Below are 56,852 nucleotides of genomic sequence, written 5' to 3'. Positions count from 1 at the left end.
AGCAAATCTCTGTAACACGTAGATGCTGCCGTGATTTGACCGATGGAAAAATAAAGACCCAAAAAACCCATAGTAGGATTTCTATATGAATGTTGGCGCAGGAAGTGGTACAGGCTCTATACCGCAGACATATTCAGGGAGTATGGATGGAGTTGGAGGCGCGAACGAGGGCTCAGCCGAAGCTATCTTCGAGAAAATGAAGGCTGATGCAATAAAAAATGGCTGGAAGAGTGCTGAAGTAAAAAATATTCAAGCACTGATCCGGTCGGGCTCAGGCCAATAATCGCGAGGTGATCGATTACCTTTCAGGCTTTGCAGCCCGAAAGGTAATCATCCAACCGGCCCGACAGACCATTTTAGTGCTCTAGAGCCGCTGTCCACCCTGAATGAGTAGACACTCCATGCAAATAATAAACGACCGCTTTTCACAGAAAAGCAGCAATACCGAACACGACCGTAAGCCACAGGAACAATCGGCAGGCGGTACGGACGTCAGTTTTTTCACGTCACTGTTCGAAGGTTCCCATCCCACAAGCACAATCTCTGCCAAGCCTGAAGGCTCACTCCTTTTGACAGAAGCATCAAAGCACCTGAGCAACTCAAGAGATGGCTTCGCAAAAATAATCCGCTCAACCAAAAAGGGGATTGATGTTGAGGCCATAGGAAATTACCCACGCGAGTTACATAACGCGCAACTTACAACACAACTGATGGTGAAATGTCTTGCCAAGACAACGCAGTGCATTGACAAGATCAGCAACATGCAGTCTTGAGCATGAATAACTCTCTGCTTGTCGCTTTAGTTTTGAGTATGACTTTTATATTGAGCGGATGTGGTGACCGGGTAGAACTGCATCGCCAACTGTCCGAACAAGAAGCCAATGAGGTTGTAGCCGAATTGGCTGATAAACATATTCGTGCGCAAAAGGTACCGGCCAAAGACGGGGTCGTCGTAACGGTTAATACAAGCGACATCGGGCGCGCCGTACGTACCTTGGAAGCCGCCGGCCTTCCCCGGCTCGCCCGGACCACTATGGGGGATACCTTTCGCAAGGAAGGGGTAATTTCCACCCCTCTGGAAGAGCGTGCCCGCTACATCTATGCCTTATCTCAAGAGCTTGAAACCACGTTATCCAAGATCGACGGTGTGATCGTCGCACGTGTGCATGTGGTATTGCCTGAACGCATAGCGCCAGGAGAGCCGGTCCAACCCGCATCCGCTTCCGTATTCATCAAGCATGATCCACGCCTGGACCCCGACAACATTCGCGCCCGGGTCCGCAGAATGGTGGCGAGCAGTATCCCGGGGATGACCACCGCAGTGGATAACCCGCAAAAACTCACCGTGGTGTTTGTACCGGCCTCCACTTATCAGGAACAACAACGCCTGGTGTATTTCGGCCCCTTCCTGGTGCCCGGCGACGATCTCGGATTCTGGCGATCCAGCATCATGATCTTGCTGCTCGGTCTGGCTTCGGCCGTGGCAGCCATGATCTTCCTGCAAGCGCGGCGCAAGCGTCCTCATCTGGAGCCCGCGCTTACAGGAAACTCAACGGGGCCAACGCATGGCACCTAGACCCGATCATCTGATGCGTGAGCAACTGGCCTGGGCTCAATGGTGGGCTTTTCCCTGGAAACAGGCCCACGAAGACTGGAGAGGCGACAAGTATCGTGCGATTGAAAGGCTTTTTTATAGCGGTCGGTCAGCGCCAGAAGACCTTACGGGTTTTGTCGCCTGCTTGCCGGCTGCACCTCATGCCACTGTGCTTCGGTTGGCCCTGGCCTCCACGGACCAACTCAACCTGGCGCTGGCATTGGCCAACCACACGTTCAATCCCCAGGCAGCATCACCCTTGAGTGAAGATCATCATGAGTGGTGCATGCGCCTCTCCATGGCGCTGCACCCTTCCATGCTGCCCCCACATTCCGATCCGCTGCGACTGCTTCATAGCTGGGTTGAGCCCGCTACCTGGCAGCGCCTTCGATTGCGTTTCCCCCGTACACGTGTGAGCGAGGCTGAAACAGCAGACGCCCCACTCGAAAGTGCGAGCAGCCGATTGAACACCCTCTGGCAGGCCGTCGTCTGGCGCGTCGCAAGCATGGCGAGCGACAACATGCCCCTGTCTCGCAAGGATGAGGAAAGCAGCGATGTTATGCCGACATACTATTGAGTTACGCAAGGACGCGTCCGGTACGCGAGCCAACCTTATCCCGCGCGAAGAGCTAGCCAATTGGGAGCAGGCCAACCATCTCTTGAGCCACGCCAATGCCCAGGCCGACGAATTGATACGTATGACCGAAAAAAAATGCGAGGCCATGCTTGAACAAGCCTCACTGGAAATCTGGCAACGCGCCGATGCTCAACTCAAACAATGGGAACGCGACCGTCAATCGATGTGCGACAACCTTGAACACTACGCGACCGCCATCACCAACCAAGCCATTCGCTGTCTGCTCGACGAGACAACTGCCCCGCAACGGCTCGCAGCGCTGTTGAAACAATTGCTGGATAGCCAAGTTCAGGAAGTCAGTGCGACGTTGCTCTGTCATCCCCATGATCTTGAGGAGATAAGACAGGGCCTTGCCCGTCACAAGAGCAGATTCTGGAAGTTAAACGCCGACGACACGGTTCATCCTCAAACACTCGTATTGAAAACAGATGAGGGGGACTTCCGTATCAGCTGGAATGCCATGCTCGACACTTTTTTCAACCAGGGCAAAGAGTACTCGATCGAGATCTAATCCTACGAGCACAGAGACTTTATTTATATTCTCCACTCAGAACTAACTGTTTAAATTCACCCATCAACATAGCTATCAGAGGGAAATCATGGATTTTTTCAAAGAGCTGACTCATTCGATTGCCAGAAATAAAACTTCTACATACAAAGAGTTCAAGTCCGGTTTTGAAGAAAGCCTGGCGGCCGAAGACAGCGAGCGGTTTCACAATTTAGTAACGCGCAGAGAGGTCACCTTTGCGCTTTATAGTGAGCACGGTAAAACAGTCAATCAGATGCTCAAAACAACCATTGAAAGTTTTCAGTAAATGAAAGCGCTCGTGGGTGACTGGTTGAGCGGCAGGGAGGAAAAAATCGCCATATTTGAAGGTGACGACGAAGTCACCTTGCGACGTCAGGGCGACGCCGTTTTATTGGGTGTTCAACTGACCTCAGCGGTGACAGATAACTCAGCCTTGCAAGGCTGGCTGCGCCTGGGTGCTGCCAGCTTGAACCATTTTCAGGGTGCATTGGCTCAAAAAGCTGACACAGGTGCGCTATGGCTGATTCAAAGTCTGCGCACCGACCGTGGTGAAGCCCACGTACTGAATTGCCTCGAGACCCTGCTGAACCAACGTGACACATGGCGCGCCATCGTTGCGCGTCTTGCTCGTCCAGCCCAAAACCTCAAACCCACCCCGCTACGTTCACGCGCGTACTAATCAGAGAACTGTCTATGCCTAACAAGACCCATAAGGGCGGCCGCTTGTGCCTTGACTCGCCTGATGCTTCATTCAAAAGAGCCCATTGGCGGAATGTGTTCCTGTTTTCCTGGCTGCTGGTTTCAACTCAAAGCGCGGTGGCGGCGATCCCCGCCGAATGGAAGAACACCGCCTACGCTTATGAAGCCGAGCATAAGCCAGTTCGGGACGTGCTCGACGACTTCGCCCAAACCTTCGGTACGCAACTGCAAATCGAGGGCCTGCTGGAGGGCACCGTCAACGGCAAGATACGCGCCAATACCCCACAATCCTTGCTCGACCGGCTGGGAGTAGAACATCGCTTCCAATGGTATCTGTACAACAACACACTCTACATCAGCACCCTGGACCAGCAAGAGTCCGCGCGCCTGGAGGTTTCCTCTGAGACCATTGCCGACCTCAAGCAGGCGCTCACTGATATTGGCCTGCTCGATAGTCGCTTCGGCTGGGGTGAGTTGCCCGAGGATGGCGTCGTGCTCGTCTCCGGACCTCGGCGCTATATCGAACAAATCAAGCAGTTCAGCAGCCAACGCCGCACCGTGGATGAAAAACAGACGGTGCTGAGCTTCCCGCTGAAGTTCGCCAATGCCGCTGATCGTCAAGTGGATTACCGCGGCCAGAAGCTGACCATTGCCGGTGTTTCCAGCATTGTGCAAGGGCTGCTGGAGCCCCGTTCAAATCCGATCTCCTCGGTGCTGAGCCAGCGCCCTTCCTCACAGCCCTCGCCTATTGCGCCGAATGTTCCCCGCTTGAGCAATCCCATGCTGGGGCAGATACTCGGTACAAACAGCAACACCATGCCATTGGATATTGGCGCCACACTCCCCCCGCGTGCACCGATACCCAGCAGCCGGATTCGCGTCGAAGCCGACATTCGCAATAACGCAGTCCTGATCTATGACCTGCCAGAGCGCCAGGCCATGTACCGCGAGTTGATCGCACAACTCGATGTGGCGCGCAAACTGGTGGAGATCGACACGATCATTCTGGATATCGAGCGTACGCAGTTGGATGAGTTCGGCGTGAACTGGGGGTTTCAGAACAGCCGGTTCCGTGCAGGTTCGTCATCCCAACAGTTGTCGCTTGAGAATCGCGAACGTTTCTATGCCGACATACGCGCCCTGGAAGCCAAGGGGCTGGCGACGATGGTTTCCAACCCGTCCGTGCTCACCCTGGAAAACCAGCCGGCGGTGATCGACTTCAACCGCACTCAATACCTGACACCTGGTCGGCAGAACGCAACCATCTTGCCGGTCACCGTGGGGACCAGCGTTCAGGTCATACCCCGCGTCATCACCAGCCGCGGCAGCCATCAGATTCACTTGGTCGTGGATATCGAGGACGGCACGTTCGACGAATCCAACCCCAACCGTAACCTCAGGGACCTGGATGTTCGCCGCGGTAACGTCAGCACCCAGGCAGTCATGGCGGAAAAGCGCTCTATGGTTGTAGGCGGCTTCCACGTCACGGAAAGCACCGACAGGCAAAGCAAGGTGCCACTGCTGGGTGATATCCCGTTGCTGGGCAAGGCGCTGTTCTCTTCCAGCGAAAGGCAGAACAATCGGCGTGAACGCCTGTTTATCATCACGCCGCGCGTCATCGGCGACCAGGCCGATCCGTCTCGCTATTTACCCCAGGCAGATCAGGCCCAATTGCAGGCGGCGCTGGCACCGCTGGCCAGGCGTAACGCCCCTCACCAGCCGGTGATCAAGCGTAGCGACGTGATCAGTACCCTGGCGCACCTGGTGACTGGGCAAGTGCCCAAGGCCTTCAAGTTGGCGCCAATGCCCGTGGGGTTGAACACGCTGTGCAGCACCCGCGACCTGCTCGCACTGAGTACCGAGCGCAGCCAATGGTATGCAGGCCCTGAGTACAACGTTGCAGTCGTAGTACTACGCAACCAGTTCAACCGCAATGTGCGCATCGATGAAAAAGAATGCAGCAACTCGCAAACGCTTGCCGTCACCGTGTGGCCACACGCCTGGTTGAAACCGGGAGAGGAAGCCGAGGTATTTATTGCCATGCGTCCGGTGGTGAAGGATGAACACCTCAGCGTACCGCGCCCCACCTTGATTACGCCATCTCAAAAGGTTCGCCCATGAAACATCAATTGTTGTGCGTCACTCTGATCGGTGCGGCGCTGCTTGTCAGCGCTTGCACCCCCACGTGCAAAGGCGACTCCTGCTCACGTCCCCAATCGACCGCACAAAAGATGGTGATCTGGTGGCCATCTCACATGCGCGTCGAGCCCGGCCCTTCCGGGGAGCGAGCGGATTACCAGACGATATCGCTGGAACGATGAGCATCAAGGAAATACCCGACGAACCACGCCAGGTATTTCTGGAGAACCTGGTGAGCGGCGCTGCCACTCACCAGGTTCTCACTCGGGGCATCGAGGTGCGCGCGCTCAACGCGGGTAATCACCCTGGACTGGCCTTGCACATCATTCGCGAAGCGTTGCAAGCCGGGCAACTACAACGCGTATTGCAGCGCCGCTTTGAGCAGGCACAGGTGTTTGATGGCTGTTTTATCTATCTCGATACCCAGGGCGCCTTGGTGATCTGGCACGCATTGCCCACCTCCCACTGCAATCCGGGCAGGATCCTCAGCAGGATGCTCTCGCTGGCCAATCTCAGCGCTCTGGACCCAGGCTCCAGTCGCTGATCAGCGCTGATCAAGCTCAGGCAATTCCAGCGTTTCGCGCTTGGCTTCGTCATCCAGCTCGCGCAAGGTGCGGTAGATCAACGCTACGGCCTGCAAGGTCTCGCGAGGAATGCTTGCACCCAGCTGCTTGGTATAGATCGTGCGGGCCAGCCACACACATTGAATCACCGGGACCTCGGCGACCTTTGCGCGCGCGATCAGTTTTCGCGCTTCGTCGTCCGTGCCCTTGCTGATCAGCAGGGGCAAAGGCGTCTCGCCTGGGCGGTAGTACAGCGCGACTGCAAAGTGCGTCGGGTTGACCACCAACATGTCGGCTTCTTCCAGCTTGGGCAGCTTGACCTTCGGCTCCTCTTGCGCCAATTCCTGCGCCAACTGGCGGCGCTGGCCTTTCACATGCGGGTCGCCCTCCATGTCCTTGTACTCTTTGACGACCTCAACCTGTGTCATGCGCATACGCTTGGCGAAGAAGTGCTTTTGCAAAGTCAGATCGATCAGCGCCAACACCAGCAACAGCCCCAGGCAGGCATGCAGCAGGTGACGGAACAACGCGATCAGCGCCAGCAGATAGCTCTGCAGGTCGCTGTTGGCAAGGTTAATCAACGCCCCCAACGCGGGCCAGACCACCACGTACACAATCAGGCCCAGTAGGAACGCTTTGGCGATGCTCATCAGCAGATTCATTAACGACTGGGCAGAGAACATCTGCTTGATCTGGCTGATAGGGTTGAGGCGATTGAAATCCATCTTCAGCGTGTCCGGCGCGAACAGCAGGCCGAACTGCATCCAACTGGCAATCAGCTTCGCGGCAATCGCAAGCCCGGCCATCAACAGAGAGAACGAGAAAAACATCACCAGGCCCTCCACCAGCACTTCTTCCAGCACCCGTGCAAACGGCTGGCCCAAGCGTGATATCGGCAACACCAGCAGTTGCTGAAAGCGTTGCAAGCTGGTTTCGGCAGTGAACAAAGCGACCTCACTGATAGCCGTCAGCGCCAGCAGCTTGCTCACATCCTGGCTCTGCGCAACCTGACCTTTCTTACGTTGGTCACGCAGCTTCTTGGCGGACGCCGGATGCTTTTTTTCCCCCGAATCACTCACGGCGCCGAGACCTTGAACAAAAGCCCCAGGTAGTGCTTAAGGCCACCCAGCTGGCTCATACGCCCGACAATAAGATCCTGTAACAGTGCGAAGTACAGCAACAAAATACCGATTCCCGCCAGGCACTTGACCGGCGGAGCCAAGGTACTCACTTGCAATTGCTGGCTGTAGACCCCCAGTAACGCGATACCGAACTCCAACAGCAACAGCACGGCAATAAAGGGCGCGGCATAAAGCATCATGTGCATGAATGTGTCACTGAGCAGCCCAACAAATACGCTCATGCCATTAGCTGCTGGAAGCGGAAACCACACGGTGGGTGGCCAGATCAGGTAACTGTCCCAGATCACCTGGGTGAGTGCGCCCAACCCCAGCATGGCCATCAGCAAGTAAATCGCCAGTTGCTTGAACATGTGCCCGATCGGCGTCGCGTCCGGCCCCAGTGACGGGTTAAGTTGGCCACCGGCCAAGGCTCCACGCTGGTTGTCCAGCAGCGCTCCCACCGACTCGAACATCCAGAACGGCATCGCCAACAACACCCCCAGCAGCAACCCCAACGCTACCTCCTTGAGCATCAGCGCACCGAGCATCAATGCTGAATAGTCCTGCCCTGCCAAAGCAGCATGAATACCTGGAGCGGGCAACAACGCCATGACCATCACGATGGTGTGTCGGGGCAGGCCGCGCACATGTTGAAAACAAAACGCCGCTACCAGGATGCCACAGGGGTAGATACGCGCCATGCCGATCAACAGGCTGGGGAGATACTCAAGATAAAGCAGCACAGGCAACGCCTTAGTTCAGGGCCGAACGGCCGATCATTTCAAACGTCAGGTTGATCAGCTGGATCAACTCCACGCCAATCCATCGGCCCGTGAGGATCAATGTGACACCCACCGCCACTAGTTTGATACCAAAGGGTAATGTCTGGTCCTGGATCTGCATCAGCGCTTGTACCAAAGAGGTCAGCACCCCCACCACCACCGCCACGATCAGCGGCGGTGCAGACAGTACAACCACCAGCAACATGCCCTGCTTGAACAGCACGATAGGTTCCATACGCCACTCAGAGATAGGAAAGGAACAGACTGTCGAGCAACCGCGACCAGCCAGACACCAGCACAAACAGCAGCAGCTTGAGCGGCAGGGAAATGGTCATCGGCGAGACCATCTGCATACCCAACGCCAGCAACAGGTTGGAAACAATAAGGTCGATCACAATGAAGGGAATGTAGATCAGGAAACCGATCTCGAACCCCGCCTGCAATTGCGAAAGCACAAAGGCCGGGATCAGCAGGATAAGATCCTCACGCTGTACCTCCTGAGCCATTTTCGCAGGCCACAGACGTGCGGTATTGTCCAGCAGATGGGTCAGCACATCCGGGTCCACATTACGCAACATGAATGCACGCAAGGGGTTGATGGCCTCATTGCCGGTATGCAGAAACGTTTGCACGTTGCTCATGTCCAGAGGCGACGCCTTGATATTCTCGGCGATTTCGTACCCCACCGGCGCCATGATGAACAAGGTAGCCGCCAGAGCGATTCCGTTGATGGCCATGCTCGGAGGTACTTGCTGTACGCCGATGGCATTGCGGGTAATCATCAGCACAATCACGATTTTCAAGAAGGCTGTGCAGACCACCAACAGCATGGGCATCAACGACAGCGCGCCCAGAAATATCGCCAGGACGATCGGGTCCAGCCCTTGAAGTATCATCGACCGAACACCACTCGGGACAACTGCAACCCAAGGCGCCCGTCAACTTCCACCAACTGCCCCTGGCCGATGGGCCGATCGCCATAAAACAGACCCGCCATGCCTGGGGCAAAGCCGGTAATGCCCAGTACCGAGCCGGGCACGAGGTTACGCAACTCCCCCAGGGTCAGGTTCAGTGTTCCGCAGCGTACGCTCAGCGTCATGCTCAATTCATCGAACGGCTCGGGGCCGAATACGTCCATTACGGGTTCATCGTCTTCATGCCCCGAGTGATGAGGTACATCTAAATCTTCGTCCACAGACACGTCCTCGATAGAAGTAAGAGTGAAACGTAACCACCCGGTGTCATCGTCAATGCCGCCATGCAGGCGCTCTCTGCCGACCGACACATAGCCGCTGCCCCGGGCCTGGAAAAAGGTCTGTTCAAGCACCAGCACATCGCCAGCTCGCAGACTGCCGGCCTGTACAATCGGTAACCGCAACCGCCCAAGGGTCACGGCAATTGCCAGTTGAAACGACAACGGCAGCGGCGCAGCCGCGGCCCGCCAGGCCCCCGCCTCGTACAACGCCAAAAAGCTTTCGGGGCTCAACCACACATAACCCTCAACCCACGATGCCCCCAGGGTCACGGTGAGGCGACAGCCAAAGCCTTTTGGTCGCCCGGTGTGTAGCAATCGCACATAACCCAACAGCGCTCGCACTTCGGGGCTCAGGTAATACTGAAACAACGTCCAGAACCAGGAATCCGGTTCGTTGTCGGCCCCTGCAAGGGTCACCGGACATTCACCCAGCAGGCTAAGCAACGGCCCCGCCTTAGCGAGCGCCAGCACACCGCACTGCGTGTCGAAGCACACCACGTCACCGCCAACAGGCGCACGTCCAGGCTCAAGCCGCAATTCACCGGCCTGACCCGCAACATGGAACGGCAGGTACAGGCCGCGGCCCAGCTGGCGGCGCGCGGCAACCCCGTCGCTCTTGATCGAAGGTAATGTCAGTAGCGGTACGATCATGGGTTGCCGACGCTTGGCAGAAGCAGGCTGACCGGCAGACCCAGCGCTTGCGTAAAACGGTCCTCACACTGTTGCCGTACGCCGCTGAGCCAGCGGGCCGTGGCGTCGTGTTCCGCTTCCAATTCAATGGCCCAGCCGCTCTGCTCTCGGCGCACGCTGGCGTTGATCCGTCCCGGGCGTGGCAAGTACAACACTGCCTGCAACGGCCACTGCGAACCGGCCAACACACGAGGCGTCAGTTGTTCGGCCAGCGCCTCGATCATGGCAATACCGGCCGCAGATTTTCTTCGCGACAAGGAGGCGCTCGTCCCTGCGCCCTCCCCATCACCCGCAAACAACCGCGTAAACAGTCGCCCTTGTTCCCACGCAACCATGCCCGCTGCTCCCGAGTCACGCTCTTCGCGGGGCTCACGCAGGGGGGGTCGTTCGGTGGGTTTATTCGCAACCTGGGTCATGTCGGCTCCTGTGCAAGCAAAAGTGATAGCTCCTGTAACTTTTCCACCTGCCGCAGGCATTCGGTGGCTTGCCTCTGGGCACTGCCAACGTGGTGTTCCTTTTCTTGCCGTTGGTTGCGCAGCGCCTCAAGCTGCCCCTCTTCGCGCTGGGTACTGGCGGATAAGGAGCGCTCCTGTGCGTTCCAGGATTTCAGGCCCGCCAAGGTCAAGAGCTGGCCCTGGTGCTGACTGAGCAACTCAGCACTTTGCCGGGCTTGCTCCTGCCGAGTGTGTTCAAGTGCATCCTGGGCCTGCTGGATATGCGCGAGCAGGGCCTGCTGCGCACGCTTGGCCTCACGCAGGGCACGTTCGGCACGATCAGCCCTGTGCCTGCGCAGGCAACGCAGCATCTGCACTTCACCGTGCAGCACATCAGAAGGGGACATAGGTCGTCAGCTCCTTGAGTTGCTCCAGCGTGACGGCCATCGGTGTCGGCTCACGCAAATCCTGGCGCAGGAAACCGTCCACCGCCTGGCGACTGTTCACGGCCAGGTCCGTCAACGCATCGCTGCCAGGCTGGTACTCGCCCAGCTTGAGCATCAACTCGATCTGCTGGTACGCCGATAACAACCGTCGCAACGCCGTGCCCGCCTGAATATCCTCTGGCGCCGCAACGTTGCTCAATATTCGTGAAAGGCTCGCCAACACATCCACCGCCGGATAGTGCCCACGCTCAGCCAATTTGCGCGACAGCACGATATGGCCGTCGAGCAATGAACGTACTTCATCGGCCACCGGATCGTTCATGGAGTCCTGCTCAATCAGCACTGTGTAGATCGCTGTGATCACGCCGTCACGGGTCAACCCGGCGCGCTCCACCAAGCGCGGCAGCAAGCTGTACACCGAAGGCGGCAGGCCTCCGCGCCCCAGGGGTTCGCCGGCAGCCAGGCCGATTTCACGCTGGGCCCTGGCGAAACGGGTCAGGGAATCGATCAGCAGCAACACCCGCTGGCCCTTGCGCCGAAAACCTTCAGCCAGAGCCGTGGCGGTAAAAGCGGCGCGGGCACGCTCCATGCTGGAGCGATCAGACGTGGCACACACCAGTACCGCTTTAGAGCGCAGTTGCTCATCGAGCTCATGGTCGAGAAACTCACGCAGCTCGCGCCCCCGCTCGCCGATCAAGCCGAACACGATGACATCGCATTCGACGTTACGGGCGATCTCGGCCAACAAGGTGGTTTTGCCACAACCGGCCCCGGCGAACAGACCGACACGCTGGCCTTCACCGAGCGTCATCAATCCATCGATGGACCGCACCCCGGTGGCCAGCGCACGGTTGATACGCGGCCGCTCGGTGGGCAAGGGCGCTTCACATAACACCGGGCTGGTATCCGGCAGTTCGGATTCGACAAATGCGCTGGCACCCTGGCCCGTAATCGGCCTTCCGAAACCGTCCAGAACCTGGCCCAGGAGCGCCTCGCTGACTTGCACTCTATGCGACACGCCCAGGCGCTCGACAGGCGCCCCCACGCGCACGCCTTCCAGGTTCCCAAGGGCACTGAGCACCGCATCCTGCTGATCAAAACCAATGATTTCAGCGAGCATGCAGTCACCCGGACCTTTTTCCACCTGGCACAAATCACCGATACGCGCCTGAGGCAGCCGGCACTGCAGCAGCATGCCGTTGACGCGCTGGATTCGCCCGCGCATGGACACCGGCGCAAAGCTGCCGAGCGCCTGGGCCTGGCGTTGCTGCCAGGCGTCCAGACGCGCTTGCTCGGAGGTACTCACCAGTGCACCTCGTAACGCTGTGCGCCATCAAAAACCACTTTGCTGTTGTCGATCAGCACCAGGCGCAAGCCGTCCACCTGATCCCCCAAAAAGAGCCGGCTACCCTCTTCCAGAACCACATGACCGTTAGGTCCGCCGACAATTTGCACGATCCTGAACGGCAAGGCGTCATCTCGCACACGTACACGACTGATCACCGGCACCATACTGTCGAATTGCTCACCAAAGCGGCTGAGCATCCGCGACACCAGCTCCACATCGTCCTGGGAAACATCGCCGTTGAGCACGACTTGACCGTTGATGACTTGCAGGTCGATCCGTTGGCTCAGCTCACGCTCGCCGAGCATTTTCAACAACTGCTGACGCACATCAAACGGTGAGGCCAATTCGTGTTTGCCAATCACCGATGGCATCAGGGAAGCCTGCGCGTCATGCTCCCCTGTCGAAACCATGCCCACCACTGCGATGACTACCGCCACCACCAGCATCAGGCTGATCAACCGCTTTTGCTGCGAGGGTGATATCGACGATAACGGCAGTGTCTGCACAGGTTGTTCCGGTGATGGCAATGCCGCAGATACCGGGGCCTCAGGCACAGGCTCAGGCCATGGATGATCTGCCAAGGCGACGCACAATCTCACGCTACCCACCAGAAAGGGCACGTTCAACGCCAGGCTCGGGATCTGCGCCAGGGCCTGGCCATCAGCCCCGTACACCAACTGCGCCTGGGCCTGCACCGACCAGTTAACGTCGCAAAACTGCAGCAGGGCATGATGCTCGGCGACCCCTGGATCGCTCAGCACCAGGTCAGCGTCCGGCTGGGCACCGATGCTCCATCGCTCGCCGAACAACGGCAACGCAGCGCCCTGGCGCAGCCCATCAAGCACGCGTAACTCATACATCATCGAGCCCTCCTTCGTACTGTCCATGGCTGCGAAATCATGCCGCTGCGCCACGCATCAATGCTTCCTGACCGAGGTCAATGCGCCCCAACACCTTGACCTTGGATGCGCTCCCCAACTCAGCGAAAGACAGCACCGGTACATGGTTGAACTCTTCGAGCAATAGAGTCCGCAAGGGGCTGCGCAAGTCCTGCGCCACCAACATCACGCTTTTGCTCTTGGCCCTCAAGGTAAAGGCCTGATTGAGCAGGTTGATAAACGCCGCGCTGTGATCCTGGTCCAACGCAAAGAACACCCCGGTCTGGGTTTGGCGCAGGGCTTCGCGCAGGATGTTTTCGCTTTGCGCAGACAACAGCCAGGCGTGCAGGCCGTCGGCCTCGCTGTACTGGTGATAGATCTGCGCCTTGAGAGCAATGCGTGCATAGTCGGCCAGGGCTTCCGGCTCACGCTCATGCTGTCCGTACTCGATCAGCGATTCGACAATCAGGCGCACCGCCCGCAGGGGGACACCTTCACTGGCCAGGCGCTGCAACACCGCAGAAAAACGCGACAGCGGCATGATGCGCTGCAGTTCCTGCACCAGTTCCGGCTGATTATGCTCAAGCCAACTCAGGATCGACTTGCTCTCCTGAATCCCCAGGAACTGTGGCCCACTGAGCATCATCGCCTTTCGCATACGCTCCAGGATCAGGCTCGTGGCGGTGAAGCGCTCCAGTTGCGGATCATCAAGCAGCGGATCGTCAGGGGCCAACCAGAGCCAATCCTGTTCATCGCGCTCAGCCAACCCGGCGATGGCGTGCTCTGGCTCAACCTCAAGCGCCATGCGCTCAACGGCCATATGATTGACCACTGACGCCCTGACCATGGGGACTTCATGCACACAAAAGCGCATCTCATCGGGGGCCAGGGAGTCATCGAGCTCGACTTCGAACGGCGGCAATGTCAGGCCAATATTGGCGACCAGCGAATTTCGCGCCTGGCGAATCCCGTGAATCAGATTCGTCACTTCAGGCGTGCCACGCAGAACAGGGGAAAACTGCAACAGGTAAGGGCGCGACGGGTCAAAGCCGCGCAAGTCCTCTTTACCGTTCTCTTCAGGGCGAACGACTTCGGCGGCCTCGTTGGAAGGCTCTGCCTGGTGTTGACGCTGGCGCACCAGGTAGTAACCCACGCTGCCGGTGATCAGCGCGATCAGGATAAATACCAGGGTAGGCATGCCAGGGACCGCGGCAAACGCAAGCATTCCCACCGAGGCAATCACCCAACTCTTGGGCTCGCTGGTCATTTGCCGGGCAATTTCGACGCCCATGTTACTGACGCCTTTGCGTCCATCCGGCGCAACACGGGTGATGATCATGCCCGCAGTCAAAGAGATCAGCAGCGCCGGAATCTGTGCAATCAGGCCATCGCCGATCGTCAGTACCGAATACAACGCCATCGAATCGCCTGCGCTCAAGCCGTGCTGGAACATTCCTGTGGAGAAGCCGCCCAACAGGTTGACCACGACGATGATCAAGCCGGCGATAGCGTCGCCCTTGACGAACTTCATGGCCCCATCCATGGCCCCGAACAGTTGGCTCTCACGCGACAACTGCTCACGCTTGTCCCTCGCTTGCATGCCGTCAATCAGCCCTGCACGCAGATCGCTATCGATAGACATCTGTTTGCCCGGCATCGCATCCAGGCTGAACCGCGCCGCCACCTCGGCGACCCGCTCCGAGCCCTTGGTGATCACCAGGAAGTTGACCAGGGTCAGGATCAGAAAGATCACCATCCCTACCGCCAGGTTTCCCCCCACCACGAAATTGCCGAAGGCCTCGACGATGTCACCGGCGTCCTGTTCCAGCAGGATCAAGCGCGTGGTCGCAATCGACAGCGCCAAACGAAACATGGTGGTCAGCAACAGGATCGATGGGAACGATGAGAACGCCAGAGGGCCTGGTAGATAAAGCGCCAGTACGATCAACAGGCAAGATATGCAGATATTGAGCGCAATCAGAATATCTACCAGCCAGGTCGGCAGTGGCACGATAAAGATAAAGACAATGGCCATGACCACCACGGCGCCCAGCACTTCTGCGCGCTGTGCCACTTTGAGCAGCAAGCCGTTGATGGTCGACAGCAGGGTCACGTCATAACCCCGGCCAACTCAGGAAAACGCTGGGTACCACCGTCGATCCGGTTCAGCTCGTCCATCACCGCTACAAACCTGAACAAGGTTTCCTCGCGGACTCTACTGTCAGACCATAAGGCCAACGGTAACTGCCGGATAAGAGGGTAAAGCGCGTTGAGAGCTGCCAGTTGCCTGGAGGGCGAACCACTCCCCATCTCATTCCCCAACCGCAGGATTTCATCGGCGGCGATGCCACTATCGGCGTATCCAAGCAGGCGCTGCAGCAGGGAAACGGCGTCATGATCGATGCCCAGTCGCAGGTTGAACGCCAGGCAATCGGCCAATACGGTGCCCAACTGCCCGCAACTTCGCAGGCCCAGCAGCACAGAACGCAACAGTGGGGTGGGCATCGATGACACCCGGGCCGCGATATCGTCTGCCAAGGCTTTACGCATCACATTGAGCCCTTCATAGAAGCGCTCGCCGCCGTATACGCCCAGCAGGGCTTGCATCATGGTCGCCAGCGATTGGCGCGTGACCACGCTGGCATAGTAGAGCGCGCGGAGCGCCTGGCGTTCCTGCGGGTCCGCGCCGGCTGCTTGCAATGCTACGGCAATGTTCAGGCCAGCCTGGATTTCTCCCTTGAAACGCGCCTCGAATTTGGCAATGGCTGCGCGGGCCAAGGCAGCCTCGGATTTACGCAGTTCAGCGTCCGCCTGGCCTGCCACGTGCTTGAGGACCACGAACGCACGCGCCGGGTCGCCGCCTGTGAGGTCGAGCAATTTGTCGACGCTGGCGTTTTGCAGTAACTGCATCCTGATGCGGCGAGAAACCGAGGCCATGCTCGCCTGGGCCGGATGCCCCAACTGGTCATAAAGCTGCACCAGTTGTTCCGCAGCAGGCACGCGCTGGGCCATCTGCCGCTGGGCCAGCGGAAGTTTATTGAGCTCTACTTCCTGATTGAACAGTTGGGCCAGTTCATCAACACCCTTCGCAGGCGCAGGCACGGCAGTATTGCTGATAACAGGTTGATCCAGACGTTGGACCGTTGGCACATCGTTGCGCGATTCGACTTTCATGGACAGGCCAGTTCAGGAAGAGTGTGTCTCTGTGTGGCAAAGCCTCCCCATACGGTTCCATTGAAATTCGAGACGACGGCACGTTTGAAAATACTTGCACGGACCTCTAATCCTCACGTGCAAAAGCCTGCGTAAAAAAGCATCAATTCAAGATATTTATATATATAAATTAAGTAGTTACGTGATTTTTTCTGTTTGGCACAAGCAGTGCAATCGGGTTCCTGTCGATACGTTTCGACTGCGTCTACCTTAAGGAAAAAATCATGAATATTCCTATTGAAGCCTTAGTTCACCTTGGTGGCAATTCGCCTCAATTCATGCTTCATCTGACAGACGATCAACAGAAAAAGCTTCGCCGCTTTATTCATAAACGCGTGCTTAACCCGGAAGATGCGGATGATCTTTTGCAATTGACCTACCTGGAAGCCTGGCGTAATCGCGAACGTTTCAGCGGCACCGCAACGCTCAGCACCTGGATGTGTGGCATCGCGCAGAACCTGATCCGCAATCACTTTCGGCGCCTGTATGCCAAACCCGCACATTGCGAATTCGATGAGTCGCTGTGGCATGGCCAGGAAGACACCCACAGTCTGGATTGGGAGTTTGAGATCAACCGGCGCCTGGAAAATACCCTGAGCGCTATCGATCACTTGCCGACCGAGATGCGCAAGACGCTGTACGCTTCACTGGAAACCGACGGTAGCTATCAGGACACCGCCGACGTACTGGACATCCCTATCGGCACCGTGCGCTCGCGCCTGTCACGGGCACGCGAACAGCTCAAGCGCGTGACCCACACCCCCCTGCATCGCTAAGCTGAATTAGCCGGGCAAGCGTTGGGCGACAGGGATATCTGCCCAACACTGTCAGACTTGGCCTGATAGACGCCAATGCTCTGCATCTGCCCCCCGCTACAGAGCGCATCCGCCAGCGAGCCTCCCTGCCGCCTGTCACCCAAAGCAGCGTTTTCGGTTAAACGGTTGAAAGCGTAGAAAAAAACTCAACAAAAAGACTTGACGCATTGCCGTTCCGAGCGAATAATGCGCGCCACTTGGCTACATAGCTCAGTTGGTTAGAGCATAGCATTCATAATGCTGGGGTCCGGGGTTCAAGTCCCTGTGTAGCCACCAAGTACTAAAAACGGCTTACCGAAAGGTAGGCCGTTTTTTTGTGCGCGTAAAAAACTCCCCAACTGTATTTTGACGCCCCCCACCCCCACTGTTAGTGTCCAGCCTCCCTAAAATGCGGAGTGCCCCGATGAAACTGGACATCTACCAAGTCGACGCTTTCAGCCAACACCCCTTCGGCGGCAACCCGGCGGCGGTGTGCCCGCTCACCGAATGGTTGCCCGACGAGCAACTGCAGAGTATCGCGGCTGAAAACAACCTCTCGGAAACCGCGTTTTTTGTACCCCGTGGCGAGTTCTACGAGCTGCGCTGGCTCACCCCCGAAGTCGAGGTAGACCTGTGCGGCCATGCCACCTTGGCGGCGGCCTGGGTATTGATTCATATGCTGGCCGATGCGCCGCAAGTGCTGCGCTTTGCAACGCGTAGCGGCGAGTTGCGGGTGACGCGCAATGGCGATGAACTGGCGATGGATTTCCCAGCCAAACAGCCGCAACGCTGCGAGCCACCGGCCGGAATGTTGAGCGCACTGGGCATTGAAACTGCTGAGGTGTTTGGCACCGATGACTACATCGTGCTGGTGGAAAATGAAGCGCAGGTGGCGGCACTGACACCGGATTTCGCACGGCTCAAGGGCCTGCCCAAACGTGGGATTGCAGTCACCGCCAAAAGCACACAGTTTGATTTTGTCTCACGCTGGTTCGGCCCGAATGTGGGGGTCAATGAAGACCCGGTCACCGGCTCGGCGCACACCTCGCTGGCACCGTTCTGGGCCGAGCGCCTGGGCAAGTTGCAGATGACCTCCGAGCAAGGCGGCCAGCGCAAGGGCCAGTTGCGCTGTGAACTCAAGGGCGACCGCGTGATTATCTCCGGCAAGGCGGTGCTGTATATGCAAGGCACGATTTATCTGTAAAACGCAATTCCCGAAGGACAACAGATCATTCTCAAAATGAACGGAGTTCAGCGCGTGCTTTTGACTTCCCGCCGTCAGTTGACGGTCATCACAGCAGCCCTGGCCCTGGCGGCCTGCCACACACCTGTCACCGAACAACCACCGGCACCGGAGTTGGGTTCGGGCTATCGCACTGACCTGAATACCCGCCACGCCGAGCACCATATGGCCGCCGCCGCCAACCCGCTGGCTGCCGAAGCCGGACGCGAGATGTTGCGCCAAGGCGGTTCGGCCATCGACGCGGCGATTGCGATGCAAGCGGTGCTGACCCTGGTAGAGCCACAGTCTTCCGGCATTGGTGGCGGTGCGTTCATCATGCTATGGGATGGCAAAAACGTGCAGGCCTACGATGGCCGCGAGACCGCACCGGCGGGGGCGACCGAGCGCTTGTTCCTGAAGGCCGACGGCACGCCGATGGCGTTCACCGATGCGCAAATTGGCGGGCGCTCTGTCGGCACGCCGGGTGTATTACGCGCACTGGAAATGGCGCACAAGAAGAGCGGCCATCTGCAATGGGCCAAGCTGTTCGAGCCGGCGATCCGCCTGTCGGAGCAGGGCTTTGCCATTTCACCGCGCTTGCATAGCTTGATCGCGGCGGATCGCTTTATTGTGCAATCGCCCGAGATGGCGGCGTACTTCCTGAATGCCGATGGCTCGCCCAAAGCCACCGGCACGCTGTTGAAAAACCCGGCGCTGGCCGCGGTATTCAAGCGCATCGCCAAGGAAGGGCCGGATGCGCTGTACCACGGGGCGATTGCCGATGAGATCGCACGCAAGGTGCAGGGCAATCACAATGCCGGCAGCTTGTCCGTAGCCGACCTCAAGGGCTACAGCGCCAAGGAGCGCGCCCCACTGTGCACCGACTACAAACAATGGAAAATCTGCGGGATGCCGCCGCCCTCCTCTGGCGGGATTGCCGTGGCGCAGATCCTTGGCACCTTGCAGGCGCTGCAGACCCGCGACCCGCGCCTGGCGATCGCGCCGATGACCCCGAACAAGAGTACTTCGCCGGCCGGGCTTGAACCGACACCCGAGGCCGTGCACCTGATCGCCGAAGCCGGGCGCCTGGCCTTTGCCGATCGCGCCCTGTATGTGGCCGATGCAGACTTCACCCCCGTGCCGGTTGCCGGCCTTGTTGCACCCAACTACCTGACCCGGCGCGCCGCGCTGATCGGCGAGCGCAGCATGGGGGTCGCCAAGCCTGGCCAACCGGAGGGCGTTCAAGTGGCGTATGCACCGGATCGCTCGCCGCTGCGCATCTCCACCTCGCAAGTGGTGGCGGTGGACGACCAGGGTGGCGCGGTGTCGATGACCACCACCGTGGAAGCGGCGTTCGGCTCCCACGTGATGGTCCAGGGCTTTTTGCTCAACAACCAGATGACAGATTTCTCGTTCATCCCCGAAGAAAACGGCCAGCCTGTGGCCAACCGCGTGCAACCCGGCAAGCGCCCGCGCTCGGCCATGGCCCCGACCCTGGTGTTCGATCGCAACAGTGGTGAGTTGCTTGCCACCGTGGGCTCCCCGGGCGGTTCGCAGATCATCGAGTACGTGAGCAAATCCCTGGTGGCCATGCTCGACTGGAAACTCGACCCGCAAGCGGCCATCAGCCTGCCGAATTTCGGCAGCCGCAATGGCGCCACTGAGTTGGAAACCGGCCTGTTCAGCCCTGCACTCAAACAAGCGCTCAAGGACAAGGGCCATGCCCTGAGCGAGATCGATATGACCAGCGGCGTACAGGCCATCGTCCGCACGCGGGATGCCCAGGGCAAGGTGTCGCTGAGCGGCGGCGCCGACCCTCGGCGTGAAGGCGAGGCGCTGGGTGACTAAGGGGTTTTGATCAACGGAGAATGCACGGTGCACACAGCCCACAACCTCGGCGCCCTACCCGGCGTCGATCACGGTTTTTGTTCGATTGATGACCCGCTGCGACCTGATGATGTGTTCATTTGCAAGCAGGTGCACAGCGCGTCGGTGATTGAATGGCAGTCGGGCCAAGTGACTAATACGGTTGAGGCGGACGGGGTGTTCACCCGGAGCCGGCAGCCAATTGCGGTCATCACGGCCGACTGTTTGCCCATCCTGATCGCAGGCGGTGATTTAGTGGCCGCCATTCATGGCGGCTGGAAGGGCCTGCAACGCGGGATTATCGGCAATGCCGTGCAGCGTTTTATTGATGAAGGCATTAGCGCGGACCAGTTGCGGGTGGCAATTGGGCCGTCGATCAAGCCTTGCTGCTATGAGGTGAGTGAAACGTTCATTGCCCAGTTCCAAGCGGATCAAGGCCACCTATGGGAGGACAGCCAGGCACCCTGGAGCATTGAGCAACCGACACCGCTACAAGCTCCGCACATTACACCGCCCCACGCCAGGCAAGCGGGAAGTGCCTGGTTTGACTTGAGCGGGTATGGGCTGCTGTTGCTGCAAGCGGCGGGGGTCAAGCGCGAGCAGATCGAGGTGAGTGACGTGTGCACTTATTGCACGTCGCCGACGTTTGCCAGCTATCGCAGGAGGACGCATCACTTGGAGGAGCCGAAGACATTGATCTATTCGTGGATTGCTCGTAAACGCTAACGATCAGCGATTGCTCTTCAACCCCTTGCGCCGCGCATGTCGCTCCAGCGCCAATTCGATCAACCGGCTCACCAACTCGCTGTAGCTCATGCCCGCCGCCTGCCAAAGCTTGGGGTACATGCTGATGCGGGTAAAACCAGGCAGTGAGTTGATCTCGTTGATCAGGACTTCGCCCTCATTCGTCAGGAACACATCCACCCGCGCCAGCCCTGCGCAACCCAACACCTCAAAGGCTTCAATGGCCAAGCTGCGAATTCGTTCGCTGGCTTCACGGCTGATAGCCGCAGGCACCACCACTTGGGCGGCCTGATCGTCGATGTATTTGCTGTCGTAGGAATAAAAACCGTCGCTCACCACGATCTCACCACAACCGGTGGCGATTGGGTGGTCATTGCCCAACACGGCGCATTCGATTTCACGGCCCTGGACGGCGGACTCCACCAGCACTTTTTCATCAAAACCCAACGCCAGCTCAACCGCAGCGTGGTACTCGGCTTCGCTGCCGACTTTGCTCACGCCCACTGAGGAGCCCTGGTTAGCGGGCTTGACGAACATCGGCACGCCGAGCTTGTTCGCCGCCGCTTCAAAGGAAGTGCGCGCCGCGTTGCCACGGGTGAGGGTGATGAACGGCGTGACGGCAATACCGGCGTCACGCAGCAGGCGCTTGCTGATGTCTTTGTCCATGCACACGGCCGAGCCGAGCACGTCGGAGCCGACGAAAGGCAAGTCGGCCATACGCAGCAAACCTTGCAGGCAACCGTCTTCGCCAAGGGTGCCGTGGACAATCGGGAAGATCACATCAATATGTTCCAGCAGGCCCTGCCCGGAGGTTTCCACCACCTGCTGGCTGGCCTTGCCGGGCACCACCGCCAATTCGCGGTTGGATTGGTTGAGGGCGATCAGGGCCGGGTTTTCCTGGTTGATCAGGAAGTTCGACGTGTCGTTGAGGTGCCAGTGACCGGCCTTGTCGATACCGATCAGGATGGGTTCGTAGCGCGAACGGTCGAGGGCATCGACGATGTTGCGCGCCGATTGCAGCGAGACCTCATGCTCAGCCGAACGGCCACCAAAAATAATACCTACCCGCACCTTGCTCATGACCTGGCCTCACTGTTGAAAGTAAGGCTTCTTAACACGGGCGGTCAGCGATCCGCTAGCAATCTGCACCACCCGACGCCTGCACAATCGTACAAGACCCCAGACAGACAACCGTGGCAGACTCGGTTAACGTGTTCCCACCTCCTTCTGTGACAAGTCACCATGGGCAAACCCACCCACTCCCTCGACTGGCTGCACCGCGCGCCGCACGCCAGTGGCCTGGACCGTATCGAGGCGTACTTTGCCGGTTTCGCATTCGACCCCCATCGCCATGACACCTACGCCATCGGGCGCACGTTGTTCGGCGTGCAGAGTTTTCATTATCGCGGTGGCATGACCCACAGCATGCCCGGCACCACCATGGTGATTCACCCGGACGAAACCCACGACGGCCGTGCCGGCAGCGATGAAGGCTTCAAGTACCGGATGATTTATGTGGAGCCGGCGCTAATCCAGCAGATCCTCGGCGGCAAACCCTTGCCTTTCATTCCCGGCGGCCTGTCCACCGACCCTCGGCTGCACCGCGCCAGCGAAGTGTTGCTGCAAAGCCTGGATTGCCCGATTGACCCGATGCAAGAGCAAGACGCCATGTTCGACCTGGCCCAGGCCCTGAGCGAGGCATCCGGTGCCGTCGTCAGCCGTAAATCCTTCGACTACGTGGCCGCCGAACGCGCCCGTGAATTTATCCACAGCGCCCTGGGCCGCAGCATCACCCTGGATGAAATAGCCGACCATGCCGACCGCGACCGCTGGGCGTTATCGCGGGATTTTCGCTTGTTGTTCGGCACCAGCCCCTACCGCTACCTGACCATGCGCAGGCTGGACCTGGTGCGTCACTTGTTGGCCCAGGGCCAATCTCTGGTGGATGCCGCAATGACCGCCGGCTTCACCGACCAAAGCCACATGACCCGGCAATTTCGCAGCACCTACGGCATGCCGCCGTCGCGTTGGGTAAAGATGCTCGGACGCTGAGTGCTGGGTTGGAATACGTTCAAACTGTGGGAGCTGGCTTGCCTGCGATGCAGACACCTCGGTGTATCAGGCACACCGCTATCACAGGCAAGCCAGCTCCCACAGTTGGATGAGGTGGTGTTGCTGGCATTTGGTCATGGTTTGTAAAGGGCCAGCAAGCTGTGTCCCTTTAAATTGCAGGACGTTTCCGAGACAATCCCTGCCGCCTTGTGCCTGTTGGAATCGATGGCTAGTCTTCGGTCCGTCACTGCCTTTTCAGTGATCGGGTTTAGTCGCTCGGATTTAATAGGCGCATGGTTCTCCATGAGGTTTTATGGTGGCTGTGCGCAGGGCGCCCTCGGGTGCGCCGGACTTTGCCTATTTGCCGGTCGACTAACCTGCGTACAGCCGCCACCCAACGTTTAGTCGCGACGGGTCGGCTCCTTTGAGTTAATAGGGGTTACACCATGACCAAAGCACTTCCCGATCCACCCATGGACTGCCTCGTCGTCAACGAAGACCTCAGCTTCGAAGACGCTCAACTCTATATCTCACACCTGATCAACAGCGCCTCTGCCACCGTGTGGGACTGTTGCGATCACCTGCAACCCCATGACCGCGCCAGAATCCATGCCGCGTGGCATTTGCTGGAGATGGCCAAGACCGTGCTAAACCGCACCATCGAGTGCATGCCGCGCACCTGAAAACACGACAAAACTCATGTGGGAGCTGGCTTGCCTGCGATGCAGACACCTCGGTACATCAGGTACACCGAGGTGATGCTATCGCAGGCAAGCCAGCTCCCACATTTGGGTTCTGTTGTCGCCAAAATCGAGTTTGGTGTCCGAACGTGCTCTTTAGCTCGACAACTGATTGGCAAACTGCCCGACCGCGCTCACCACTTTTTGCGCACCGTCCTGAATTTCCACAATCACCGTACCCGCCTCGGCTGCCAGGGCCAGGCCTTGCTCGGCTTGCAGGCGACCGTCGGCCATCAGCGCAACCGCATCGCGGGCCATGTCCTGGTTCTGGCGCACTACGCCGACGATTTCCTCGGTGGCTTTGCTGGTGCGTGAAGCCAGTTGCCGCACTTCATCGGCCACCACCGCAAAGCCACGCCCCTGCTCACCGGCACGCGCTGCTTCGATGGCGGCGTTGAGCGCCAGCAGGTTGGTCTGCTCGGCGATGCCACTGATGGTCTTGACGATGCTGCCGATCACCTGGGACTGGGCATTCAGCGCCTCGATACCTTCGCCGGCCTGTTGCATGTGTTGGGCCAGGTCGCGCATCACATCCACCGCCTGGGTGACCACGGTGGTGCCGCGCTGGGCGCTGTCGTCAGTTTGCAAGGAGGTGCTGTAGGCAATGTTGGCGGCCTCGGCCACCGCTTGCTCGCGGTTAACCTGGTCGGTGATCACCGTGGCGAACTTGACCACTTTGTACAGCCGTTCGTTGGCGTCCAGCACAGGGTTATAGGTGGCTTCCAACCACACCAGGCGACCGTGGCTGTCCACGCGCTTGAAGCGCGCCGCCACGAACTCACCGGCGTTCAAGCGCTTCCAGAACTGCTGGTACTCGGCGCTGTTGTATTCCTGCGGTTCGCAGAACATACGGTGATGTTTACCCTGGATCTGCGCCAGGCTGTACCCCATGCTGCTGAGGAAGCGGTCATTGGCGGTGAGCACGTTTCCATCCAGGTCGAACTCGATCAACGCGGTGGAACGCATCAGCGCGGTGATCAGGTTTTCATGCTCACGCGAACTCTCGATGGTGCGGGTGAGGTCGCTGGAGAACATCGAAAAATGCTTGATATGCCCCTGTGAACTGCGCACCGGCTGCACGATCGAGCGCAACCACGCTTCCTTGCCATTGCCACGCATAAGGCGCACGGCGCCGGCGAAGTGTTCGCCGCGGGCCAGGGCGTGCTTGAAGCGCAACTGAAACTCATCCTGGCGCACATGGGCCGGTACCAGGTCTTCGATTGCACGCCCCACAATCTCACTCAATGAATAAGCCAGTTCCTGCAGGAAGTTGGCATTCGCCCACTCCACCCGGCCCTCGGCGTCCAGCGTCAGGACGAGCATTTCGCTTTCCAGGCTCTCTTTCACCTGTAGCAAGCTCGACAATTCTTCGCGCAGAGCGGTCAGCTCCTGCTTCAGGCGGGTATTGAACATGGGGCACCATTAGGCAAATGGGGTGGGCGTCCTAATCTGCATCGGCGCTGGCGCAATTTTCTAAAGAGAGCTTGCAGCCCAAGTCGAACTATATTTTCAGCGCCATCAGCCCCCATTGAATCGGCACACACCCATCACTTGATATTCCAGGGTATTGAGCTTGCCGCTGGAGTCTTCATAGGTCATGCGCGACGGCACGGCGTTGCACGAGCGGATCGGCGGCGTCACGTTGACCACCTTGGCGATATCCAGATCCATGCCGTAGCGATAGGTCTGCACCTGAGGCACCGCCTTGCCTTTTTTGATCGCATAGGCGGCCATGGCTTTCTCGTTGCGCTCCATCATCAGGGCAAAGGTGCGATCCCCTCCGCCTTCGGCCAGTGCACCGAACGACAAGACCGCCGTTAATACGCCCAAACCCACTGTATAGAAGTTCATGACCAAGTCCTCGACTAAAAGTTAAGTGTCGAGACTAACCAACGAACCCTGACACCAGGTTCACCAGAACATTACGTATTTGTTAGATGGCCATTAGTTTCCAGAATCGTAATCTTCATGCAATGCGCCTGTTATACGCCGTTTGCAACTATCAGCCTGGGCCAGATCAATAAGAACGCCTGCCTCTATAAGAAGCCGATAACTGCCATCACCGAGGAGCGCATCATGAATATTCGTCACTACACCCTTCCCTTTTCACTGATGGCCGCGTTGCCCCTGGCCGTGGCGGCAGGGCAGGAAAAGCCCGACGGTTTTATCGAAGGCAGTAGCCTGAACGTACTGGCGCGCAATTTTTACTTCAATCGCGACGATCGCAAGGGCCAATCCAGCCCCACCGGTAACGGCTATTCCGAAGCCTGGGCGCAGGGGCTGATCAGCCGGTTCGAATCCGGCTTTACCCAAGGCACCGTGGGGTTTGGCCTGGACGCGTTCGCCATGCTGGGGCTCAAGCTCGACTCCGGTGCAGGCCGTAGTGGCGGCAAGGGCTCGTTCGGCGTATTGCCGGTGGACAGCACCAATCAGCCCGAAAACCGCTACAGCAAACTCGGCGGAGCGGCGAAACTGCGTGTATTGGACACCGTGATCAAGGCCGGCGACGTATTCCCGCTGACGCCCGTAGTGGCGTACGGCGATTCACGGGTATTGCCCCAAAGCTTTCGCGGTTTCACCGTACAAAACACCAGCCTGAATGGCCTGAGCTTGCAAGGCGGACGCTTGAGCGGCATGAGCCAGCCCAATGAAAGCGGGATGAACAAAAGCTTCGCGACGTTCTATGCGGGCAAGGTCGACTCGCCTTGGATCGCCTACTTCGGCGGGGACTACCAACTCAACAGCCACCTTGGCTTGAGCCTCTACAGCAGCCGCTTGAAGGACGCCTGGGATCAGTACTACCTGGGCAGCAACGCCAACTATGCGCTGACCGACGACGTGTCACTGTTCGGCGATTTCAACTACTACAAGGCCGTGGACGAATGCCGCAAACGGCTCGGCGAATTCGACAACAGCATCTGGAGCGCCAGGCTTGGGGTCAAGGTCGGCGCCCATAGCGTGGGCGTGTCGCACCAACGCAACAATGGCGACGATGACTTCGACTACCTGCGCCAGTCTGATTCGATCTTCCTCAACAACTCGATCCAGTACAGCGACTTCAATTCGCCCAAGGAGCGCTCATGGATGGTGCGCTACGACCTGGACATGCAGGCGTTCGGCATCCCGGGCCTGTCGTTCATGACCCGCTACGGCAAGGGCACCGGCGCCGACTACAGCAACGCCAACGCCGTGTACATGCGTCGCGATGCGGCGGGTAACCCGCTGACCGATCAACGCCGTTGGGAACGGGATATCGAGGCCAAGTACGTGGTGCAAAGTGGGCGTTTCAAGGATTTGTCCCTGCGCTTGCGCCAGGCCACCGTGCGCTCCAGCGCCTTTGAGTCCGATCTGGAAGAAGTTCGCTTGATCGCCGAATATCCACTGGCCATTTTGTGACACTTACATTCGCTCGCGATTAACTAACATCTGTTCACAAATAGCCGGTTATCAAAATTGTAATATTGGCCTCAGCTTCTCGTTAGTTTCAACTTTCTATACTCGCGCCAACTTATTTACCGAGCACGTTCATCTCTGAAGCTTTTGTGTAGCTCCTTTGGAAAGAGATGAATTTTTAACGCCCCGCTTGGGGCGTTTTTTTTGTGCGCCGGGCTATGCGACCGATGGTCGCAGTTGACCCTAAAGCTACTTTAGCCTTCAGACTTTTCCCACTTTGATAACAGCCGCCATAAGGACATGGGCGCCTTCTCTCCATCATTCAAGAGGTAACCCCCATGCGTATCCTTGTGATTGAGGACGAGCAAAAAACCGCTGACTATTTGCGACAGGGTTTGAACGAAAGCGGCTACGTGGCCGACTGCGCCGCCAATGGCATTGATGGCCTGCACCTGGCCGAGCAGCATGCCTACGAGTTGGTGATTCTGGACGTCAACCTGCCGGGCAAGGATGGCTGGCAAGTGCTGGAACAACTGCGCCGCAATGGCAACCAGCGGGTGATGATGCTCACGGCCCGCGGCAGGCTGGCGGACAAGATCAAGGGCCTGGACATGGGCGCCGACGATTACCTGGTCAAGCCGTTCGAGTTCCCCGAGCTGCTGGCGCGGGTGCGCACCCTGTTGCGGCGCAGCGAACACATCCCCCAGCCGGAAGTGTTCCGCGTCTCGGACCTGGAACTGGACCCGCGTCGCCACCGCGCCTATCGCGGCACTCGGCGCATCGACCTGACCACCAAGGAATTCGCCCTGCTGCAGGTGCTGATGCGCCAGAGCGGTGAAGTGCTGACCCGCACGCAGATTATTTCGCTGGTATGGGACATGAATTTCGACTGCGACACCAATGTGGTGGAAGTCTCCATCAGCCGCCTGCGCGCCAAGGTCGACGACCAGAGCGAGGTCAAGCTGATCCACACCATTCGCGGCGTCGGCTACGTGCTGGAGGCGCGTCCATGAAAACCGGCAGCCTGTCGATGCGCCTGGGTTTGACCGTCAGCCTGATGGGCGCGGGCCTGGTCTTGCTGCTGGCCACCCTGGCCTACCTGGCCCTCACCCATGAACTGGAAAAACTGGCGCGCAAGGGCCTGGAAAGCAAGATGGAGCAGCTCCAGCACAGCCTGTCCCTGGGGCTCGACGCCCAGGCCATTCGCGCTCGTCCCCATGCGCTGCTGGACCTGGTCATCGGCCACGACAATTTCTACCTGACTATCGTCGGCACCGCGCCCGACACCCGCGTGTTACTGAACATCGGCGCCAAGCCCCAATCGCCGTTGCTCACCGACTTCAAACCGCGGGAAACCCTCGGCTACCTGAACTGGACCGACAGCGACGGCAACCAGGTGCTCAGCGCCTCCAGCCTGATGCGCCTGGCCAGCGGTGAACGCGTGCGGGTGCTGCTGTCCCTGGACCGCAGAGACGACCAGGCACTGCTCAGCGCCTATCTGCGCGCCACGCTGATTGCGCTGCCGCTGCTGTTGATACTGATCGGCATGGGTGCCTGGTGGTTGGTACAACGCGGCTTGGCGCCGTTGAAGCAATTCAGCCAGGTGGCGGCGAAGGTCACCACCCAGGACCTGACACACCGTTTGTCCGTCGACAATTTGCCCCACGAACTGGGGGAACTGGCCCAAGGCTTCAACGTGATGCTCGACCGCCTGGATGCGGGCGTACAGCAACTCTCGCAATTCTCCGATGACCTGGCCCACGAACTGCGCGCCCCGCTGACCAACCTGATGGGCAAGGCTCAACTGACCCTGTCGCGCCAGCGCCCGCCGGAGGAATACAAGGCGGTGCTGGAATCCAGCACCGAAGAGCTTGAACGCCTGGGGCGTATTGTCAGCGACATGCTGTTCCTTGCCCAGGTCAGCCATCCGGCGGCGCGGGCGTCATTCACCGACGTATCCCTGGGGCAAGAGGCCGAGCGAGTGATGGAGCTGTTTGCCCTGAGTGCCGAAGACAAGCAAGTCACCCTGAGCCTGCGCGGCGAGGCCTGGGTGACGGGGGATCGTCTGATGATCCAGCGGGCGATTTCCAATTTGCTCTCCAATGCCATACGCCATACGCCAGAAGGTTCGAGCATCCTGCTGTTGGTGGAAACCTATGGCCAGAGCGTGTCGCTGTCGGTGGGCAACCCCGGCCGAGGCATCGACGCGCACCACCTGCCGCACCTGTTCGAACGTTTCTACCGCGCCGACAGCAGTCGTACCCGCGCCGAAGGCGGCAACGGGCTGGGGTTGGCCATAGTGAAATCGATCATGCATTTGCATCAGGGGCATGCTCATGTCACCAGCCAACCTGGGCGTTTCACACGGTTTAGCATGGTGTTTCCTTTGCAAACAACAGAGATCTCATGTGGGAGGGGGCTCGCCCCCGATGGCAGTGTGTCAGTCAACACATGTATCAACTGACCTGCCGCTATCGGGAGCAAGTCGAATCGTCGCACCGCCCCTCCCACATTGGTTGTGTGGTGCATTCAAGATTGTTATTCGGCCTCTTCTTCACGGCGATGAGCCCATTGGTACAACGCTGGTAGCACCAGCAACGTCAGCAAGGTCGAGGAAATAATCCCGCCAATCACCACCGTCGCCAACGGGCGTTGTACTTCGGCGCCGGTGCCGGTGGCGAGTGCCATGGGGATAAACCCGAGGGACGCCACCAGCGCAGTCATCAGCACCGGGCGCAAGCGGGTCAGCGCGCCTTCGTGGATCGCCACCGCTAACGAGCGCCCTTCTTCGCGCAGGTTGCGGATAAAGGCGATCATCACCAGGCCGTTCAGCACCGCCACACCGGACAAGGCGATAAAGCCCACCCCTGCCGAAATCGATAGCGGAATATCCCGCAGCCACAGCGCCATGATTCCACCAGTCAACGCGAACGGAATCCCGGTGAACACCAGCAAGCCATCCTTGAGGTTGTTGAACATCATGAACAGCAGGCCGAACACCAGCAGCAACGCCACCGGCACCACGATACGCAGGCGCTCGGAGGCTTCTTTCAACTGCTCGAATTGCCCGCCCCAGGTGGTCCAGTAACCGGCGGGCACTTTCACCTGAGTGGCAATGGCCGCTTCGGCTTCCTCGACAAACGAGCCGATATCACGCCCACGCACGTTGGCGCTGACGATCACCAGGCGCTTGCCATTCTCGCGACTGATCTGGTTGGGGCCCAGCACCAGGTCGAGGCTGGCGACCTGGGACAAGGCGATAAAGCCCAGTTGTCCCGAGGTACTACCGGCCAGCGCCGGCACCGGAATCAATAACCGTGACAAGCCTTCGATGTCTGTGCGCAGTGCGTCGGACAAGCGCACGACCATGTCGAAACGCCGATCACCTTCGTACAACGTACCGGCCTGACGCCCACCGACGGCGACAGCGATGGTGTCCTGCACATCGCCCACATTCAGGCCAAAGCGAGCGGCCTTGTCGCGGTCGATATTGATGGTCAGCACCGGCAGGCCGGAGGTCTGTTCCACCTTCACTTCCGAGGCGCCGTTGAGCTTTTGCAAGGTCTCGGCGATTTCCCCGGCAGTGGTGTTGAGCACGGCCATATCATCGCCAAACACCTTCACCGCCACATCGCTGCGCACCCCGGAAATCAGCTCGTTGAAACGCAGCTGGATCGGTTGCGACAGCTCATACACGCTGCCCGGCACAATCGCGCTGGCGCGTTGGATATCGGCAATGATCGCCTCGCGTGACTTGCTCGGGTCCGGCCATTGGTCCTTGGGTTTGAGCATCACGTAGCTGTCGGAGATGTTCGGCGGCATCGGGTCGGAGGCGATTTCCGCCGTACCGGTGCGCGCAAATACCCGCTCGATTTCCGGCACTTCGGCCAGCAAGGTTTTTTCCAATTGCTGCTGCATCTGCACCGATTGCGTCAGGCTGGTGCCAGGTACGCGCAGCGCCTGCTGGGCGAAGTCGCCCTCGCTGAGGCTGGGGATAAATTCGCTGCCCATACGGCTGGCGACCAGGCCCGATACGACGATGGTCAGCAGCGCCAGGCCAAATACCAAGGGGCGGCGCGTCATCACCCAATTGAGCACTGGGTCATACACCCGGCGTGCGCTGCGCATGACGAAGTTTTCTTCTTCCTTGACCTTGCCGGTGACGAACAACGCAATCGCCGCCGGTACGAAGGTCACCGACAGAATCATCGCGCCGAGCAAGGCAATTACCACCGTGAACGCCATCGGGTGGAACATCTTCCCGGCCACCCCGGTAAGAGCAAAGATCGGCAGGTACACCACCATGATGATCAGTTGCCCGAAGATCAGCGCCCGTCGCGCCTCTTTGGCAGCAGCGAACACTTCGTGCAGGCGCTCACTGCGGGTCAGCAGGCGGCCGTGACGCTGCTGCGCATGGGCCAGACGACGGATGGCGTTCTCGACGATCACCACCGCACCGTCGACGATAATGCCGAAGTCCAGCGCACCGAGACTCATCAGGTTGGCGCTGACTTTGTTGGTGAACATGCCGGTGAAGGTGAACAGCATCGCCAGCGGAATCACCATCGCCGTGATCAGCGCCGCACGAATATTGCCCAGGAACAGGAACAACACCGCCACCACCAGCAACGCACCTTCGAAGAGGTTCTTCTTCACGGTGGCGATGGCTTTTTCCACCAGGTTGGTGCGGTCGTAGACGGTGACCGCCACCACGCCTTCGGGCAGTGAACGGTTGATCTCCTCGAGCTTTTTCGCCACTGCCTGGGACACGCTGCGGCTGTTCTCACCGATCAACATGAACACGGTGCCCAGTACTACTTCGCGGCCGTTTTCGGTGGCGGCGCCGGTGCGCAGCTCGCGGCCAATGTCGACCTGGGCCACGTTGCGCACACGAATCGGGGTGCCGTCCGAGGTGGTGATGACAATGTTGGCGATGTCATCGATAGACGCCACTTGCCCCGGCGCGCGGATCAACAACTGTTCGCCGCTGCGCTCGATATAACCGGCGCCGACATTGGCGTTGTTGCGCTCCAGAGCGGTCACCAGATCGTTGAGCGTCAGGTTGTAGGCGGCCAGGCGCTTGGGGTCCGGCGCAATCTGATACTCCTTGGCGAAGCCTCCGATGGTATTGATCTCGGCCACGCCCGGCACATTGCGCAGCTGCGGTTTGATGATCCAGTCCTGGATCACCCGCAGGTCGGTGGGGGTGTAAGGCGTACCGTCCTCTTTGCGCGCACCGTCCTCAGCTTCCACGGTCCACAGGAAAATTTCCCCAAGCCCGGTGGAAATCGGCCCCATCGCGGTTTCGATGCCATCGGGCAATTGTCCTCGGGCCACTTGCAGGCGCTCGTTGACCAGTTGGCGGGCAAAAAACAGGTCGGTGCCGTCCTTGAAAATCACCGTGACCTGGGACAAACCGGAACGCGACAGCGAACGTGTCTGTTGCAAGCCGGGCAGACCGGCCATGGCGGTTTCGATGGGAAAGGTGATGCGCTGCTCGGTTTCCAGCGGCGAAAAACCGGCGGCCGCCGAGTTGATCTGCACCTGCACGTTGGTGATATCGGGCACCGCGTCGATGGGCAGTTTCTGATAGCTGGCGATGCCGACACCGGCCATCAACAGCACCGCCAGCAACACGATAATGCGCTGCTCGATGGCGAATTGGATAAGGCGCTCAAACATGGGGAATCACTCGCAGATCAATGGGCGTGTTCGGCCGAGCCTTTGCCCAGTTCGGACTTGAGGATGAAGCTGCCAGCCGTCGCCACTTGCGCACCGGCCTCCAGGCCCTGACGCACTTCGACGTAGCCGTTTTCACTGACGCCCAGTTCAAGATGGCGGGTGATAAAGCCGTCTGCGGTGCGCACGAACACCGAGGGTTTGTCCTCGACGGTCTGGATGGCGGCTTGCGGCACGGTCACCTTGGCCTGGTAGGTATCGGTGGCGACTTGCACGGCCACGAATAAACCAGGACGCCAGGCGTCGTCGGGGTTGGACACCGTCACACGCACGGTGGCGGTGCGCGTTTGCTCGCCGAGCAAGTTGCCGACATATGCCACGGTGCCCAGCACTTCGGTGCCCATTTCCGTCGAGCTGACTTTTACGGGTTTGCCTACACGGACCTTGTTCAAGTCCTTGGGAAAGACACCGAAGGTGACCCACACCTGAGACAGGTCCGAGAGCGTGAATGCGTTGCTGGTTTCACTGACCACCTCGCCCACGCCCAGGTGTTTTTCCACCACCACCCCGGCGAACGGCGCCCGCAGTTCATAGCGATTGCCACCGGCCAGAACTGCGCTGCCGCTGAGGGCGGTCATCTTCTGCCGCGCATTGTTCAGGGCGATTTCGGCCTCTTGCAGGGTTTGTCGCGCCAGCAGGTAATCCTGCTCGGCGGAGATTTTGTCCTGCCACAACTGGCGCTCGCGCTCAAAGGTGGTACGCGCCAGTTCGACCCGGCGCTGGCTGGCCGCCAACTCACTGCGCTGGTCGGAAATCTGCTGGCTGGCGATCACCGCCAACAGTTCGCCTTTTTTTACCGACTGGCCCAGATTGACGTTCACCGCTTCCACTACGCCCGCAGCACGGGGCACGATGTGGGAGGTACGGTCTTCATCAAAACGCACCTCGCCGGGCAGCGTCAGCACCGTGCTGATCGAGCGCGGTTGCGCCTGGGCCAGTTGAATACCGGCGGCCTGGATCTGCTGCTCGGTGAGTTCAAGTTTGCCTTCTTCTTCCTCGGCGTGGGCCAAGCCCGATAGCAGCAGGCCCAAGGCGACGGCGAGCGCCATGCCATGTTTTTTGTTCATCAGGGAACTCCAGGAAAAATCAAAACCGGGCGAGGTCGCCGTAAATTCGTTCGATACGCACCCAGGCGTCGGTGGCCTGGGCCGTCGCCGCGAGGTACTGGGTGCGGGCCGCGATCAAGGTACGCTGGGCGTCGAGCACGTCGAGAAAGTTGAACTTGCCCATCTCGAAACCACGGGTGGCGCTGTCTACCGCGCTCTGTGCGGCAGGCAGGATCTGTTGGTTGAACGCACGCACTTCGGTGTTCGCCGTTTGCCACAGGTCCAGGGCCTGGCGGGTTTCGGTGCGCAGGCGCAGCTCGGCGGCGTTGCGCAGGTCGCGGGCCTGGTCGGCGCGTCGAGTGGCCGCGAGGATGTTGCCCTGGTTGCGGTTGAACAGCGGGATCGGCATCGACACGCCCACCAGGTTGACCCGCTCGCGCACGCTGGCGTCGTACTGGCTGCCAATGGACACATCCAGGTCCGGAATGCGCTGGGCTTTTTCCAGGCCCACGCTGGCTTCGTTCTGCACAATGTTCAGTTCGGCCAGGCGCAGTTCGGCGGTTTGCTCAAGACGTGCCAGCAATGGCGCGGCGGCGGGTAACGCCGGCGCGGAGGTGTTTGGCGTGGCGACGGCCTGGAAGTCGGTGGCCGCACTGCCGGTGCTGGTGGCCAGGCGACGGTAGGCATCAGTGAGGCCAATCTGTGCGCGGTTCAATTCCAGGCGGATTTCCGACACCTGCACCTGGGCGCGGGTAGCTTCCACCGGTGATGACTTGCCGGCGGTGACACGCCCGTTGGCGACCACCAGGCCGCGCTCGGCAAGCGTCATGGAGCGTTGCGCCAGGTCGAGGCGCTCCTGGGCGCGCAGGGCGCCGTAGTAGCTGTCGATGACCTCGGCGCGCAACAGGTTACGGCGCTGCTCCAGGGTCAGCGCGGCGGCGTCCTGGGCGCGGGTGGCCACCTCGATGCGCGCACCGCGCTTGCCGCCCAGTTCCAGGGTCTGGCTGAGTTTGATACTGGTGGTGCGGCTGTTGCGGCGGGTGTCTTCGGCATCCCAGGAGGCCACCGGGTTGGGGATCAAGCCGGCCTGCTGGCGGCCGCCCTGGGCGATGTCGATTTCCCATTGTGCGGCCGCCAGGTCCGGGTTGTTGGCGAAGGCGGTTTGCAGCGCTGCATCGAGGGTGAGGGGTTGTGCCTGGGCGGCGTTTGCGGATATCCACAATGCCAATGCTGCCGCCCCCAACAGTGTTCTAACGGAAATTGCCATAACGAGAGTTCCACGCCCATGAAGTCGCTGAGGTGTCCCAGCGGGGGCAATGTAGCTGTCGGTACTTATCAGGGCCGTGGGTGAAAGATTACAAATCCGTTAGCCAGGCTCAGGCATGCACGTCGTCGTGATCGTCATGCTGAAAACCCTCGCCCTCGACCTGGATCGTGGCATGGGAAATATCGAATTGCTCGTGCAGTAACTCCGTCACTCGGCTGAGGATCTGCTGCTCAGTGCCCTGGGATGCATCCGCGACCAAATGCGTACTCAGCACATTCTTGCCACTGGTGAGGGCCCAGATGTGCAGGTCGTGCACGTCCCTGACCCCAGGCACGCTGCGGATGGCCTGCTCCACCTGCTCGATATCGACGCCTTCCGGCACACCTTGCAGCAGGATGTTCATGCTCGCCTTGAGCAGGGTCCAGGTGCGCGGCAATACCCAAAAGCCGATGGCGGCCGCGACCACGGAGTCGACCCACCCCCAGCCGGTGAACATGATCACCAGCGCGGCAATGATCACGCCGACGGAGCCGAGCATGTCGCTCCAGACTTCCAGATAGGCACCCTTGACGTTAAGGCTCTCGCCGCTGGCCGCGCTGAGCAGGCGCATGGAGATCAGGTTGACGACCAGCCCCAGCAGCGCAATCACCAACATGCCGGTGGACTGGATCTCGGCGGGCGTCTGCAGCCGCAGGTAAGCCTCGTACAAGATGTAGAACGCCACGGCGAACAGCAGCAATGCATTGAACGCAGCCGCCAGAATCTCGAACCGCGCATACCCGAAGGTGCGCTTGCGATCTGCCGGGCGCTTGGCGACCTGGATCGCCACCAGGGAAATCGCCAGGGCCAGGGCGTCGGTCATCATGTGCGCCGCGTCCGACAACAGTGCCAGGCTGCCGGTGATAAAGGCGCCGATGACTTCGGCCAGCATGAAGCTGCCGGTCAGCCCCAGGGCGATCCACAACTTGCGTTCGTGGCCGGCGCGTACTTGGGCGTGGCTGTGTCCTGCGCTCATGGGATGTCCTTGTGGGTTGGGAGGAAACGGATCATAGAGCTATAGGCCAGATCCACGGGCATGGTTTGCAAAATTGTCATCTGCACGCCAGAACGTCGTTAGCGTTGAGCGCACCAAAATCGTTCATGGACACGCTGGGGCAGTTCTATCAGGTATGCTTTTCAAGCCGAAACAAAAAGAAACATATTAGCCAACCTGCTCGATAAGGAGTTCCGTTTTGGAGTTATCGACTGCCGCGTGGATGGTTCACGACACCCGTCTTATGCTCTGCGTCCTGCTGGCCATCGCGAGCATCATCGTGCTGATCAGCGCGACCAAATTGCCGCCGTTCCTGTCGATTCTGATCGGCACCTTTATCGCCGGTGTGGGTGCCGGTCTACCACCAGAGGAAGTGGCCAAAGCGTTCAGCAAGGGCGCCGGGGCGATTCTGGGTGAGGCCGGTATTATCATTGCCCTGGGCGCAATGCTCGGCGCGCTGATGGCCGAATCCGGTGCAGCCGACCGTATCGCCACTACCTTGCTTGGGCTGGGCAAAGGCAAGTCATTGCCGTGGGTGATGGCGCTGGTCGCCATGGTGATCGGCCTGCCGCTGTTCTTTGAAGTGGGCCTGGTGATGATGGTGCCGATCATCTTTGTGATGGCTAAGCGTTCGAACCAGCCGCTGCTGAAAATCGCCATCCCGGCATTGGCGGGCATGACCACCCTGCACGCCCTGATGCCGCCGCATCCGGGGCCGCTGATTGCCGTGGGTGCGTTACACGCCGACCTGGGCCTGACCATGTTGCTGGGCTTTTGCCTGGCGGTGCCGGCAGTGATTCTGGCCGGGCCGCTCTACGGCAATTGGTTGTCCAAGCGCCTGCATGTGGACGAACCGGCCGAGATTGGCGCGCTGTTCAGCGCACCGCCCAAGGCTCCGCGCCAGCCGAGCTTTGGGGTGTCGTTGCTGATCATTCTGTTGCCGGTGATCCTGATGCTCGGCAGCACGCTGGCCAAAGTCGCGCTGGCGCCAGAAAGCCCCCTCGGCCTGGCCTTGAAGTTCCTCGGTGAACCGCTGATCGCTCTCGGCCTGGCCGTCATCGCCGCAGTGATTTGCCTCGGCTGGGCCGCAGGCATGCCACGCGCCGACGTCGGCAACACCCTGCGCAAAGCCCTGGCGCCCATCGCCGTGTTGCTGCTGACCATCGGCGCTGGTGGCGGCCTCAAGCAAACCCTGCTGGACGCAGGCGTCAGCCAGACCATCAGCAAGGTCGCCGAAGGCGCGCACATGCCCTACCTGTTGCTGGCCTGGCTGATCGCCGTGGCCCTGCGCCAAGCCACCGGCTCGGCCACCGTCGCTACCACTACGACGGCGGGCATCCTCGCGCCGATGATGGCCGGGCTGGCGGCAACGCAAAGCTCATTGGTCGCCCTCGCGATTGGCGCCGGTTCGGTGTTTTTTTGCCACGTCAACGACGCCGGGTTCTGGATGGTGCGCGAGTACTTTGGCTTGCAGTTGAAACAGACGATCTGGGTGTGGTCGGTGTTGCAGACGATTGTTTCGGTGGTTGGGCTGGTGGGTACCTTGTTGCTCTGGCACTTCTTGACCTGAACTTCAGGCGGCCAAGGTGTGGCGTTTGCCAAACAACGCCACACTTCCCACTCCCACCGCCCCCATCACCACGCAATACCCCACGCAGACCCACGGGCTGGTCGGCATCAGCGCGATCAATAGCAGCGGCGTAGTACTCGCCCACAGCGCATAGGCAATGTTGTAGGTGAAGGAAATCCCCGACACCCGCACCTGCGCCGGGAACAGGCCGACCATCACTGACGGCACCGCGCCCACCACCCCGCAGCTCAAGCCTGCCACGGCGTACGCCGCGCCCAGCCACACACCGCCGCTGATCAGGCTGGCATACAGGATAAAAATCCCTACCGGCAGCAACAGGCTGTAGACCAGCACCGCGCGCCAGGCGCCGATGCGGTCCACGAGCAAGCCGGCGAGGACGCAGCCGATATTCAGGAAAACGATGCCCAACGCGCTCAGGGCGAAGGTGTGGCTGGGGCTCATGCCGAAGGTTTTCTGCATCATGGTCGGGGTGATGACCACCAGCACCACCACGGCTGAGGTGAGTACGCAGGTCAGGATCATGGCCGGCAACAGCACGGCGCGATGCTCGCGCAGCACGGTGCGCAATGGCATTTCGGCGGCGGCCTGGCGACGCGCCTGCATTTGGAGGAACACCGGGGTTTCGCTGAGCCAGCGACGCAGCCATACGCCGATCACGCCGAATACGCCGCCGAGCAGGAAGGGCAAGCGCCAGGCATAGTCGAGGATTTCGGCCGGGGTGAAGACTTGCGCCAGCAAGGTGGCAGTCAATGCGCCCAGCAGGTAACCGAAGGTCAGGCCGGCTTGCAGGAAGCCCAAGGCGTAGCCACGGTGCTGGCGCGGCGCGTGCTCGGCGACGAAGGTCCAGGCGCTGGGCACTTCGCCGCCCACTGCGGCACCTTGCAGCACGCGCAGCGCCAGCAGGATCAAGGGTGCGAAATAGCCGATCTGCGCGTAGGTCGGCATGATGCCGATCAGCAGGCAGGGCAAGGCCATCATCAGGATGCTCAAGCTGAATACGCGCTTGCGCCCCAGGTGGTCGGCAAAGTGCGCCATCAGGATGCCGCCCAGCGGACGGGCGAGGTAGCCAGTAACGAAGATGCCGAAGCTTTGCAACAGGCGCAGCCACTCAGGCATTTCCGGGGGGAAAAATAATTGGCTGAGGGTCAGCGCGAAAAACACAAAAATAATGAAGTCGTAGATTTCCAGGGCTCCACCGAGGGCGGCCAGGCCCAGGGTTTTGTAGTCGGAGCGGGAAAAACGCTGCGCCCGTGGGGAAAAGGTGGCAGTCATGTGCAGGCTCGGCAGACAAACAAAATGGCGTGCAGGTTATGAGCTGAACCCATTGAAGGCAATCACGACGGATATATTTGTTTTACTCATTGATCGTTGAAGATAACTACATTCCCAAATCAATGGGGGTAGAGGAACATGCCGTAAAACTGCCAAACCCCATAATAAATACAAGAGGAAAGCTTCATGGCCGATGCTATCGAAGAAAGCCGTTACGCTCGATTTGCTCTGCGTTGTTCCAATTTTGCCGAGCGCTGGTTTCCCGACTCCTGGGTGTTTGCCGCCCTCGCGGTGATTATCGTCGCCGTGGCGACCCTGGGCATGGGCGCAGCGCCCGCCGAAGCGGCCAAGGCATTTGGCGACGGGTTCTGGAGCCTGATTCCGTTCACCATGCAGATGGCGTTTGTGGTGATCGGCGGTTATGTAGTCGCCAGCTCGCCGCCCGCGGTGAAGTTGATCGACCGCTTGGCGCGCATCCCCAAGAACGGTCGTTCGGCGGTAGCCTGGGTGGCGTTGATTTCCATGGTGGCATCGTTGCTCAACTGGGGCTTGTCCCTGGTGTTCGGCGGTTTGCTGGTGCGGGCGTTGGCCCGTCGTACCGATTTGCGCATGGACTACCGCGCCGCCGGCGCTGCAGCATACCTGGGCCTCGGTGCCGTGTGGGCGTTGGGGCTATCGTCGTCAGCCGCGCAGTTGCAGGCCAACCCGGCCAGCTTGCCGCCGTCGATCCTGTCGATCACCGGGATGATCCCGTTCACCGAAACGATCTTCCTGTGGCAATCCGGTGTGCTGCTTCTGGCGCTGATCGTGGTGTCGCTGATCATCGCCTACGCCACCGCGCCAGGCCCCAACAGTGCCCGGGATGCCAAGGCCTGCGGCGTCGACCCGGCCTTTAACCTGCCCAAGCCACAACCGCCGACGCGTCCTGGCGAATGGCTGGAACACAGCCCGTTGCTGACGATATTGCTGGCATTGCTGGCAGCCGGCTGGCTGTTCCATGAGTTCTCAACCAAGCCGGCGATCAGCGCCATCTCGGGGCTCAACACCTATAACTTCCTGTTCATCATGGTCGGCGCCCTGCTGCACTGGCGCCCGCGCAGCTTCCTCGATGCCGTGGCCCGTGCGGTGCCGACCACCACCGGCGTGCTGATCCAGTTCCCGCTGTACGGCTCGATTGCCGCACTGATGACGGTGGTCAAGGGCGGTGACGGCCAGACCCTGGCGCACCATATCTCGACGTTCTTCACCTCCATCGCCTCCCACGACACCTACGCGCTGCTGATGGGCGTGTATTCGGCGGTGCTGGGCTTCTTCATCCCATCGGGTGGCGGCAAGTGGATTATCGAGGCGCCCTATGTGATGCAAGTGGCCAATGACCTGCAATACCACCTGGGCTGGGCGGTGCAGATCTACAACGCCGCCGAGGCACTGCCGAACTTGATCAACCCGTTCTATATGCTGCCGCTGCTGGGGGTGTTGGGGCTGAAGGCGCGGGACTTGATCGGGTTTTCGTTTGTGCAGTTGTTGGTGCACACGCCGCTGGTGTTGTTCTTGTTGTGGGCGCTGGGGACGACGTTGAAGTATTTGCCGCCTGTGATGCCCTGAATAACGGGTGACCGCAACTGTTGGTAGAACAGCTGCGGTCAAGGATTTACAGGAAGGCGTGCCAATAGATCAGGTAATGCACTCTGTATCGTGTCCCAAACAACATCCAAGTTGATATCGAAGTAACCATGAGCGATTCGGTTGCGCATCGCTCGCATATTGCGCCAAGGAATATGTGAATGGCGTGCCGCGAAGTCCGGATGCTGATCCATGATTTTCGTCGACGCTTCACCAACGATGATCAGGCTCATGACCACAGCTTGTTGTGTTCGCCGGTCCTCCAAAAACTCTTCTTTGCTCAAGCCCTCTACAAAAGTGATAGCGTCAGTGGCAGCTTGCCTTATGTGCTCCAGATAATCCCCTAAGCGATTTTCTGTCATACAGGACGGGCCTCAGCCAACACCTTGGCGCGAAATTTCAAAGGCAAGTCGCCAGGCGTCAACAGGTCGACATTGACGCCTAACAAGTCCTCAAGCTCGACCTGCAACCCGCCAAGATCAAAAAGAGTTGTCCCCGGTGGCACATCAACCAACAAATCAAGATCACTGCCTTCTTGGTCGGTACCCGTTAATACAGACCCAAATACTCTCGGGTTTGATATTTGGAAACGTCCTATCACTTCTCTGACAGCTGCTCGTTGTAGATCAAGTGCAGTTGAAGGTTTCACGACTCACCTCGATGGTGTGCATTAGAAGCCCAGTCTAGCAGCGCTTACTCTGTGTAGACACGCCCCGCACATCACATGTGTGTCTTCGTTCCGTCACATTCCATTGCTACCGTCCTGCGAAATATCTTGCAACATCTCGCCAAGGACTCCCCCCGCAATGAGTGACGAGCACAACGACCGCCCTACCCCCGACTCCGCCCCCAAAACGCCGGTCGACACCAGCCGTCGGCGCTTCCTCGGCGGTGCGGCGGTGTTGGGGGTAGGCGCGACTTTGAGTGCCTGCGGCCATACCAGCGAAGCGCCGAGCACACCGGTAGCCAGGCCGCTCACGCCCCAGGAACTGGACAAGGCCTTGAGCGACCAGGTTAAAACCGTGGTGGTGATCTACGCCGAGAACCGCAGCTTCAACAACCTGTTTGCCGATTTTCCCGGGCTTGAAAAACCACTGTCGGCGTTATCCGCCACTGACACCCGGCAGCGCGACCGCGACGGTAGTGTGCTGGCCAGCCTGCCGCCCACATGGGGCGGTGTGTTGCAAGTCGGCCCGCAAACGGTGGACGGGGTGACCTACCCCAGCGGTGTGCAATTCCAGGAAAACCTTTCCAACGCACCGTTTGCCCTCAAGGGCCCGAACGCCGAAGACCTGCCATTGAGCTTGGTAACCCGCGACCTGTGGCATGTGTTCTATCAAAACCAGATGCAGATCAACGGCGGCAAGAACGACGGTTTTGTCGCCTGGGGCGATGCCGGGGGCCTGGTGATGGGCCATTACGCCCAAAGTCGTTATTCTCTGCGCCTGTGGGACGTTGCCAGGGAGTTTGTGCTCTGCGATAACTTTTTCCAGGGCGCATTTGGCGGCTCGTTTCTTAACCACCACTACCTGATCAGCGCCACGGCGCCGGTTTATCCCAATGCCGCGCAATCGGTGGCCAAGGCGCAGATCGCCACGCTGCAAAGTGATGACCCCACCGACACGCGCCTCAAGCCGCTGGACGCGTCCCCGGCCAGCGCCATGACCGGCCCGCCGCAGTTCGGCCCCAGCGCGCTGACCCCGGACGGTTACGCCGTAAACACCCTGGCCCCGCCGTATTGGCCCACCTGGATTCGCGACCCGCAAAACCCGGATTACTCAAAGCCTGACCTGCCCAATGTGCTGGTGCCGCAAACCCACGAGCACATTGGCGACAAGCTGTCGAAAAAGAACGTTGACTGGGCCTGGTATGCCGGCGCGTGGCAGGCCACTCTGGAGCAGTTCAAGGATTCGGGCGGGATCCCCAAGATCCCGAACTTCCAGTACCACCACCAGCCGTTCAACTACTTCAAGCAGCAAGGTCCGCAAAACCGTGCGGAACGTGATAAACGCCTGCGCGACGGCGGCTTGGGGGATGAATCAAGCACGAACAAGTTCTTCGCAGATGCCCAGGCCGGCAAGCTGCCGGCCGTGAGTTTCTACAAACCCCAGGGCAACCTGAACATGCACGCCGGTTATGCCGATGTGGCCTCGGGCGACCGCCATATCGCCCGCGCCCTGAAAGTGCTGCAAGAGAGCCCGCAGTGGAAAAACATGGTGGTGGTGGTCACCGTCGATGAAAACGGCGGTTGGTGGGACCATGTCGCGCCGCCCAAGGGTGACCGCTGGGGCCCGGGCACGCGGGTGCCGGCCCTGGTGGTGTCGCCGTTTGCGCGCAAAGGCACGGTTGACCACACGGTGTACGACACTGCATCGATCCTGCGTTTGATTACCCGAGTGTTCCAATTGGAGACTCTGGACGGCCTCAAGCAGCGTGACGACGCGATGATCGCCCGCGGCCAGAAGCCCATGGGCGACCTGACCAACGCTTTGCAATTTCACCCGTAGAGGCTTATCCAATAACGACATGCCAGGCGATTTAACACGCGATTTTCCCGGTCAGCCGCTACTGTGTGCAGGTGGGCTTTTATCCCGCGCAGACGGGCGTCGCTGACAAGGAACCAACTATGTTTAAAACGACCAGGCTGTCCTTCACCCTCGCCGCACTGCTGGTGAGTGCGGTCGTACAGGCCGACATCGAGGTGCCTCTGGGCAGTACGCAGCGCGTCACCCAGTTATTCGCATTTCCCAATAACTGCAACGTGATCTGCTTTCGGCCATGGACGCTGGAGCAGACCGCTGAGCACTACTTGAACCAGAGCCTGCAGCGTGACGGCTACAGCCGCGCCAGGGTCAGTGTGAAAACCCACGATGGCCAGGTCTGGGCGAATTTCAGCGGCGTACCGGACACCTACGGCCAGTCCCTGACCACCTTGCTCAGTACCGCCGACCTCGCTTATCAGGGTGCCAGCCGGCTCAACAGCGATGGCAAGTGGGCTTATAACTGGTACCTGTTCCTGCCGCTGGGCATGGCCCTGGAGAACCGCAAGAGCATCGAACTGCTGCACTTTCCTCCGGACTACTCGCTCACCCAGGCCCAGGACTACCTGGAGTCGGCCACCACTGACCGCTGGGCGGCCTTGCTTACCGACAACGGCATCCCGGCCAGCGAGACACCGGCTTACCAGACCATCATCGATATCGCGCCCATCGCCGCACCGTCCAACGCAGGCAAGGATCTCGAGAGCGTCTACAGCTACTTCACCGACTACCAGACCCGCATGGTCAAGGAACTGAGCCTGCACGCCAACGGCTCGCTGCCGATGGTGGCGTTCGGCGCGCCGGTGCGCAGTTGGCTCAAGCAACAATACGGTCAGAACGTCGGCGTGCTGGAGCTGACCCAGATCAGCCCGACACCAGGCACGAGCGTGTCAGTGCTGGGCGCCAACCACCCCAGCTACATCTGGTACGCGGCGGACCCGGCAAGCTATGACGGCGATGAACAAAAGGCCGACGAGGCCGGATTGAAAGTAATGGGGCAGGATTTAAGCGCGGCCTGCTGGCAAGCGGGCATGGGCCAGAAACCCGCCAGCGATGCGAATGTGTTGCTCAAAGCCTGCTTGAATACCTGGCAGGTCACACGCAAGGAGCAGACCTGTGAGCTGTTCTTCACCTCGGTGCGCAACCTGACCCCGGAGCAGGCCAATACCAAGTGCGCCACACCGCCTATCAAGGCGCAATTGAAGCAGCTGAAAAACGCCGCGCCGCCCCCCACTGTTACCTCTCCCGCGCTTTAACGCGAACCCGCGGTTTCTACTGTCAGATCTGACAGTAGAAACCGGCTTCAACTTCGGCGAGTCTTGGCTTGCGCCCACTTGCTGCAAGACTGGCAGTCAGAACACCCCAGATCCATGCAGCCCAATTCAGGAGAGTGATGAAGACTCAAGCCATGGATAAGGCTAAAACGGCAGTGAATGACTGCCTCTACCCCTTTGAGACGCTGCAGGTGGAACAGGGTTACCCCTCGACCGCACAATTCAAGGTCGTGCGATACCCTAATGGCAAGCGGGGTGGCATCAAGGCTCGCATCGACTTTGACAGTCGAGTACGCATCGCTCTGGTTTCAGGCTACGCAGTCAGCGAGCGCCGGGCGCATACGCTGCAACTGTCGCCGCGTATTCACTTGTACGATAGATGGTTCTGCGGCCTGATACGGCACTCCTGCAAGCCGAACGTGCTCCTGGACACCACGTACATGGAACTATGGACCCTGAACACCATTACCGCAGGCAGCCTGCTGACCCTGGATTACGCCATTACTGAAGACGCGCTTTACCGGCAGTTCGCTTGCCATTGCGGCGAGCTGAACTGCCGGGGCTGGATCACCGGCAGCAAAGAGCCGTTGAACGCCCAAGGCCTGGCCTGGTGGCGCGAAAACAAAAGGTCCTAGGCTTCGCCCAACGGACGCAGGCGGTACTGCGGCGGCAGTTGCTCGAAGCCACTGATGGTGGTGTTCAAGCTCTTCCAGCGACCGTCCTTGATGCCGTAGATGCAGCCATGGATCGACAGGCTCTGCCCACGATGCCAGGCATTTTGCACAATGCTGGTGTGACCGACATTGGCCACCTGCTGGATCACATTGAGTTCACACATGCGGTCAACGCGTTCTTCTTCAGTTGGCAGTTGAGCCAACAGTTCGCGGTTCTCGTAGTAGAGATCACGAATAGTGCGCAGCCAGCCGTCGATCAGGCCGAACTGGCGGTCCTGCATCGACGCACGCACGCCGCCGCAACCATAGTGCCCCGTGACGAGGATGTGTTTGACCTTGAGCACGTCCACCGCGTACTGAATCACCGACAGGCAATTGAGGTCGGTGTGCAGCACCACGTTAGCCACGTTGCGGTGCACGAACAGATCACCGGGCAACATGCCGACGATCTCATTGGCCGGCACCCGCGCGTCGGAGCAACCGATCCACAGGTATTCCGGGGTTTGCTGGCGGGCGAGCTTGGCGAAGAATTCGGGATCTTCCTGTTTGATCGCATCCGCCCAGCGTTCGTTGTTATCAAGCAGGTCTTGTAGTTCGTTCATCAGGGAAAGCCTCAGGAATGATGCGCAGTTTTGTGACTGACAACCCCTCGTCCGGGTCACGCCTGGCGCAAATTAGCTTGAATCTTTGGGGCTCAGCGCCTGTCCACACACTATAAGCCCCACAGTATGAGGATTGGCCATGACTGAATCACGACGTCCCTACGGCGCAACCCAGCCGGAACCGATCGACGACAACGAAGACCGCATGGGTTCGATGCGCGAGCTGGATTTTGACGAAGAGGACCAGACAGCGGAAATCGGCGATGAAATCCCGCGTGGCGAGCGCGAGCAGCTGATGCCCGACGAACGGGTACGAGAGGCCGGGATGACCGGGGCCTCGACCGCTGATCATGAATCAACCGATGATGATATGAGCCCGGAAACGCTGATTCACGAGGACGGTGCCAGAGATGCTTGGGAGGAAGGAGAAGACAGCCCGGCGGACTACGATCTGAGTGTTGTTGGTGAAGAGGATATTGGTGGCGGAAATGGCCTGGATGAGGCCGAACTGGCCGATCTGGATCCGCTCAACGGCAAACGCTGACACAACGCAGCTCAAAATGTGGGAGGGGGCTTGCTCCCTCCCACATTGGTTCCGGTATTTAGTCGACGAGGGTGCAAGCCATGACGACCGCGTCTTCGCGACCACCCACAGCAGGGTAATAATCCCGGCGACGGCCAATCTCATTGAAGCCATAGCGCTCATATAACCGAAAAGCCCCGGTATTGCTGTCCCGCACTTCCAGGAAGCATTCCCGCGCGTTGGCCGCGTAGGCACGGGACATCAGGTGTTCCAGCAGCGCCAGACCCAATCCGCGCCCCTGGTTTTCCGGCTTGACGGTAATGTTCAGCAAATGCGCCTCATCGAGAATGATCTGCACCACCCCATGGCCCACTTGCTGCTCGCCTTCGAACATCAGCCATATCTGGTACTTGCCCAGCCCGTCGAGAAAGATCCCTCGCGTCCAGGGATGGCTGAACGCTGCGTATTCGATTTTCAGCACCGCGTCGAGGTCGGCCTCGGTCATCGGGCGGAAGGATAAAGCCTCACTCATCAGTTGTTTTCCAGCGCGCCATCAGCCGGCGCATGGCTTGCCAGACATCAGCCTTACGCTGTGGCTCTTCCATTAATAATTCCAGACCCGGCAGGGCCCATACCGAACCCAGGCTGTCGACCTGCAGTTCGCGGTACCAGGCCTCGGCATTGGCTTCACCGGCAAACCGCACGGCAGGCAAGCCGATCAGCCACAGGCACACGCAGGGTTCGTCTTCCAGACGCGCCGAGACAAAGCCCTGGACAAAATCCCGCGCAGCTTCCGGGCCCTGGTCCATGGTGCCGCGTACCAGCAGCGGCCAGCGTACAGGCTCACCGATGATTTGCGGGCTGTCAGGCAGGCCGGCGGCGCGCAGCATGTCCTTGAGCAGCAGGTAGGCCGGGTCGCGGGACTGGAAGCGCTCGCCGGTGGGCAGCTCCACCAGCAACAGGCAACGCCCGGCCCGCAGCAATTGCAGGGCAAAGCGGGGCGGCGGCACTACCGGAGCCTTGACCACCGGCGCGGCCTCCTCCACCACCTTGGCAGCCTTGGTCACCGGCGCAGGGCGTGGCACTTCGATCTTTGCCCGTTCGACCGCCGGGCGTGTTTCGACTGGGGGCTTGACCACCGCCACGGGCGCGGCAGCCTCTTCCCCCGACGACTCGAACGCCTCATAGGGCTCAAGCGCCTGCAACAACTCGGGCCGCGACGGCGCGGCAAACGGCAGTTCGGTGCGGGGCAGCCAGTTGACCACCTGCATGGCGGTCAAGTAAGCGCGACGTCGGGACTCGATAAGCACAGCTCGGCCACTTGTGGATAAGTAAAGAGCGGGGATTCTACCGCTGTTCGGCAACAATCGCCCACTGCGCACTGACCGGCTGTGGATAAATCCCGCGCCTGATGCAGTACAATCGCGACTTTTAATCGCCAACCAGCCGGCCATTCCCATGATCGAACCCAAGCGCGTCCTGCGCGCCCTCGCCGAACACTGGGCCTTACTTGAGCCTCTGTGCGAACACTTCGACCAAGGCACCCTGAGCCTGAGCGAGCTGCGCGCACAATTGGCCGCCCAACAACTGGACAGCACGCCCCAGGACATTACCAGCCTGCTGGACGTGTGGATTCGCCTGGATATCCTGGTACCTGTCGCCAAGAGCCCGAACCGTTTCGAGCTCAACGCGCAGATCCACGACTTCCTCGCTTATCTTCGCAAGGAGCACCGGCTTGGCCTGTGCCTGGAAATCGAAGCCTACCTGCGCCACCTCGAGCGCCTGGCCGGTTATATCCAGGACGCCTTCGACATCCGCGACGGCCATGACCTGGCCCGGCAACTGCGCTTGCTGGATATGCGCGTGCGCGACGTGCTGAAAAAACTTGCCAACGACGAACAGGCCCTCGCCGCCGTGGCCGATCGCGCCAAGACCAGCGACCGCCAGATCCCGTTGCGCCAGCGCTACGCCGAGGTGTTGGCAACCTGGGACGAATACGTCGAGCCGATGATTCAGTTGGTGAACGCTGACGGCGCCTTCGAGCAAGGCGTGCGCAAAGTGGAAAACGTGCTGCTGCGCATGCTCACCGAGCAACAGCGTCTTGGCCACCTGGTGGACGACGACATGCTGCTGCGCACTCACGCGCGCATCCTCGAAATGCAGACCAGCGCCCAGTTGACCTTGCGCCATGCGCGCGAGCTGCTGTTGCCGCTGCGCGAAGAAGCACGCCGGCATAACGCAGTGACTCGCGGCGCTGCGCTGGCCTTGTCGGCGATTCGCCGTAAAGGCCTGGACGCGGTGCCGCAAGCGGCGATGCCGATGTTCACCCGACCGCAAAGCACCTTCCTGGGCAGCGCCAGCCAGGTCGAGGCGTATGTGTATGCCCTGGCCAATTTCGAGCCGAAACCGGCGCGATTCCCAAAGGCGCACAAATCCCACAAGGGCGAAGCCCCGCGCGCGCCGCGTACGGTCAAGGAAATGCTCGAGCGCTGCGAAGACGCCCTGCCGATGCCGGACCTGATGACCTGGCTGCTGGAACAGGAGCCCGACGGCGCCACCGACGAATTGCTGTACTGGTTCTCACGCCTGTCCCGGGAAAAACGCTTCAAGCGCGAGCGCCTGGAACGTCGCGATTACCACACCCACGAGCATCAGGTCAGCCTGCGCTCCTTCGCCCTGCTCCCGGCCGGCGTTGACGCCACCGAGAATTCTGCGAGCACCCCTTATGCATCTTGATCTATCCGAACTGTCCCAGCTGGCGCCGATTTTTCGCGAGCTGTTCAAGGGTTACCACGTCAGCCGCCGCGACCCGGAGCTGTACGCGCAGCTGTCGAACTTCCAGGACCAGTACCGCACGCTGTTCAAGGCCTTGGGCTTTGAGCTGGTATGCGATACCCGCGGTTTCTACTACTTCGTCCCGGACACCGCCGTGGCTGCCGCGCAGGTCAACAAGACCGCCCAGCGCCTGGCCTTGTTTACCTTCATTCTCGTCGAGCACCTAGCCGACCAGGGCCGCGACCCGGTTGCCGTGCTCGACGGCGGCAGCCTGGGGCGCGACGAATTGCCTTCGTTGCTGGAGAAGTACCGCGACCTGTTTATCCAGGCCGAAGTGCAGACCCAGGAAGAGCTCGAAGAAAAAATCATGCGTCGCATGACCCAACTCGGTTTTGCCAGCGAAGACAACGGTATCTACCGCTTCCTGCCACCAATGCACCGTTTCCTCGACGTGTGCCTGTCGGTGCAACAGGACCGCGACCTCGCCGCCAGCGTGCACAGCGTATTGCCGCTGCCGGTGCCAGTGATCATCGACGAAGACAGCGATGAAAAACTGCTGAAGACCGATGACCCGCTGGACCTTAGCGCCTTCGATGAGGAAAGCGAAGAAGACGCCCTGGCCCGAGCCATTGCCGAAGAACAGGAAACCGACGTATGAGTAAGGAACGTTACGGCATCCGCCGCTTCGCCCTATTGAACACCGCCGGTTACAGCCTGGGCTTGTTCCCGCTGGAAGAGCCGCTGTCGGTGTACGGCGCGAACAACCTGGGTAAATCCGCATCCATCAACGCCTTGCAGTTCCCGATCCTGGCGCGCATGTCGGACATGAGTTTCGGCAAGTACACGCTGGAACAATCGCGGCGCTTCTACTTTGCCACCGATACCAGCTACATCCTGGTAGAAGTCTCCCTGCCCCACGGCCCGCACGTCATCGGCGTGGTCGGACGCGGGCCGGGCGGCGGTTTCGGTCACCAGTTCTTTGCCTATGCGGGCAAGCTGGACCTGGCTCATTACCAGAAAAACGACACCTGCCTGCGTCAGAAAGAGCTGTTTACCAACCTTGAGCGCGAGGGCCTCAAAGCCTACGAACTCAAGCCTGATGAACTGCGGCGCTTGCTGGTGGGCGGCCATACGTCGATCCCGCTGGACCTGACCCTGATCCCGCTGCGCTCCACCAGCGAACAGAGCTTGAAGACGTTCCGTGCGTTGTTTATCAACCTGCTGCACATGCGCGAAATCACCGCGGCCAAGCTCAAGCAACTGTTCCTCGACGCGTTCGAACACAGCTTGCGTTCAGGCAGTGTCGACTACATCGCTGCGTGCGAAGAAGCCTTCCGTGATGTGCGACGCATGGAGCAGGACTACAACTCGCTGGTGGCTGCCGGGCCGTTGGTCGAGGCGTTGGCCAATGGCGTGAAACAACGCGACGCCTTGCGCGGCAAACTGCATCGCCTGTCACCGCTGCTGGATTCGTTGCTGGGCACCTGGTCGGACTACGCCAGTGCGCGCGAGGAAGAGCTGACCATCCAGGCCGAGCACTACCGCAACGAGCAGGACGCGCTGCAGAACGACCAGCGTGGCGGTACTCAGGAACTGATGCGTCTGGAGCGGGAGATCAGCGGTATCCAGCGTTGGCTGGGCGAGCTGTCGGTACTCAAGCATCGCTTTGCCCTGGTGGATGACGTCAAGGTGCTGGAGCAACAGTTGCTCGCCGCCAAGGACGCCCACGATGAACTGGCGGGCGCATTGGCGCAGTCGCGACAGTTCAGCGCCGAGGACCTGGACGAGCGTCTGCGCGACCTGGAAAAGCGCTTGAAGTCGGTCAGGCAGCAACTCGATCACGCCGACAACAACAGCTATGCCAAGCTGCGCGAGGAGTTCTCGCAACAGGATGTCGAACGTCTGATGCGCCTGTTCAACAGCTCGTTGTTCAGCCTGCCTCTGGGTGAGCACGGCATCACGCTGGATGAGGACGGCCAGTGGGTCAAATCCCTGGAGCAGATTCTCGATGGCTTCAAAGGCGAGCGCTTTGAAGTGCCGGGGCTGTCCATCGACATCTCGCACATCGAGCCGCCTGCGTTGCAGGCCCTGGCCGACCGCGCCGCATTGCGCGACCAGAAGGAGCGCCTGGAAAAAGAACTCAAGCAACTCAAAACCCAGCAGGCCGTAGCTTCCGACCGCGCGGCGAGCAAGACCCAGACCGAAGCGCTGTATCAGCAGGTGCTGGATGCTCAGAAGGCATTGGAAGATTTCCGCCGCACCCAGACCCTAAGTGCAGAAGAAGGCGAGAAGCTGGAAAACCTGGCGCAGATGGAAGCCGCCCAGGATGAGCTGAAGCGCTCCAGCGATGCCTTTACCGAGCGCGTCCAGCAATTATCGGCCAAGCTGCAACTGGTCGGCCGCCAGATCGGCGATATGGAAGCCAAGCAACGCACGCTGGATGATGCGTTGCGTCGTCGTCAGCTGTTGCCGGCGGACCTGCCGTTCGGCACGCCGTTCATGGACCCGGTCGACGACTCCATGGACAACTTGCTGCCACTGCTCAATGACTACCAGGATAGCTGGCAGGGCTTGCTGCGCGCCGACGGCCAGATCGAAGCCCTGTACGCTCAGGTGCGCCTCAAGGGTGTGGCCAAGTTCGACAGCGAAGATGACATGGAGCGTCGCCTGCAGCTGCTGATCAACGCTTACGCGCACCGCACCGATGAGGCGTTGACGCTGGGGAAGGCACGCCGAGCAGCGGTGACCGATATTGCCCGTACCCTGCGCAATATCCGTAGCGACTACGACAGCCTTGAACACCAGTTGGCGTTATTCAACCGCGAGATCAACAAACGCCAGGTCTCCAACCTGCAGAGTTTTCGCATCGTGCTGGCGCCGAACAAGGAAGCCCTCAAGCATATCGACCAGATCATCCACAGTGCTGGCCAGTATGAAGAAGGCGAAACGCTGTCGGTGTTCGACCTCAGCCAGAGCGCCGAGCAGGACAACAAGAACGAAGAGGCCAAGGAATACCTGGCGCGCCTCGTTGCGGCCAACCATAACCAGCTGGGCCTCAAGGACTTGTTCGAACTGGCGTTCGAGATCACCAAGGTGCACGGTCAGCCGGTGATTCATACCGACATCGATGGCGCCGCGTCCAACGGCACCACCATGACCATCAAGGCGCTGACCAACATGTACTTGTTGTTGCACTTGATGGACCGTGACCAGGCCGGCCGTGTGCGTTTGCCGTATTACCTCGATGAGGCTGCAGACATTGATGAGAAGAACCAGGCTGCCTTGCTGGAAACCAGCTTGCAACTGGGCTTCGTGCCGATCCTGGCCAGTGTGAAGCCGCAGGTCTCCGCCCAGGTGGCGATCGACCTGGAAGGCGGCAGCGGGCCGAACGGAATCTACATTGATGAGGCGGACTGGAAATACATCCGTCGCCATGATGTGGTGAAGGCGACGATGAATGTGCAAGCCGATGAGCCGGAGCTGGATGAGGTCTGACGCGTTGCGCTGACATGCAAAAAGGCCGCGATCTTTTGGATCGCGGCCTTTTTTTCGGCTTGGGATTTGCGGTGTGTTTGTGGGCCTCATCGCGGGCAAGCCCGGCTCCCACAGTTGGAATGCATACTTGCTGAAAATGCATATCCCTGTGGGAGCCGGGCTTGCTCGCGAAGGCCGCGCATCGGTTTATTTACCGAGTGGAATCTTGGGCGCCCAGGTCAGCCACTCATCTTCAAACTTATCGAACAACGGGAAGGTCTGCTGTGGCCGTGCCGGGTTGCCCATGCGTTCGCCATCCGGCGTGGCAAAGGCGATACCGCCGGCCACCAAGGTCTCCAGGGACTCGGTGCGCACCGTCGCGCCCTTGAACAGGCCGAAGTCGAGACCGAAGCCGCTGGTGTTCCAGAAGCGACTGCCACTGCGTACCAGGGGTGCGTACTTGGGCTCGATCAGGATATGCACCAACACACGGTCGGCGGTCTGGCCCAGTTCATAGCCGGTGACCTTGCCCACGGTGACTTCACGGTAAGTGACCGGCACGCCTTCTTTGAGCGAACCACGGCGAGCGGCGCTGAGTGTCAGGCTCAGGCCTTGCTCCTGATGGACAGCCTCCGGCGGCTGATCCAGTGCAACAAAGTTTTTTTGCGGCCCGGCATTTTTCACCGCAGGCTGCACCTCGATGTATTGCCCGGTGACCAGGGTTTCAAGATTGGAGGTCTTCATCAGGCCCAGCTCCGGCTTGACCACCCAGAACTGGCTGCCTGCGCGGGCGATACGATCAGCCACCTGAGTAATACGGGCGCGCAGCAATACGGACTGCATGTCGGCGCTGAGGTCGACGCTCTCGACCTTGCCAACATCGAGGCCTTTGAAGCGTACGGCTGTACCGGGGCGCAGGCCGTCGGCACGATCGACCTTGATCGTCACCAGGGTGCCATGCTGATTCGCGGCGTCACGGTCGGTGAACAAACGGAAGCGCGGGATACGGTGCTTCAGGGGAACGTTGGGCTCCGGTGTTTCGAAGGCGATACCACCGGCCATCAGGCTGGCCAGGGATTCGCTTTTGACCTGGATGCCACCGGTGAGCCCACCAGTGAGAGTGACACCGCTGGCGTTCCAGAAACGTGTCGAGCCGTTGACCAGGCCTTCATACTCTTTCTCGATATGAACGCCGATCACGAGTTGCTTCTTCTTGCGTGAAAACTGGTAGCTCTGCACCGAACCCACCTTGACCTGTTTGTACAGAATCGGGCTGCCGACATCCAGCGAGCCCAGATTGTCGGTGAGCAGCACCATGTGCAGGCCGGGGGAGCGCAGGTCTAACGGCGGCGCCTTGGCGCGGGCCACATACTCACGTTGTGGCGGGGTGCCTTTGTCACCCGGGCGGATCGCGATGTAGTTACCTTTGACCAGTGCTTCCAGGCCGGTGATGCCTGCCAGGGAGATGGACGGCTTGACCACCCAGAATTGCGTGTCCTGGACCAGGTAGTCTTCGGCCAAAGGATCAAGGGTCAACTCGGCGCTGGCGCTGGACAGGTCCGGGTCGATCTTCAAGGTTTTCAGGCTACCAACCTGGATGCCTTTGTACATGACCGGGGTACGCCCGGCCTGGAGGCCTTCGAAATCGGTGAGTTTGACCTTGACCTTGATGCCGGCTGCGGCGGCATCGAAGTCCTCGTACAGGCGAAAAGGCAGGCTCGGGTCGGTGGGTGGGCTGTCTTGGCGATTCTCAGGCGTGGCGAAGGCGATACCACCGGCCACAATGCTGGAAAGCGATTCGCTGCGCACCTTCACCCCGGAGAGGTTGGCGTCGATACTGATGCCGCTGGCGTTCCAGAAACGCGTGTGCTTGCGCACCAGGCTGGCGTAGGTCGGCTCGATATAAACCTTGATCTCAACGATGCTCTGGTCTTCGGACAACAGATAGCTTTTGACCTGGCCGACCTGAATCTGCTTGTAGAACACCGGACTGCCACGGTTCAGCGAGCCCAGGCGGTCGGCCTTGAGCGTCAGGTGCAGGCCCGGCTTGGCGTCGGATAACGGTGGTTCTTCAGAGAGCGCCTTGAACTTGCGCGTGGGCTCACCATCGCCCGGGCTGGCGGCGATGTAGTTACCCGAAACCAGGGTCTCCAGGCCAGTGATGCCGGCGAGGCTGACGCTGGGCTTGACCAACCAGAAGCGGGTGTTGGTCTTGAGATATTGTTCGACGTCCTTGTTCATCTCGATGGTGGCGATCACCCCGCGATTGCTGCCTTCGTCATCCAGGGCCAGGGTCTTGACCTTGCCGACGGTCATGCCTTTGTAGACCACTTCAGTCTTGTTGACTTGAATACCCTCGCCGCTCTCAAAGCGAACCTGAATCTCAAGACCTTGCTGGGAGTAGGCGCGCCACCCCAGCCAGCCACCGATGATCAGGGCAATCAGGGGCAACACCCAAATAGCCGACCAATTGGAGGCCGGGCGGGTTTTAGCTTTAGGCAAATCACTCATGGTCGTCGTCCGACTCCGTGTTATCCCAAATCAGTCGGGGATCGAAAGTTACTGCGGCAAGCATCGTCAAGATCACCACACTGGCGAACGCTGCAGCGCCGAGATTGGCCTCGACACTGGCAAGTCGCCCAAAGTTAACGACCGCCACCAGGATAGCGATCACGAAGATATCCAGCATGGACCAACGGCCAATGAATTCGATAAAGCGGTACATCACAATGCGTTGTTGCGCGGACAGCGGTTGGTGACGCTGCACCGAGAACAGCAACAGGCCGATGCCTACCAACTTGAATGTCGGCACCAGAATACTGGCGATGAACACCACGGCGGCGATAGGAAACATGCCGTGCTGCACCAGCTGGATCACACCCGCCATGATGGTACTCGGGTCGCCTTGGCCGAGGGAGTTGACGGTCATGATGGGCAACAGGTTGGCGGGGATATACAAGATTGCTGCGGTGATCAGCAATGCCCAGGTACGGGTGAGGCTATTGGGGCGACGCGCATGGATCAACGCGCCGCAACGGGTACAGAGTTGCTCGTCGGTATCCGCTTCTTGCTTGTTCAATTCATGGCATTCGGTACAAATCAGAATGCCTGCATCAATCGCCCGCATGGTCATCCTCTCCTGACAGTGCTTGCCAGATCTGATGGGGTGACATCACCACCTCAAGCAGAACTTGAACCATTAATAAACTGACGAAGCAGACCAGACCCAGGCCGATCGTGATGGAGGCCATGTCGGCGAGCTTTACGATTGCCACCAGTACGCCCATCAAGTAGACCTCCAGCATCCCCCAATCCTTCATATGGTGGTAGATGCGGTACAACAACAGCCCGTAACTGCGACCGATGTTCCAGCGGATGCTGAGCAACACTGCCAATTGGCAGAGCAGCTTTAGCAAGGGGATCCCCATGCTGCACAAGAACACAACGGCAGCAACGCCTTGCATACCGGTATCGAATAAGCCAACAACGCCGCTCCATACGGTGTCCTCCGAGGACTGCCCGAGTAGATTGAGCTGCATGATGGGCAAAAAGTTCGCCGGGATGTAAAGCAGCAGGGCCGCAAGTACTAAAGCAAGGCTCCGCTCGACCACATTGTGGCGGTGAGCATACAACTCGTAGCCACAGCGTGGGCACTGGGCTTTTTCGCCAGGGGCGAGCGCTGGCTTGCGCATCAGCAAATCGCACTCATGGCATGCCACCAGGTCGTCCAGTGGTAAATCCGACACCTCAACGGCATCAACCGGATCGGGCATAGATAGGGCTCTGACTCTAAAATAGTTAGGTGGCTATTCTAGTGCTCTGGCTCGGAAATAACTGTGCAATTTTGTCGGGCGATTGAGGGATGCCAGCCGTGCGCGGATAGAGTGGACACTTTTCGACCGCCCAAAACAAAACCCCTGTTTGCGTTAGCAAACAGGGGTTCTGGAATTTAATCTTGACGATGACCTACTCTCACATGGGGAAACCCCAAACTACCATCGGCGATGCATCGTTTCACTGCTGAGTTCGGGATGGGATCAGGTGGTTCCAATGCTCTATGGTCGTCAAGAAATTCGGGTACTGAGTCGTGACCAGTTGGTCTCGCTTCAGCAAATTGGGTATGTGACAGTTTTCGGTGTTTTGTGAGCGTCGAACTTTCGGTTCATTTTCGTCTTCACACACCGCAATCTGGTCTCTTTCGCTTTTCAGCTCAGAGCATGCAAATTGCTTGGGTGTTATATGGTCAAGCCTCACGGGCAATTAGTATTGGTTAGCTCAAC

At 59.6% G+C, this 56,852-nt stretch carries 54 protein-coding genes, 1 tRNA gene and 1 rRNA gene; 28 read left to right on the top strand and 28 right to left on the bottom strand.

Going from position 1 to position 56,852, the window contains the following annotated elements:
* The first annotated feature begins 401 nt into the window (after positions 1-401).
* The 9 genes from J1G33_RS24670 to J1G33_RS24635 all read left to right on the top strand — a co-directional run bounded on the left by J1G33_RS24670 (position 402) and on the right by J1G33_RS24635 (position 6,142).
* Positions 402-773, top strand: a complete 372-nt coding sequence (locus tag J1G33_RS24670) for a hypothetical protein (RefSeq protein WP_032878008.1) — start codon at positions 402-404, stop codon at positions 771-773.
* 2 nt (positions 774-775) lie between these two features.
* On the top strand, positions 776-1,576 hold the full coding sequence (sctJ, locus tag J1G33_RS24665) for a type III secretion inner membrane ring lipoprotein SctJ (RefSeq protein ID WP_032878009.1): 801 nt from the start codon (positions 776-778) through the stop codon (positions 1,574-1,576).
* 13 nt (positions 1,577-1,589) lie between these two features.
* The gene (locus J1G33_RS24660; protein ID WP_228309320.1) at positions 1,590-2,171 is read left to right on the top strand and encodes a type III secretion protein; all 582 of its coding nucleotides are present in this window, start codon (positions 1,590-1,592) and stop codon (positions 2,169-2,171) included.
* On the top strand, positions 2,149-2,742 hold the full coding sequence (gene sctL, locus J1G33_RS24655) for a type III secretion system stator protein SctL (protein WP_032878011.1): 594 nt from the start codon (positions 2,149-2,151) through the stop codon (positions 2,740-2,742). The genes J1G33_RS24660 and sctL overlap by 23 nt, the downstream gene beginning before the upstream one ends.
* Positions 2,743-2,830: 88 nt before the next feature.
* A complete protein-coding gene (locus tag J1G33_RS24650) occupies positions 2,831-3,046 on the top strand; it encodes a hypothetical protein (protein ID WP_032878012.1) in 216 nt (71 codons plus the stop codon).
* The gene (locus J1G33_RS24645; protein ID WP_078820233.1) at positions 3,047-3,439 is read left to right on the top strand and encodes a type III secretion protein; all 393 of its coding nucleotides are present in this window, start codon (positions 3,047-3,049) and stop codon (positions 3,437-3,439) included.
* Between the two features lie 14 nt (positions 3,440-3,453).
* Entirely contained in the window at positions 3,454-5,580 is a 2,127-nt protein-coding gene (gene sctC / locus J1G33_RS24640) for a type III secretion system outer membrane ring subunit SctC (RefSeq protein WP_032878014.1), read from the top strand.
* Positions 5,577-5,780, top strand: coding sequence for an HrpT family type III secretion system protein (gene hrpT / locus J1G33_RS27995; protein WP_078820232.1), 204 nt, complete (start codon positions 5,577-5,579; stop codon positions 5,778-5,780). The genes sctC and hrpT overlap by 4 nt, the downstream gene beginning before the upstream one ends.
* Positions 5,777-6,142, top strand: a complete 366-nt coding sequence (locus tag J1G33_RS24635; RefSeq protein ID WP_078820231.1) for a transcriptional regulator — start codon at positions 5,777-5,779, stop codon at positions 6,140-6,142. Before hrpT ends, J1G33_RS24635 begins: the two co-directional genes overlap by 4 nt.
* On the opposite strand, the gene sctU is transcribed toward J1G33_RS24635, so the two are convergent.
* Genes sctU through J1G33_RS24580 form a run of 11 tightly spaced genes read right to left on the bottom strand, consistent with a single transcriptional unit; the run spans position 6,143 to position 16,289 of the window.
* Positions 6,143-7,240, bottom strand: coding sequence for a type III secretion system export apparatus subunit SctU (gene sctU, locus J1G33_RS24630; RefSeq protein ID WP_032878016.1), 1,098 nt, complete (start codon positions 7,238-7,240; stop codon positions 6,143-6,145).
* Complete coding sequence (gene sctT, locus J1G33_RS24625; protein WP_032878018.1) at positions 7,237-8,025, bottom strand: type III secretion system export apparatus subunit SctT; 789 nt, start codon at positions 8,023-8,025, stop codon at positions 7,237-7,239. Before sctT ends, sctU begins: the two co-directional genes overlap by 4 nt.
* Before the next feature lie 10 nt (positions 8,026-8,035).
* Positions 8,036-8,299, bottom strand: a complete 264-nt coding sequence (gene sctS, locus J1G33_RS24620; RefSeq protein ID WP_014716816.1) for a type III secretion system export apparatus subunit SctS — start codon at positions 8,297-8,299, stop codon at positions 8,036-8,038.
* 7 nt (positions 8,300-8,306) lie between these two features.
* A complete protein-coding gene (gene sctR / locus J1G33_RS24615) occupies positions 8,307-8,960 on the bottom strand; it encodes a type III secretion system export apparatus subunit SctR (protein WP_078820229.1) in 654 nt (217 codons plus the stop codon).
* On the bottom strand, positions 8,957-9,970 hold the full coding sequence (locus J1G33_RS24610; RefSeq protein WP_223018946.1) for a FliM/FliN family flagellar motor switch protein: 1,014 nt from the start codon (positions 9,968-9,970) through the stop codon (positions 8,957-8,959). The genes sctR and J1G33_RS24610 overlap by 4 nt, the downstream gene beginning before the upstream one ends.
* Positions 9,967-10,425 carry a type III secretion system HrpP C-terminal domain-containing protein gene (locus J1G33_RS24605; protein WP_223018945.1) on the bottom strand — a complete coding sequence of 153 codons (459 nt, stop codon included), beginning with the start codon at positions 10,423-10,425 and terminating at the stop codon, positions 9,967-9,969. Before J1G33_RS24605 ends, J1G33_RS24610 begins: the two co-directional genes overlap by 4 nt.
* Positions 10,422-10,850: a YscO family type III secretion system apparatus protein gene (locus tag J1G33_RS24600; protein WP_032878023.1), complete on the bottom strand. Its 429-nt coding sequence runs from the start codon at positions 10,848-10,850 to the stop codon at positions 10,422-10,424. The genes J1G33_RS24605 and J1G33_RS24600 overlap by 4 nt, the downstream gene beginning before the upstream one ends.
* Complete coding sequence (locus tag J1G33_RS24595) at positions 10,837-12,195, bottom strand: FliI/YscN family ATPase (RefSeq protein WP_005784571.1); 1,359 nt, start codon at positions 12,193-12,195, stop codon at positions 10,837-10,839. The genes J1G33_RS24600 and J1G33_RS24595 overlap by 14 nt, the downstream gene beginning before the upstream one ends.
* Entirely contained in the window at positions 12,192-13,097 is a 906-nt protein-coding gene (locus tag J1G33_RS24590) for an FHA domain-containing protein (protein WP_032881120.1), read from the bottom strand. Before J1G33_RS24590 ends, J1G33_RS24595 begins: the two co-directional genes overlap by 4 nt.
* 37 nt (positions 13,098-13,134) lie before the next feature.
* A complete protein-coding gene (gene sctV, locus J1G33_RS24585) occupies positions 13,135-15,228 on the bottom strand; it encodes a type III secretion system export apparatus subunit SctV (RefSeq protein ID WP_103734675.1) in 2,094 nt (697 codons plus the stop codon).
* Positions 15,225-16,289 (bottom strand): TyeA family type III secretion system gatekeeper subunit, encoded by a 1,065-nt coding sequence (locus J1G33_RS24580; RefSeq protein WP_078820226.1) that lies wholly within the window; start codon positions 16,287-16,289, stop codon positions 15,225-15,227. Before J1G33_RS24580 ends, sctV begins: the two co-directional genes overlap by 4 nt.
* A gap of 263 nt (positions 16,290-16,552) precedes the next feature.
* Between J1G33_RS24580 and J1G33_RS24575 the strand changes: the two genes are divergently transcribed.
* From J1G33_RS24575 to J1G33_RS24555, 5 genes are all read left to right on the top strand, one after another.
* Positions 16,553-17,104, top strand: a complete 552-nt coding sequence (locus J1G33_RS24575) for an RNA polymerase sigma factor (protein WP_078820225.1) — start codon at positions 16,553-16,555, stop codon at positions 17,102-17,104.
* A 238-nt stretch (positions 17,105-17,342) separates the two neighbouring features.
* Positions 17,343-17,419, top strand: a tRNA-Met gene (locus J1G33_RS24570).
* A gap of 127 nt (positions 17,420-17,546) precedes the next feature.
* Positions 17,547-18,326 carry a PhzF family phenazine biosynthesis protein gene (locus tag J1G33_RS24565; protein WP_223018944.1) on the top strand — a complete coding sequence of 260 codons (780 nt, stop codon included), beginning with the start codon at positions 17,547-17,549 and terminating at the stop codon, positions 18,324-18,326.
* Positions 18,327-18,362: 36 nt separating this feature from the next.
* On the top strand, positions 18,363-20,192 hold the full coding sequence (gene ggt, locus J1G33_RS24560) for a gamma-glutamyltransferase (RefSeq protein WP_223018943.1): 1,830 nt from the start codon (positions 18,363-18,365) through the stop codon (positions 20,190-20,192).
* Positions 20,193-20,219: 27 nt separating this feature from the next.
* Positions 20,220-20,936, top strand: a complete 717-nt coding sequence (locus J1G33_RS24555; protein ID WP_148853416.1) for a polyphenol oxidase family protein — start codon at positions 20,220-20,222, stop codon at positions 20,934-20,936.
* Between the two features lie 3 nt (positions 20,937-20,939).
* Here the strand turns inward: J1G33_RS24555 and ddlA are convergent, their stop codons facing one another.
* A complete protein-coding gene (gene ddlA / locus J1G33_RS24550) occupies positions 20,940-22,034 on the bottom strand; it encodes a D-alanine--D-alanine ligase (RefSeq protein ID WP_223018942.1) in 1,095 nt (364 codons plus the stop codon).
* A gap of 162 nt (positions 22,035-22,196) precedes the next feature.
* Here ddlA and J1G33_RS24545 point away from each other — a divergent pair, with 162 nt between their 5' ends.
* Both J1G33_RS24545 and J1G33_RS24540 read left to right on the top strand, forming a co-directional pair.
* Positions 22,197-23,006 (top strand): AraC family transcriptional regulator, encoded by an 810-nt coding sequence (locus tag J1G33_RS24545; RefSeq protein ID WP_032878033.1) that lies wholly within the window; start codon positions 22,197-22,199, stop codon positions 23,004-23,006.
* A gap of 446 nt (positions 23,007-23,452) precedes the next feature.
* Positions 23,453-23,689 carry a hypothetical protein gene (locus J1G33_RS24540; RefSeq protein ID WP_005784550.1) on the top strand — a complete coding sequence of 79 codons (237 nt, stop codon included), beginning with the start codon at positions 23,453-23,455 and terminating at the stop codon, positions 23,687-23,689.
* 153 nt (positions 23,690-23,842) lie between these two features.
* On the opposite strand, the gene J1G33_RS24535 is transcribed toward J1G33_RS24540, so the two are convergent.
* Both J1G33_RS24535 and J1G33_RS24530 read right to left on the bottom strand, forming a co-directional pair.
* Positions 23,843-25,159: a PAS domain-containing methyl-accepting chemotaxis protein gene (locus tag J1G33_RS24535; protein WP_032878035.1), complete on the bottom strand. Its 1,317-nt coding sequence runs from the start codon at positions 25,157-25,159 to the stop codon at positions 23,843-23,845.
* Positions 25,160-25,264: 105 nt separating this feature from the next.
* Positions 25,265-25,597: a DUF2790 domain-containing protein gene (locus J1G33_RS24530; protein ID WP_032878036.1), complete on the bottom strand. Its 333-nt coding sequence runs from the start codon at positions 25,595-25,597 to the stop codon at positions 25,265-25,267.
* Positions 25,598-25,822: 225 nt separating this feature from the next.
* On the opposite strand from J1G33_RS24530, the gene J1G33_RS24525 reads away from it, so the two are divergent.
* The 3 genes from J1G33_RS24525 (at position 25,823) to J1G33_RS24515 (ending at position 29,603) form a co-directional block, all read left to right on the top strand.
* The gene (locus J1G33_RS24525; RefSeq protein ID WP_223018941.1) at positions 25,823-27,142 is read left to right on the top strand and encodes an OprD family porin; all 1,320 of its coding nucleotides are present in this window, start codon (positions 25,823-25,825) and stop codon (positions 27,140-27,142) included.
* A gap of 335 nt (positions 27,143-27,477) precedes the next feature.
* Positions 27,478-28,152, top strand: coding sequence for a heavy metal response regulator transcription factor (locus tag J1G33_RS24520; protein ID WP_005784544.1), 675 nt, complete (start codon positions 27,478-27,480; stop codon positions 28,150-28,152).
* On the top strand, positions 28,149-29,603 hold the full coding sequence (locus tag J1G33_RS24515) for a heavy metal sensor histidine kinase (protein WP_223018940.1): 1,455 nt from the start codon (positions 28,149-28,151) through the stop codon (positions 29,601-29,603). Before J1G33_RS24520 ends, J1G33_RS24515 begins: the two co-directional genes overlap by 4 nt.
* A gap of 74 nt (positions 29,604-29,677) precedes the next feature.
* Here the strand turns inward: J1G33_RS24515 and J1G33_RS24510 are convergent, their stop codons facing one another.
* The 4 genes from J1G33_RS24510 to J1G33_RS24495 all read right to left on the bottom strand — a co-directional run bounded on the left by J1G33_RS24510 (position 29,678) and on the right by J1G33_RS24495 (position 36,206).
* A complete protein-coding gene (locus J1G33_RS24510; RefSeq protein ID WP_223018939.1) occupies positions 29,678-32,821 on the bottom strand; it encodes a CusA/CzcA family heavy metal efflux RND transporter in 3,144 nt (1,047 codons plus the stop codon).
* Between the two features lie 17 nt (positions 32,822-32,838).
* On the bottom strand, positions 32,839-33,945 hold the full coding sequence (locus J1G33_RS24505) for an efflux RND transporter periplasmic adaptor subunit (protein ID WP_032878040.1): 1,107 nt from the start codon (positions 33,943-33,945) through the stop codon (positions 32,839-32,841).
* Positions 33,946-33,964: 19 nt separating this feature from the next.
* Complete coding sequence (locus J1G33_RS24500) at positions 33,965-35,191, bottom strand: TolC family protein (RefSeq protein WP_078820218.1); 1,227 nt, start codon at positions 35,189-35,191, stop codon at positions 33,965-33,967.
* 109 nt (positions 35,192-35,300) lie between these two features.
* A complete protein-coding gene (locus tag J1G33_RS24495; RefSeq protein ID WP_032878042.1) occupies positions 35,301-36,206 on the bottom strand; it encodes a cation diffusion facilitator family transporter in 906 nt (301 codons plus the stop codon).
* A gap of 217 nt (positions 36,207-36,423) precedes the next feature.
* Here J1G33_RS24495 and J1G33_RS24490 point away from each other — a divergent pair, with 217 nt between their 5' ends.
* On the top strand, positions 36,424-37,794 hold the full coding sequence (locus J1G33_RS24490) for a gluconate:H+ symporter (RefSeq protein WP_223018938.1): 1,371 nt from the start codon (positions 36,424-36,426) through the stop codon (positions 37,792-37,794).
* 3 nt (positions 37,795-37,797) lie between these two features.
* Here J1G33_RS24490 and J1G33_RS24485 read toward each other — a convergent pair whose 3' ends face one another.
* Complete coding sequence (locus J1G33_RS24485) at positions 37,798-39,087, bottom strand: MFS transporter (RefSeq protein WP_078820216.1); 1,290 nt, start codon at positions 39,085-39,087, stop codon at positions 37,798-37,800.
* Between the two features lie 186 nt (positions 39,088-39,273).
* Between J1G33_RS24485 and J1G33_RS24480 the strand changes: the two genes are divergently transcribed.
* The gene (locus J1G33_RS24480; protein WP_032878044.1) at positions 39,274-40,692 is read left to right on the top strand and encodes a TIGR00366 family protein; all 1,419 of its coding nucleotides are present in this window, start codon (positions 39,274-39,276) and stop codon (positions 40,690-40,692) included.
* A 38-nt stretch (positions 40,693-40,730) separates the two neighbouring features.
* Here the strand turns inward: J1G33_RS24480 and J1G33_RS24475 are convergent, their stop codons facing one another.
* Together J1G33_RS24475 and J1G33_RS24470 are read right to left on the bottom strand one after the other, a co-directional pair.
* Positions 40,731-41,072: a DUF86 domain-containing protein gene (locus J1G33_RS24475; protein ID WP_103734685.1), complete on the bottom strand. Its 342-nt coding sequence runs from the start codon at positions 41,070-41,072 to the stop codon at positions 40,731-40,733.
* On the bottom strand, positions 41,069-41,359 hold the full coding sequence (locus tag J1G33_RS24470; protein ID WP_078820214.1) for a nucleotidyltransferase family protein: 291 nt from the start codon (positions 41,357-41,359) through the stop codon (positions 41,069-41,071). The genes J1G33_RS24475 and J1G33_RS24470 overlap by 4 nt, the downstream gene beginning before the upstream one ends.
* Before the next feature lie 157 nt (positions 41,360-41,516).
* Here J1G33_RS24470 and acpA point away from each other — a divergent pair, with 157 nt between their 5' ends.
* From acpA to J1G33_RS24455, 3 genes are all read left to right on the top strand, one after another.
* Positions 41,517-43,217: an acid phosphatase gene (gene acpA, locus J1G33_RS24465; RefSeq protein WP_032878048.1), complete on the top strand. Its 1,701-nt coding sequence runs from the start codon at positions 41,517-41,519 to the stop codon at positions 43,215-43,217.
* Between the two features lie 119 nt (positions 43,218-43,336).
* Positions 43,337-44,506 (top strand): hypothetical protein, encoded by a 1,170-nt coding sequence (locus tag J1G33_RS24460; protein WP_103734686.1) that lies wholly within the window; start codon positions 43,337-43,339, stop codon positions 44,504-44,506.
* 137 nt (positions 44,507-44,643) lie between these two features.
* Entirely contained in the window at positions 44,644-45,159 is a 516-nt protein-coding gene (locus J1G33_RS24455) for a hypothetical protein (RefSeq protein ID WP_032878050.1), read from the top strand.
* Here J1G33_RS24455 and can read toward each other — a convergent pair.
* Positions 45,156-45,800, bottom strand: a complete 645-nt coding sequence (gene can, locus J1G33_RS24450) for a carbonate dehydratase (RefSeq protein WP_005784518.1) — start codon at positions 45,798-45,800, stop codon at positions 45,156-45,158. The two genes, J1G33_RS24455 and can, sit on opposite strands and share 4 nt — an antisense overlap.
* 139 nt (positions 45,801-45,939) lie before the next feature.
* Between can and J1G33_RS24445 the strand changes: the two genes are divergently transcribed.
* The gene (locus tag J1G33_RS24445) at positions 45,940-46,344 is read left to right on the top strand and encodes a serine kinase/phosphatase (protein WP_103734687.1); all 405 of its coding nucleotides are present in this window, start codon (positions 45,940-45,942) and stop codon (positions 46,342-46,344) included.
* Positions 46,345-46,402: 58 nt separating this feature from the next.
* Here J1G33_RS24445 and rimI read toward each other — a convergent pair whose 3' ends face one another.
* Together rimI and J1G33_RS24435 are read right to left on the bottom strand one after the other, a co-directional pair.
* Positions 46,403-46,855, bottom strand: a complete 453-nt coding sequence (gene rimI / locus J1G33_RS24440) for a ribosomal protein S18-alanine N-acetyltransferase (RefSeq protein WP_003188286.1) — start codon at positions 46,853-46,855, stop codon at positions 46,403-46,405.
* Positions 46,848-47,594: a hypothetical protein gene (locus tag J1G33_RS24435; protein ID WP_056845582.1), complete on the bottom strand. Its 747-nt coding sequence runs from the start codon at positions 47,592-47,594 to the stop codon at positions 46,848-46,850. Before J1G33_RS24435 ends, rimI begins: the two co-directional genes overlap by 8 nt.
* A gap of 187 nt (positions 47,595-47,781) precedes the next feature.
* On the opposite strand from J1G33_RS24435, the gene mksB reads away from it, so the two are divergent.
* The 3 genes from mksB to mksF are packed head-to-tail and all read left to right on the top strand — an operon-like array spanning position 47,782 to position 52,593.
* Positions 47,782-49,059, top strand: coding sequence for an Mks condensin complex protein MksB (gene mksB, locus J1G33_RS24430; protein ID WP_005784507.1), 1,278 nt, complete (start codon positions 47,782-47,784; stop codon positions 49,057-49,059).
* Entirely contained in the window at positions 49,049-49,756 is a 708-nt protein-coding gene (mksE, locus tag J1G33_RS24425) for an Mks condensin complex protein MksE (protein WP_032878054.1), read from the top strand. Before mksB ends, mksE begins: the two co-directional genes overlap by 11 nt.
* Positions 49,753-52,593: an Mks condensin complex protein MksF gene (mksF, locus tag J1G33_RS24420; protein WP_223018937.1), complete on the top strand. Its 2,841-nt coding sequence runs from the start codon at positions 49,753-49,755 to the stop codon at positions 52,591-52,593. Before mksE ends, mksF begins: the two co-directional genes overlap by 4 nt.
* A 186-nt stretch (positions 52,594-52,779) precedes the next feature.
* On the opposite strand, the gene J1G33_RS24415 is transcribed toward mksF, so the two are convergent.
* The 4 genes from J1G33_RS24415 to rrf form a co-directional block, all read right to left on the bottom strand.
* Entirely contained in the window at positions 52,780-55,083 is a 2,304-nt protein-coding gene (locus J1G33_RS24415) for an MlaD family protein (RefSeq protein ID WP_078820210.1), read from the bottom strand.
* Complete coding sequence (locus J1G33_RS24410; RefSeq protein ID WP_032878056.1) at positions 55,076-55,699, bottom strand: paraquat-inducible protein A; 624 nt, start codon at positions 55,697-55,699, stop codon at positions 55,076-55,078. Before J1G33_RS24410 ends, J1G33_RS24415 begins: the two co-directional genes overlap by 8 nt.
* Positions 55,686-56,345 (bottom strand): paraquat-inducible protein A, encoded by a 660-nt coding sequence (locus J1G33_RS24405; protein ID WP_032878058.1) that lies wholly within the window; start codon positions 56,343-56,345, stop codon positions 55,686-55,688. The genes J1G33_RS24410 and J1G33_RS24405 overlap by 14 nt, the downstream gene beginning before the upstream one ends.
* 180 nt (positions 56,346-56,525) lie before the next feature.
* A 5S ribosomal RNA gene (rrf, locus tag J1G33_RS24400) occupies positions 56,526-56,641 on the bottom strand.
* Positions 56,642-56,852 lie beyond the last annotated feature (211 nt).

The sequence above is a fragment of the Pseudomonas sp. P867 genome, assembly GCF_019891455.1.
GTDB classification, from domain to species: domain Bacteria; phylum Pseudomonadota; class Gammaproteobacteria; order Pseudomonadales; family Pseudomonadaceae; genus Aquipseudomonas; species Aquipseudomonas synxantha_A.
Note: the sequence above shows the minus strand (reverse complement) of the source record. Positions and strands in the feature narration are given on the sequence as shown.

Bases quoted from the DNA above. Each gene is read 5' to 3' on its own strand.
- J1G33_RS24670 (WP_032878008.1), top strand. From the start codon at position 402: ATGCAAATAATAAACGACCGCTTTTCACAGAAAAGCAGCAATACCGAA.
- sctJ (WP_032878009.1), top strand. From the start codon at position 776: ATGAATAACTCTCTGCTTGTCGCTTTAGTTTTGAGTATGACTTTTATA.
- J1G33_RS24660 (WP_228309320.1), top strand. From the start codon at position 1,590: ATGCGTGAGCAACTGGCCTGGGCTCAATGGTGGGCTTTTCCCTGGAAA.
- sctL (WP_032878011.1), top strand. From the start codon at position 2,149: ATGTTATGCCGACATACTATTGAGTTACGCAAGGACGCGTCCGGTACG.
- J1G33_RS24650 (WP_032878012.1), top strand. From the start codon at position 2,831: ATGGATTTTTTCAAAGAGCTGACTCATTCGATTGCCAGAAATAAAACT.
- J1G33_RS24645 (WP_078820233.1), top strand. From the start codon at position 3,047: ATGAAAGCGCTCGTGGGTGACTGGTTGAGCGGCAGGGAGGAAAAAATC.
- sctC (WP_032878014.1), top strand. From the start codon at position 3,454: ATGCCTAACAAGACCCATAAGGGCGGCCGCTTGTGCCTTGACTCGCCT.
- hrpT (WP_078820232.1), top strand. From the start codon at position 5,577: ATGAAACATCAATTGTTGTGCGTCACTCTGATCGGTGCGGCGCTGCTT.
- J1G33_RS24635 (WP_078820231.1), top strand. From the start codon at position 5,777: ATGAGCATCAAGGAAATACCCGACGAACCACGCCAGGTATTTCTGGAG.
- sctS (WP_014716816.1), bottom strand. From the start codon at position 8,299: ATGGAACCTATCGTGCTGTTCAAGCAGGGCATGTTGCTGGTGGTTGTA.
- sctR (WP_078820229.1), bottom strand. From the start codon at position 8,960: ATGATACTTCAAGGGCTGGACCCGATCGTCCTGGCGATATTTCTGGGC.
- J1G33_RS24610 (WP_223018946.1), bottom strand. From the start codon at position 9,970: ATGATCGTACCGCTACTGACATTACCTTCGATCAAGAGCGACGGGGTT.
- J1G33_RS24605 (WP_223018945.1), bottom strand. From the start codon at position 10,425: ATGACCCAGGTTGCGAATAAACCCACCGAACGACCCCCCCTGCGTGAG.
- J1G33_RS24600 (WP_032878023.1), bottom strand. From the start codon at position 10,850: ATGTCCCCTTCTGATGTGCTGCACGGTGAAGTGCAGATGCTGCGTTGC.
- J1G33_RS24590 (WP_032881120.1), bottom strand. From the start codon at position 13,097: ATGTATGAGTTACGCGTGCTTGATGGGCTGCGCCAGGGCGCTGCGTTG.
- J1G33_RS24580 (WP_078820226.1), bottom strand. From the start codon at position 16,289: ATGAAAGTCGAATCGCGCAACGATGTGCCAACGGTCCAACGTCTGGAT.
- J1G33_RS24575 (WP_078820225.1), top strand. From the start codon at position 16,553: ATGAATATTCCTATTGAAGCCTTAGTTCACCTTGGTGGCAATTCGCCT.
- J1G33_RS24565 (WP_223018944.1), top strand. From the start codon at position 17,547: ATGAAACTGGACATCTACCAAGTCGACGCTTTCAGCCAACACCCCTTC.
- ggt (WP_223018943.1), top strand. From the start codon at position 18,363: ATGAACGGAGTTCAGCGCGTGCTTTTGACTTCCCGCCGTCAGTTGACG.
- ddlA (WP_223018942.1), bottom strand. From the start codon at position 22,034: ATGAGCAAGGTGCGGGTAGGTATTATTTTTGGTGGCCGTTCGGCTGAG.
- J1G33_RS24545 (WP_032878033.1), top strand. From the start codon at position 22,197: ATGGGCAAACCCACCCACTCCCTCGACTGGCTGCACCGCGCGCCGCAC.
- J1G33_RS24540 (WP_005784550.1), top strand. From the start codon at position 23,453: ATGACCAAAGCACTTCCCGATCCACCCATGGACTGCCTCGTCGTCAAC.
- J1G33_RS24535 (WP_032878035.1), bottom strand. From the start codon at position 25,159: ATGTTCAATACCCGCCTGAAGCAGGAGCTGACCGCTCTGCGCGAAGAA.
- J1G33_RS24530 (WP_032878036.1), bottom strand. From the start codon at position 25,597: ATGAACTTCTATACAGTGGGTTTGGGCGTATTAACGGCGGTCTTGTCG.
- J1G33_RS24525 (WP_223018941.1), top strand. From the start codon at position 25,823: ATGAATATTCGTCACTACACCCTTCCCTTTTCACTGATGGCCGCGTTG.
- J1G33_RS24520 (WP_005784544.1), top strand. From the start codon at position 27,478: ATGCGTATCCTTGTGATTGAGGACGAGCAAAAAACCGCTGACTATTTG.
- J1G33_RS24515 (WP_223018940.1), top strand. From the start codon at position 28,149: ATGAAAACCGGCAGCCTGTCGATGCGCCTGGGTTTGACCGTCAGCCTG.
- J1G33_RS24510 (WP_223018939.1), bottom strand. From the start codon at position 32,821: ATGTTTGAGCGCCTTATCCAATTCGCCATCGAGCAGCGCATTATCGTG.
- J1G33_RS24505 (WP_032878040.1), bottom strand. From the start codon at position 33,945: ATGAACAAAAAACATGGCATGGCGCTCGCCGTCGCCTTGGGCCTGCTG.
- J1G33_RS24500 (WP_078820218.1), bottom strand. From the start codon at position 35,191: ATGGCAATTTCCGTTAGAACACTGTTGGGGGCGGCAGCATTGGCATTG.
- J1G33_RS24495 (WP_032878042.1), bottom strand. From the start codon at position 36,206: ATGAGCGCAGGACACAGCCACGCCCAAGTACGCGCCGGCCACGAACGC.
- J1G33_RS24485 (WP_078820216.1), bottom strand. From the start codon at position 39,087: ATGACTGCCACCTTTTCCCCACGGGCGCAGCGTTTTTCCCGCTCCGAC.
- J1G33_RS24480 (WP_032878044.1), top strand. From the start codon at position 39,274: ATGGCCGATGCTATCGAAGAAAGCCGTTACGCTCGATTTGCTCTGCGT.
- J1G33_RS24475 (WP_103734685.1), bottom strand. From the start codon at position 41,072: ATGACAGAAAATCGCTTAGGGGATTATCTGGAGCACATAAGGCAAGCT.
- acpA (WP_032878048.1), top strand. From the start codon at position 41,517: ATGAGTGACGAGCACAACGACCGCCCTACCCCCGACTCCGCCCCCAAA.
- J1G33_RS24460 (WP_103734686.1), top strand. From the start codon at position 43,337: ATGTTTAAAACGACCAGGCTGTCCTTCACCCTCGCCGCACTGCTGGTG.
- J1G33_RS24455 (WP_032878050.1), top strand. From the start codon at position 44,644: ATGAAGACTCAAGCCATGGATAAGGCTAAAACGGCAGTGAATGACTGC.
- can (WP_005784518.1), bottom strand. From the start codon at position 45,800: ATGAACGAACTACAAGACCTGCTTGATAACAACGAACGCTGGGCGGAT.
- J1G33_RS24445 (WP_103734687.1), top strand. From the start codon at position 45,940: ATGACTGAATCACGACGTCCCTACGGCGCAACCCAGCCGGAACCGATC.
- rimI (WP_003188286.1), bottom strand. From the start codon at position 46,855: ATGAGTGAGGCTTTATCCTTCCGCCCGATGACCGAGGCCGACCTCGAC.
- J1G33_RS24435 (WP_056845582.1), bottom strand. From the start codon at position 47,594: ATGCAGGTGGTCAACTGGCTGCCCCGCACCGAACTGCCGTTTGCCGCG.
- mksB (WP_005784507.1), top strand. From the start codon at position 47,782: ATGATCGAACCCAAGCGCGTCCTGCGCGCCCTCGCCGAACACTGGGCC.
- mksE (WP_032878054.1), top strand. From the start codon at position 49,049: ATGCATCTTGATCTATCCGAACTGTCCCAGCTGGCGCCGATTTTTCGC.
- mksF (WP_223018937.1), top strand. From the start codon at position 49,753: ATGAGTAAGGAACGTTACGGCATCCGCCGCTTCGCCCTATTGAACACC.
- J1G33_RS24415 (WP_078820210.1), bottom strand. From the start codon at position 55,083: ATGAGTGATTTGCCTAAAGCTAAAACCCGCCCGGCCTCCAATTGGTCG.
- J1G33_RS24410 (WP_032878056.1), bottom strand. From the start codon at position 55,699: ATGCGGGCGATTGATGCAGGCATTCTGATTTGTACCGAATGCCATGAA.
- J1G33_RS24405 (WP_032878058.1), bottom strand. From the start codon at position 56,345: ATGCCCGATCCGGTTGATGCCGTTGAGGTGTCGGATTTACCACTGGAC.